We start from the raw sequence: 54,399 nt of genomic DNA, 5'->3' as shown, positions 1-54,399 counted from the left end.
GCGGGGTGGTGCGGTAGTCGCGGTAGTGAACGGCTCCGTCCTCGCGCAACGCGACGGGGACGCGCATCGGCGTGCGGTCGACCTTGACGGGCATCTGCACCTGAGCAAGGACGTCGTAGCCGGTCATCCGCAGCTCGACCACACCCGAGCGGATCTCACGCGAGGTGACGCCGTACATGGCGAACGAGTGCCGCAGCCGGTCACACGAGGCAGCCACGTCGAACGCGTCCTGACCAGGTCGAAGCCCCAGCCGCAGCACCAGGCCGGTCCGGGTCGGGCGGAGCCGCAGGATGCGCGGCGCACGCGACTCGGGAGCCGGACGGCCGGCCATTCGAGCGAGGGCGAGCCGCCAGCGCGGCGGCGGGACGGTCAGCCCGCACGCTTCCATGACCGAGCCGTAGCGGACCAGGACCCGCAGCGTGGCCAGAGTGACGCCGAAGGTCAGCCAGTACCAGGCGGGGCGCCGCCACCGCAGGAGACCCGCGACGGCGACGACAACCAGCAGCGCGACCGTGAAGCCGGTCATGATCAGGTCGCCTTCGGCTTCGCGGCGTTCTCGACCAGTGACGTGACGGCGACGGCGCGGAAGGCGATGCCGTGACGGCGCTGCCCGTTGAAATCGTTCTCCCACGGCCGGGCGACCAGACCGGTGATCGCGACCGGGGTGCCCATGACCAGGTCGCTGGAGACACCGGTCTCCGGCACGGTCACGGACAGGATCTCCACCTCACCGTTCGCCGCGAACATCACGTCCACGGTCGACAGCGCGGCACCGGTCTCGGCGTCCATCGCACGCTCACCGGTACGACGGTCCTTCACTTTGGGCTGCGGGGGCTGGGCCACCATCACGGAGGCGGCGGAGGTGTCGACGGGATCTGACGCACAGAGATCACTCCTCTAGAAGTGCTGGACTCCGCCACTCATGTACATGAGTGACATGAAGAAGAGTGCACGACTCCTATACATGAGTCAACCCGCCAGGGCGAAGAAGTCCCGTCGGGCTGAAAGGAGTTGAGCAAGCGTCAGTCGGCAGCGGGGATGCGGTACTCGAAAACGAACTGGTCAGCCGCCATCAGCGTGTCGCAGACCTCGACCACGCGGCCCTGTTCGGTGACCGCGTTCCGGAGCAGGTGAACGACGGGCGCCCCTGGGCTCAGGGCCAGTTCGGACGCCTCAGCCTTGGCGGCCGGGCGCGCTGTCAGCGTCTCGACGAACTCGGCGAAGGTGTGGCCGTCGTCCTCCAGCCGGGCGTAGATGCCACCAGGGCCGGGGTTCTCCGAGAACAGCTGGGGGATGTCCTTGACCACATCCCACGGCAGGTACGACGTGGCAGTTTCCACCGGGACGCCGTTGCGGAAGTAGAGCCGCCGCCGGGCGAGGACCTGAGTGCCGGCGGGAACGTCGAGCCGTTCGGCGATGTCCTCGGGAGCTTCCATCGGGCCGATGTAGAGGACGCTCACCTTGGCCGTGGCGCCCGACTGGGCCGACTCGGCGAGATACGCGGCCTTGCCGCCGCGGCGATGCGAGGCGCGGAAGCGATCGGAGGAGCGCAGCCGCACGGGCGGCCGGTCCTTCACGATCGAGCCCTTGCCATGACGGGTGTCCACGAGCCCACTGGCCCGAACCTCCACCATGGCCTTACGAATCGTGCCCCCGGAAACGCCATAGCGCTCCACCAGCTCGGATTCACTCGGCACCAGGTCACCAGGCTTGAGGACGCCTGCCCGGATCTGCTGAATGATCTCGTCGGCGATCTGAACGTACCGAGGTACGGCCCTCCCACCTCCTACGGCTGTTCCCATAGTCCTTCTCACTCTCCTATGCTCCTGTACATGAGTAACAGCGCCCGAGAGACCCAGTCAACGCCACTGCACTCCGTGTCCGTCGCGGGAGCAGTGGTGCGCGAGGACGGGCGACTCCTGGCGATCCGCCGAGCCGACAACGGAACATGGGAGCTCCCCGGCGGCGTGCTCGAACTCACCGAGGCCCCCGAAGACGGCGTAGCCCGCGAAGTCTGGGAAGAGACCGGCATCCGGGTCGAGGTCGACGAGCTCACCGGGGTCTACAAGAACACGACGCGCGGCATCGTCGCCCTGGTCTTCCGATGCAAGCCGTCAGGCGGCATCGAACGAACCTCCGCAGAGTCGACAGCAGTTGACTGGCTCACGCCCGAGGAGGTCGCCGAGCGGATGGCCGAGGTCTACGCGGTGCGCCTGCTCGATGCGCTGGACGGGCATGGACCCCACGTCCGGAGCCACGACGGCAAGCAGCTGATCCAAGCGCGGTAAGAGTTTCTCTACTTCATCAAGCAGCTGATCCAAGCGCGGTAAGAGTTTCTCTACTTCATCAAGGCGGCTCGCTCCGCTCGCCGCGCGCGGCCCCGGCTCCAGCGCCGGGCCCCGACGCTCCTGTCTCCGCCCCGCTCCGGGCCCCGGCTCCGCCGGCCGCGCGGCTGAGCGAGCACACCTGATGCAGTGGACGGTAGCCCGCTGTGGCTGGGCCCGGTCGGCTCCACGGCTTTAGGCAGCCACCATGGGGCGAGCCTCGAAGATCGGGGCCCACATCGGGCTATTGCGGGCAGGTCCAGAGACTGCCCGAGTCGCGGCAAGCTTACGGGCCCCGATCTCTCGCCCCATGGCAGCTCCCGCCCAAAGCCGCTACACCGACCTTCCACGTTCGGGCGGTTGCGGGCCCGGGGCCCTCGTACATTGGGCTGCATGGAATGGCTGACCCTGGTCGGTACTTTGAGCGGTGGCCTGTTAGGCGTGGGCTCAACGCTGCTGGTGGAATCGGCGCGAGCAAGGCGCGAACGCGGAACCCGACTTGAACAGGTGCAACGTGAGGCGTATCTGAGGTTTCTGACAGCTCTCACTGAGACGGAAGCTGCACTACTAACTCTCAGCCAGCCCGCCAGCGGTGCTGACCTCATATCTGCGTACCGCGCTCACCAGCTACTGCCGACGTACTACGAGCTTCTTCTCGCCGCTCCTCCTGCGGTCTGCGATGCTGCACGCGGCGCATATAGCGGACTGCGAACCATACGTGATGCCATTGCTACAACTGGGCTTGCCGCTGGGCCCTCAGCGGAGTGGCAGGCGGTCCACGTCCCCTACGACGCCGCAGTCCGCGAGCTGCGGAACGTGATGCGCCAGTCAGTACTGGGGGGTTTGTAAGGGCGCTGAGCTGCGGCGGCCGTGCCATTAGTTCGCATCGGTGCGCCCGTAGCGGCCGGAATGGCCATCACTGACCGATCCGGCTAGAGCTACGGATCAGAAGGATTCTGACATCCACGGCTGACATCAACGACGCCGGACAGGGGCGTACAGCAGCGAATCTGTCCGGCCGCCACACCAGCCGACGACAGTCGCCAGAGCGGGCTCGGATCGAACTCCTAAAGCGGGTGTCGCAGGCCGGCAGGTCGGTGACCTGTAGCAGCTCCAGTCCAAGCCCCTCCACCGAACTCAATCTGCACGCCTCGGGCTACATTCACCAGATGAGCATCGAGGAGCGAGTGAGCTGCGCGTTCTGTATGGAAACCACCGACATCAACCCTTCCGGTGATGGCGTCACGTTGGAGATCACGCGGGCCGGGGAACAGAGCACGCAGTTCGTCTGGGCCCACCTGAGCTGCCTCGACGAGCGACTTCACAAACAGATCACCCGGGGCCCATGGCTCGACGGCTAGAAGTGTGCCCCTCCCATGCCCGATCGAGCAGGGAACCTCGGGGAACACCGGGCGATCACGGTGCGCGGACACGGAAGCGGCCCCCGACCAAGTTGCCTGGTCAGGGGCCGTTCATCTGCGGTGGGTGTGGGATTTGAACCCACGGTGACTCGCGCCACGACGGTTTTCAAGCCCGTGTGCAGGACACGGCTTGCCGACGCAGCCCCCACGCCCTGAACCGGCCACTCACGAAGATGCCGACGCCGGCGGACAGCGCAATCAGCAGAATCGAAGCCCCGCCGTCCACGGTCACGTGGCGGCCCTGGGTTGCCGATGACCCCAGAAAAGCGACGATCCCAGTGAACGTCACCGCCGCCACGGCAAGGCCGATCGCTATTTCAGCCCACCACATCGCCTGCGTCGGTCGAGTCGTCATGGCGTAGTTGTACATCACGCCTTCCTGCCGTACAGCAGCGAGGTACAGCAACCATCGGGACCGCAGTCAACCGTCAGCAGTCCCGCATGACCATCTGACCAGCCGAGCCGACCTCAGTGACCGTCCCGCCCATAGTTCGCATCGAGAGGGTCAGCCCGTGCCACAGGCGTGCCAGAAGGAGCGGGGACTCACGGGGAACAGCGGCTACGAACGGGGCTCCGAGCCCGCCGGCACGGGAGCCAGCATGACCCAGGTCAGGGCCCAAGTGGCCCCACCTCGCTCCTCGAGCGGTACAGGGCCCAGAAGCGCTAGCCGCAGGTACAACCGCATCCTCGCAGAAGCACGGTCACACCGACCATTTTGAACCCAGATCACCCTGGCGGCCGCCCTGCCTGGCGGAGGGCGATTCAGCCGCTGAAGATCAGAGGAGAACAGCCGCTACCGGGCGGCTGGATGTCGGAAGAGAACAGCATGGACAAGTCCTCGTTGGGGTCCATTGAGGCCGTCGTATCCAGCCGCATGGCCGTGATTTCGGCCGATGACAGCAGTGTCGTCGCCGCCGTGCAAGAGACGCTCAGGAAGGGCAGGTCCGCGACGTTCTACGTCACCCATGCCCAAGCGGCAGCGGTGAACTCCTGGTACTGGACTCCTAAGCGGATCAGAGAAACTGAACTGGAGGCCGTTCCAAAGGAAGAAAAGGCGAGAATTGAGGCTGAGTTGGGTGTCAAGGAAACTGGAGCCCTCTACTCAAACCGGATCGCGTGCGAATGCGGACGCGTATATGGGGCCTTTGAATTTGTGGAACAGGGAATTCGTGAGCACGGGCGAGAGGCAGTCGGGGCGGTTTTGGAGTTGAAGGACACATCAGTCATTCGCGTAAACCCGGTTCAAGTCGCGATGTGCCCTGACTGCAACCAAAAGCTGCTGCGCGGTCACTACTACTGCTGGGTGAATGGCTATGGATGCTGCAAGAGTACCGAGGTGTAAAGGGCTGTCGCAGTCTGCTGCTGCCCGTCTCGGCGACGCCGGCGTGCCAGATTCGTGCCAGATCGAGCAGTCAACCACGGCCAATTGGGGTGCGAGGCGGTGTAGACGAGCGCCGACAGGCTCGGCGCTGTTGTAGGCCTGTCGACCAGCCAAGACCGGCCTGCGATCGGCACCAGGCTTACAAGGCAGCGCTCCACCTTCCCAAGCTCAAGGCTTCAGCCACCGGAACACGCGGCAGCCACCCCGAGCCTGGTTCTGTACCTTGCCCGCATGACTGACAACCGAAGGGGCAATGCCGCGTAGGCGCCCGTCAGCCCTGCGGGGCGACCTCCCCACCCGCCTCCTGGGGCGGCGACGGTACCGATTGATTGATCACCTTTCAGGGTCCTGCACGGCCGACTTGCGTCGGCTGGACCGGACCCGCTTCTGGCCCGAAGCTACGGAAGAAGCGTTCTGGCACTGGAAGGTCCTTGCCCACGGCCCTCTCAGGCAACTTGTAGACCCACGCATGGGTCCTGATTGCGGCCTCCCTGAGTGCGGGTGCTACGGCGCCGGCTTCCGCGGGCAGCTCGAAGCCGTGCTTCACGCACTGCCCAAGAAGAGCGCGCGTGAGTTGCGCGCCCTCGTACGTGCCCTCGACGAGAAAATCTTGGCAAGGGCTAGGGTCATCCCGGCTGACAGCCCGGAGGTGCCCTGGTGGCTAGGCCAGTTCTAAGCCCGGTCTGGCCGCTCAGGACGAGCGGTAGCGCACCAGATTGGCACCAGAACAACCGGTCAACAGCGGTCACCGCGAGCCACGCAGATACGACTCGGCTCACTCTAGATGGAGCCATTTCCCCAGGTCAGCACATCAATCACTCTCAAGGGATCCGTGATTCCCAAGCTCAGAGCGCGGGTTCGATTCCCGTCACCCGCTCCACGAGAAAGCCCCAGGCCAGCGGCCCGGGGCTTCTTTGTTGTCCAGATCGGATCAGGCTTCGCGTGCCCGTTCCGTGCCCGATGCCTGATCGTCGGGCACGGCGTCGGCCTTCTCACGCTCGGCGCGGACACGGGCGTCGATCCCGTCGGCCACCTCCCGCTGCCGCTCCAGGTTCGAGTGCTGATTGATCAGCGCTGCCCGCTCGGAGGACTGTCCCGCGCGGACCATCGTGTCCTTGAGCGTGGCACCCGACTGCGTCGAGAGCGTATGACCGGTGTGACGTAGGTCGTAGAAGCGGAAGTTCTCCGGCAGTCCGGCCGCCGCACGTGCCTTTCGCCATTTCCGCCCGAACGTGGAGCGGCGGAACGGCTTGCCCCGCTCCCCCACGAACAGCAGTCCGTCCGGCTGCTTCTCGGCATACCAGGCGAGATGCCGCTTGAGGTCCTTCTCCAGAAAGGCCGGCAGGACGAGGAACCGCTTGCGTTCGGACTTGGTGTCGCCCGGAGCCCGCCGACCGGTGGTGAGTTCAGGCTCGGCGGTCCGCACCCAGATGCCGACGTTCTCCAGGTCGACGTCCCGGCGGTGCATCGCGGCCTGTTCCTCCGGCCGGGCAGGTCCGTAGGCAGCGATGTAGACCATCAGCCGCCAGCGGGGCCCGAGGGCGTCGGCGAGTGCGTCGACCTGGGCGACGGTGGCGGTCGGACGCTCCTCGGCGGTTTCCTTGCCCGCGCCCCTGATACGGCAGGGTTGCGGCGGATCAGCTCGTCATCGGCGGCGGTCTCCATGATGGCTTTCAGCAGCCGGTATGCCTTGGCGACCGTGGTTTCCGCCCCGGTGGTGTCGAGGCGCTCCGAACGCCAAGAGCGGACGCGGGGCGGGGTGATCTCGTCCAGGTCCAGGTCCTCGAAGGCGGTCAGGATGTGGAGTCGGAGCAGCCGCCGGTACAGCTCGTCCGTAGTGGGCGAGAGACGACGCTCTTTGACCCACTGCAGCGCGTAGTCCTTGAAGTTGACCGCACCGGCCTCAGGGCCTGCCCAGTCACCGCGCCGGATCTCTGTCTGCTGCTCCGCCAGCCAGTCGTCAGCGTCCCGCGCGGTCGCGAAGGTGTGCGGCGCCGGACGGTCGAGCCGTCAGGGCCGAGCCTGGAATCGGCCAGAAGGCAGCTTCCGGATGCGGCCGAAGCGCCGCTTCTTCTTCGCCATCAGGCAGCCCTCCCGTACCGAGCGCGGCGACGGCGGATGGGCTGGACGGTGTTGCCGGTCGCAGACAGCGGACATCGTCGTGCCCGCTGCTCTGTGCGAGATCGTCTACGAGATCCCCATCAGCCGATAGCGGGAGCGATGCCCGAACCGACACCGGGCAATGCCCAGCTAGAGGCCGTCCTGCTCGATCAGCACGCCGTCGGATCCCATCATGTAGACCCGCGGCGGTCCCATCGCTTCCACTGCTCTGCGCATCTCCGCTTCCTTCTCGGCCGGGTCGGGGCCGTTCGGATCCCGTACGAGGAAGCCATGAAGTTCGATGTTCTCCGCGTCGACGTCCCCCGGCTCCGGCATGCCCTCCTGGATGAAGCCGCAGAGCGCACGCAGCGCGTCTTCGCCGAGCTCCAGAGGATGGAAGGGCAGTGCGTACGGCTCCTCTTCCTCGCCCGGCCACGGAATGATGTCCGCCGGACGATCCCCGGCCCAGTAGGGGAGTTCGAAGGAGAGCGGCTCCCCGATGTTCTCGATGATCCCGTGGTCCGGTGACAGGCTCAGAGACCGGATGAGACGTCCGTCCTCCCACACCGCGAACGCCAGCCAGTCGACCACGCTGTGCATGGCGTGCAGGACCAACCGTCGGCCGGCGCTCGCCGCGACGAGATGCTCGGGGAGCTGTGACGGGGAATCGATCATTACGCGCCGGTCGCAGACGATGTCCACGCCGGGCCAGCTTGCGGCATAGGTCGCTCCATCCGGCGGATACACGCCGTCGTACAGGTCCGAGCCCTCGCTCTCCTCGATCTCGCACCCCGGATTGAGATGCCGAACCATCACGGACGTCAGCTCCGGATCCGCCGCGCCCACGTGCCGCAGCAGGCCGGGCACATCGCCGTCGGCGTACAGGAGCAGACCGGTCTTGGCTCCCAAGGCCCCTCCCCAAACGCAATGCTCAAACGTGGCTGCACCGTATCCCTCCACTACGACACAGGAGCAGGTCATCCGCCCGGCCACTCCGGCTACTTCGGGCCGTCTCTGGGCCGTCCGAGGCCGATAGGAGGCGGCCAACGACGACAAATGTCGACTGGCAAGGGACGCCCAAGCAGCCCCCGGACCAGCGAAAATGCAGGTCGCCAAGATCCCCGGCAAGACCCAGGGCAAGAAGAAGCCCTGGGTTGGATCCGTTGACTAAGCCGACAAGTTGTGCCACGCGTGACCGCATCCGCCGGCGCAGTGCAGCGCCCGCCTGCGGGTGTCGGCAATGCTGAAGAGGGCGACGAGCAGGCGAAATGACTTCGTGAGTTCATACGCTGGAAGGTCTTCCATCCCGAAGCGCCACTTCGTGAGCATCACCGCAGGGGTGTGGGTGGGGCGGATTCCAGAGCGCGCGATGCTCTCCGGAACGTCGCCCTCGCAGGCACGGGCCTGCCCGCAGAACAGCACTAGGTTGTGCAACGCCTTGCGCTGGTCACCCTCCGACAGACTCTCGAACCACTCGACACCCTTAGCCGTGGACCTGAGCCCTTGTGCGAGTTCGTTCAGGATCACCTCGTGCGCGTACAACACAGCCTCCCACCCCCAAGCGATCAGGCCGACGGTACGCCCATGACCGTCTGGGATCAGCACAGTTTTGCGTGTTCCGCGTGCACTTCCGTGCCCGATCCGTGCCCGACAGGTCGGTAGGCCACGGTCAACAGCGGGTGCCAGGAAGAGGCCAAGGCTTCACCCTGGCACCCGTTACCGCTGGTCAGGGCGTCAACTACGCCCAGAAGCACCGTGATTCCCAAGCTCAGAGCGCGGGTTCGATTCCCGTCACCCGCTCGTGAGAGAAGCTCAGGTCAGCAACCTGGGGCTTCGTCGTTTTCCAGCCCTGCACAGCCCCCGCCTTCGATCGAGAGGGCACACCCCTTAGGGTGAACATCCGTACAGGGAGACACGTGTACGAACAGTGCGCCCGGGCGGGGGCTCAGGATGCGGAACGCCGACCTGGACGTGTCGGAGGACGGCCTCACCAGGCTGGCGAACGACCTCGACGAAATGCAGCGCTATGGAACAGCAGACCCGCGCCATGGACGAGGTCGTCGACAAGATCGCCGCGGGCTGGCAGGGACCCACCGCGTACCGCTCCCTGCGCACCGGCGTCGCCGAGGACGCCGTACTCATCCGCCAAGTGATGATCCTCCTCGAAGCGGCCATGCGCGCCTCGCGCGACGGCTTCACCAAGCAGGAGCTCGACACGCTGGCCCGGATCCGGCGGATGCAGGACGGGGAGAACGTGTCCGCCGCCGCCCGCGCCCTCACCGTGCCCGACCCTGCGCCCGTGCCGGACGCCGGCCAGCCGAAGAGCCGCATTCAGAACGTCTGAATCACGGGGGATCAGCACTATGCCGGACGATGACCGGATAACCGTCGACTTCGCCACCCTGCAACGCCTTTCGGGGAACCTGGAGGAGATCCTCCGCACCCTCAACGAGAAGCTGGACACGCTGTACGGGCGGACTACCAAGGTCGTACTGACCTGGGACGGTGAGGCCCGCGAGGCCTTCATCGACGAACTGGACAAGTGGAGTCGCTCCGCCGACGACCTCAAGGCCGCCCAGGCCTGGCTCCACGAGGTCGTCGTCAAGGGGCACCTCAACTACGCAGCGGCCAACAGGTCCGTACTCGAAGGCTGGGGAGGCGGCGCCTGATGGCCGGCCCCTCTGCTTCCGCACAGTCACCGGGCGGCAACGGAACCATCGACGTCAAGCCGAGCGACCTGTGGTCGGTCTCCGGCCGGGTCGCCAGGCAGCAGGACTTCCTGGTGCGGGCCGCCACCAGGCTCATGTAGGAGCTGGGCAAGTATCCCGACGCCGGGGGCGCCGGTGCCGAGGCCCAGAGGTTCGCCCAGGCGTACAAGAAGATCGGCGACCGCTGGCTGGAGGTCTGGGGCCGGTCCGTACTCAGCGTCGGCGGCGTCGCGGTCGGGTTCACCGAGACGGCCAACGCCTACACCAGGGCGGACGCGGCGGCCAACCCCAAGCCGGGCGTCACGGCCGAGCAGCGCCCGCGGCCCGCGGTCATCGACAAGGCCCCCGACTTCGGCCCCATACCCCTCATCAAGTGGGGCGACGACGACGGCAGCGACGACATCGAGCGGCGCATCATGGAGGGCATCCCCGAGATCGTCCGGGACGTCCTCCAGCCGCTCTGCAGGAACGTCTTCCGGATCGGGCGGGTCGCGGACGTCTTCCCGTACCCCCAGCAGCACTACCTCAACTCCCTGTGCCACAGCTGGATGAACGTCTCCATCGCCGCGACGAGGGGCGCGGACGAGCTCACCCAGGTCGTCGGCGCCATCACCAATCACCAGCAGGCGGAGTGGGAAGCCGCCATGCGAAGCTTCTGCAGCGCCCTGTGGGGCGCGACCTCCTGGGGTCGGTCGCGGCACGGCAAGCAGTGGGGCCAGACGGCCAACTCCGGTCCGGGCACGCCCCAAACCCCTACCGGCAGCCAGCCGGTCTTGGCCGTACTGAAGGACACGGCCGACGACATCGCCACCATCCTGCGCGAGTACGCCGAGGCGGCCGTCGACCTGAACCGCGACGTCGAGGACGAACTCCACCGCGCCATGTTGCAGGCCGCCAGGGAGGTCATCGAAGACCTGGCGAAGCCCAAGGGTCCCAAAAATCTCCTCGGCACCGTCACGTCGTTGATCGGCAAGGGCGCGGGCCTCATCCTGTCGTTCGACATCAAGACCGTCCTGAACATCAACACGGTCAAGCTGAACCGCATCGTCGACACGTACACCGGCATCCTCGACGGTCTGACCACCCGCATGGAGGCGCTGAAGGGGCCGCTGGACGAGGCGTACCTGAGCGCCCCCAAGTTCGAGGCCGGCGTCGCCCGCGCCCAGGGCTTCGGCATGCGCGCCCTGGAGGAGTTCAAGGAGTCGCAGGTCTGGCTGAAGGTGGACTCCAGCGGGAATTACGACCTGAGCCTCGCCGCCAACGAATACTTCGAGCACGGCCACACCCTTGACCGACACGTCGGCAAGACCGACGAGCAGCTGGCGCAGCGTCTGCGCGACCAGCAGACGGCCGGGCCGACAGCGGCGTGGCCGCACGGCAAGCCGTATCCCAAGGCCGCTTCGTCGTTCCCCGACTACCAACGGCCGAGGAGCTGACCGAGTACAACCTCAACCAGAACAAGGCCGCCATCGAGGCGTGGATCCAGGGCCCGCCGCCCGCGGCCGACGGCGACGTCAAGTCGTTCTACTCGACGGCGGCCAACGGAGAGACGAGCGGCCGCAGAGTGTTCAAACAGCCGGTGGACCCGAACGACCCCACGTCCGGCTACAAAGAGGGTGGGATGGGCGCCAAGGCGTACGACGTGAACGGCATCGACACGCGCATCCGGTACGACAGCGGCCGCACTCCGCCGTTCACCGTCATGACGTCGATGCCCGCGAAGTCCTAGCGCCCCGCCGAGGAAGGCCAGCACCACATGTCCGTCGACCAGACCTCCTGGGAAGCCGCTGTACGTCACCTCTTCGAGGACGCGTACCCGTACGACGCCACGGGCCCGCGCCGTCACGAGGAATGGGTCCTCGACGTCCTCCCGCTGATGGCGCGGGCCGTGCCGGACCCGCGGGGCTGGGCGGTCCTCGACGACGCGGCGCTGAGCCCGGAGCGCGAGGCGTCCCCGTACCCGTTCGCCGTCCACCCGCCGGAGTACGTCGCGCGGCGTCTCCACCCGATCGACCGGGCCAGCGCCGAGAACCTGCTGCTGGCCCTCACGGACGACGGCTGCACCCTGTCGAACCTGCGGCGGTTCGCGGAGAGCGAGGAGGAGCTGCGGGCGATGGCGCGCACGATCCTCGCGCGGTACGGAGACGAGGCCACCTACCACACCAACGTCAGCAGGCACGGTCCTGTGCCGGGCACCCTGGACTTCACGACGTCGCACTGCGGGTACAGCCCGCTGAGCGTCTACACGGAGGACTACGGCCTGATCGTCGTCTCGGAGACCGAGGTCGGCATTTTCTGGAACTTCGCCGACTACTGACCCAGCCGCCGACCAGGTGATTTTGAAAGGATGCCCTCGTGCTGACCCGTTCCGCTTCCTACTCCGACCGGGAGACCGCCCAGTGGGCGACCCAGCAGGTGGTGACCGCCAACGAGCAGGTCATCCACCGCTGGCTGGCCCAGGGCACCCGGCCCCGGCTCACCATCGAGGCGGCCTGGCCGTCGCGGAAGGAGCCCGTGGGCCGGGTCCAGCTGGAGGGAGACCTGCTGGCCGGCCTCGGGCCCGTCGCCGGCCATTGGCAACACGTCGGCCTTCTCACGCTCGGTACGGATCCGGGCGTCGATCCCGTCGGTGCTGTGCCGGCTTCACCCAGGAGGAGACCAAAGACGTCCAAGCCCTGATCGTCCTCGCTCGCCGACACGTCGACGTCCTCTGGGCCCACTCCGAGAGCGATGCGCATCCACCATCCATCTGCCTGGCCCGACAAGGGATTCAGTAAGCTGCGGTGACCCAGGAGGCGCAGCCGGTGAGCATCGGACCAGAACGATCGGCCTGGGAAGCGACGCACGACAGCAACACGCTGCAGCGGTGGCTGAAGGACCACAACTGCCATGGGAGCGACGCTGTGTTCGTGACCATGCGACTCCTGAACTGCGGACTTGCTGAGGCTGGACGCATGTACTTCGCCGCCCCGTGCCGCCAGGCCGAACGCGACTTCCACAATCAGGCTATGGACGACCTTGAGGCCACCGGCGAAGACGTCTGACAGCGTCGGGGCCACCCGCCGACCACCATGACTCGGGTCCGCCGGCCTCGTCTCCTAGTGGCCGTAGATGTGCCCTCGCACCAGTGGGTCGTTCTCCAGTATGAAGTCCGAGACCTTCCAGAACTCGTTCAAGCGCGGGTGCTGCAGGGCGGCCTCGCGATCGAGTTTGAGCCCGAAGAGCGGACCGTCGGGGTGGGCCAGGCCGGCGGTCACAAGCGTGGAGGCAGGCGTGGTCTGCCCCACCACCGGACCGATGCGGCAGGCGAAGGCGACGTGGTCACTCCACTGGTCAGGTCCCTCACCCCACGTCCCGAAGATGACGTCTATCCAGGCATCGTGATCGCGGTCGGTGTGGTGATAGCAGTTCGCGAAGTACACGGCGTGCGGAGCACCGTCGGCGTGGACGAAGTCCCACGCCCGCTCAATGGGAGCGTCGCAGCAGTCGCACGTGAACTCACGTGTCTGGCGGTCGGGACCGAAGGTCAGCAGCATGCGGCACATGATGCTCGACCCGGCGATCGGCGCACCCGGCGGGGCCACGTGGCGCCGGTCGAGAGACTGGAGTTCGTGGGTCGTCGATGTGGACCGTGATCTCGGACCCCGACGTCGAGCTGAAGGTAGCGACGTTCTGGGACAGCTGAATCCGATCAAATGGGTTGGATTCCGTGAAGAACATCGCCCAAATCAGCACATGGTCAGCGGTCAGACGCGCGATGAACCCCTCCGACCCGTAGGAACCCTCGCCGCCCCACAGCAGCCCCTTCTCGCCCAGGTCCACCGCGGCAAGCCCATCGACCGAAGACACCCACGACGGGTCCCTTTCCAGCATCTCGTTGAGGTCGAAGGGAGCGAACACCCTGAATCCCCCCGGCACGTCGAGGTCGAGGGTGACGTCGCAAGAGTGCCCGTCGGCGAAGTGGAGTGCATCCTTGATGGGGAGCTCGGAGTCTTCCCACAGGCTTTCAATCACCGTCATTGCTCTAGATTTCCCGTTGCGCACGTGCCCCGGCCTCTCCTGGGGGAGCTGCCGGGGCAAACCGGCTCGCCCAATTCGCTCTGCTCCACGCGGAGTTCATGCGCCTCTGAACCTATGGGACTCCGCCTCCCCACTCATCCCCCCTGCGGCAGCAGGCCTGCGCCTGGCGCGGCGCCAACTGTCGCCGCTTCAGAGCGTCGTGAATTGCCAAGCCGAGGTCCTCCGCCCCCCGTAGAGCTCAGGTGCTGTCGGTGGAGTCTTCTACTGTCACGCCTCATGGGAAACTACTTTCAGACCGTCGTCGACGTGGATGCCACGCCGGCAGACGCGGCAGACCTCGCTGCTCTCGGCCTTGACTGGCTCGTCAGGGAAGGGATAGTCCGCGCCGAGCGCACGGACTGTGTTCTCGGCGCCCCGCTGGGACATCCGCCCGGTCCTCTCTGGGCCAAGGCGGTGGCCCAAGCGGACTGGGAGCCCAGCGACGGACTCAAGATCGAGACGGGCCGAACCGTCTTCCACGGCGGGCAGGGCGACGCCATGTACGCCGTGTGCCCTCACTGTGCCGGCCGCGTGGACCTGTACACCGATGAGTGGGACATGATCGAGGGCGCCTGGGAGCCCTTCGGAAGGGCCATCGACACCTGGGACGACACGGGCCGAGCCGCCGTTACGTGCCCACGCTGCGGTCGAGCCGGTGACCTGACCGCGTGGGCCTGGGGCGACGACTACTACGCATTCGGCTACCTGGGCTTCGAGTTCTGGGACTGGCCCGAGTTCAGCCCCGGCTTTCTTGAACGATTCGCACGCGCGCTGGGTGGCCATCGCACGATCCTGGTGGGAGGCAAGCTCTGAGGAACGGGGTTCGCGCGACCGCTCACCGCCCCGCCTTCCGGCTGGGCCTTTCGTACCGCCCGGCCCGGTAGGCGGCGGGGCGTCCGCGCTCGGCGCGGCGGACCGCGGGGGTCATGGCCGTCGCGGCGGCCAGGAGGACCGCTCCGAGGAGCAGCCAGCCCGCCGGGCCGAAGGTGACCAGCAACGTGGTGGCGAGGGCCGGGCCCAGCGTGCGGGCCACCGGGATGCCGGAGCCGAAGAAGCCCTGGTACTGGCCGATCCGGTCGGGCGGTGCGAGGGAGAAGCTGATCTGCCACGCGCCGGCCGAGTGCTGCATCTCCGCGGCGACCTGGAGCGCCGCCCCAAGGGTCAGTACGGCGAGCGCCGACCAGGCGGAGAGGCCGGACAGGGCGGTCGTGGCGAAGACCGCGCACGACGCGAGCATCACAAGTCCCGATCTGCGAACGGCGCGGGTCGCCGTCGCGGTGTCGGTCACCTTCCGGGCCACGCGGACCTGACAGAGCGTCACCGCCAGGGTGTTGAGGACGAAGAGCGCCGACACCGTCCAGTCCGGCGCCTCCGTACGCTCGGCGATCCACAGCGGCAGGGCCAGACTGAGCAGCGGCAGCCGCAGCAGCAGGACTGCGTTCAGCAGCGTGACCAGCACGTAGGGGCGGTCGCGCAGCACCGCGAGCCCTGACTTGCCCGGCACGGTGCCCGCGCCCGGCGGTACGGGCAGTACCCGCGGCAGCCTGTGGAGGATCAGCGCACACGCCAGGAAGCAGGCCGCGTCGAGGGCGAAGACGGCGAGATAGGCGGCGCGGGTGCCGGCGTGCAGGGCGAGCCCGCCGAGAGCGGCCCCTACGGCGAGCCCCGCGTTGAGCGTCGCTTGGAGCCGCGCCAGAACGCCTGTGCGCTCCGACGGTTCGACCAGCCCTGCGAGCAGCGCCTGCCGGGCGGCCGCCAGTCCGCACTGGGCCGTGGTGTACAGGCAGGCGGCGACCAGGAACGGCACGAAGGAGCGTATGAAGAGGAACGCGACGACCGTGGCGCTCGTCGCCAGAGCCAGCAGCAACGCGGTGCCGCGCGGCCCTCGGCGGTCCGCGAGCTGCCCGAGCGGTACGCCCGCCAGGGAACCCACGCCCCAGGCCGTCGTCAGGCCGAGGCCGATCTGCCCGGCCGACAGCCCGACGACCTGTGAGAAGTACAGCGCCGAGCAGGTGTAGAAGGCTCCGTCCCCGATGGAGTTGGCCAACTGTGCGGCGGCGAGCACACGAGGCGCGGCTCGGTCCGTGGACGTCGGACGCGGTGGCGAGACAGGCATGCCCATGACGCTAGACGCGTGATCACGGGCTGCCTTGGGCCAGTTCTTGTACCGGTTCGAGGGCCATTCACGCCGTGGTGCCCTCGGCCCCGGACTCTCCGTCCAGGGCTGCCGTCCGGCCACCCCGCGCCGCCGCTCCACCGCGGACGGGACGGTGGGGCTACGTGGTGCGCCTGCGCCGGCGTCCGTCTCGTGTCAGAAACGCGATCAGGGCGGTCACGCCGGCGGTCACGGCGAGGCTGCCGGCCATGACCATCAGCACGCCGACCATGAAGAGGCCGCTGGAGTCGTCCGACCAGTCGTAATAGGCCGCGGCGGTCAGACCGACCGGGATGCCGGCCACGGCCGCTATGTAGTTCCGGGACACCGCCCCGTACACCAGCGCCAGCAGGGTCAGCACCAGGCCGATCACCTGCCACGCCTCGTACGGGCCGGTCGTCGAGCCGTCCGGCTGCACGTCACGCTGCTGGTCCCAGCCCAGCCAGGCGGCCCATGCCCCGACCGAGAGCGCCGCCAGTACGAGGCCTGCCGCCAGCTGGGGAACGAGTTTCGCAAGTCCTTGTCGCATGGCTCCAGCGTCCCGGCTCGTGCCATGACGGGCCAGGGCGCACGTACTCAGTTCCGACCAGGTATTTCGACGCGGATGAGCCGCTCCTTGGCGTCGCGCCCGGGCACAGCGGAGAGGTACGGCGACCTGTGGCCGTACCTTCCGGGGCCGGGGCCGCATGGTGATCAGTTCGGACGGAGAGGTTGTACGCCGTGTAGTGCCGGGACACGGCGGAGCGCCGAGCGGGGGGCGCCGGGTGCGCCCCCCTGGCTCGCGACGGGTGTTACGCGGGGGCCGCCTCCGTCTCCGGCACGGGCTCTTCGGCCGGTTCGACCGTTGCCGTTCCGTCCCGGCTGATCAGGCAGACGACCGCACAGGCTGCCGCCACCGCGGCGGCGGCGTACCAGTTGGCGCCCGGGACGCCGAGGGAGAGCGACAGGTCGAACAGGACGCCGGCGAGGAGCGAGCCGACCATGTTGCCCGCGCTGCGGAAGAAGTGCATGGCGCCCATGGCCTTGGCGAGTCGCTGCTCGGGGACCTTGCGGGCGACCCAGATGTCGAAGGAGGGCACGAAGAGGACCTCGCCGAGGACGACGACGAGGCAGCCGACGATCACCCAGGCGGCACTGCGGCCGGCGCCGAAGGCGAGGAAGGCGGCGGTCATGCCGGCCAGGCCGACGGCCATGGCGGCGCCCGGACGCACGTGCTTGATCAGGAACTTGAAGAGGGGGTACTGGAGCACCAGGACGCTCAGACCGGTGATCCAGAACGGTGCGGACGGCGCCCACTGCGGCGCGTACTCCTCCATGTGGAGCGGAATGCCGACGAGGAAGCCGATCGAGAGGAACCAGAACACGGCCGAGAGCAGGAAGTACCGGGTGGCTCCCCGTACGTCGATGCCCTTGAACACGGTCAGGCTGAACAGCGGCTTGGGCGCCTGGGCCGCCTCGGCCGCCCGCGCGTCGGCCGCTGCCTGTGTCTCGAACCCGTCGCGCGGGATGAACGCCGAGGACGCGAGGCAGAAGCCGATGAAGATGGCGAACACGACGCTGAAGAGGGTGCGCAGCTCCACGTCGGCGAGCAGACCGCCGAGCAGCGCACCGCCGAACAGGCCCACCTGCGCCGACATCTGGAAGGTGGAGAACGCCTTGGGCCGCTCGTCGTCCGGGTAGGAGACGAGGATGTTCTTCAGGCCGGGGAAGGCGGTTCCGGAACCGAATCCGATGAAGAACGCGAGCACGCTGTAGACGAGCACGCCGCCGCTGAAGCCCATGGCGCCCAGCGCCACCGCCTCCATGGCGGTGCCGAGGAACACCGCACCCCGGATGCCGATGCGGGCCGCGGTCCCCTCGTAGAAGAACGTGGCGAGCAGACGGCCCACGTACGTCATACACATGACCACGCCGGCCCAGAAGCCGCTGTCGGTGCCGCCGAGCGAGGCGAGGAGTACGGGGAACCAGATGAAGTTCCCGATGTGGGCGAGGAAGATGCCGGCGTTGACGCCGATGAGCGCCCGCCTGCGTTCGATGGTCATAGCGCGACCTTTCCCTTGGACTCGGTGGCGCGGAGGTCCGCGATGGCGCGCGCGACGGCGGGCCGGTCGACCGGTACACCCCGGACGACGGTGGCCAGGGGCAGTGCCGAGAGCGGCTTGCCGGGTGCGTGCAGGTTGTACGTGGCCGCCGCCCCAGGGCTCAGGGGGTGGGCTCCGGCGGTGTCGCCGCGCAGTTCGTCGAAGTAGCGGCGGCCGCCGACCGTGGCCTGCCGGCGCAGCGCTCCGGCCGACGAGAGGTCGTCGCCGCGCAGCAGGTCGAGCTCGCTGAGGAGGGAGTAGCCGTGGTAGGCGCCGGTGTTGCCGGAGTCGGTGCCGACGAGCAGGTTGCCCTGGCGCAGCGCGGTGAGGGCGTTGCGCCGCATGTCGGCCAGTGCGGCGGTGCGGGTCTCCTGACAGCCGTACTCGATCCCGAAGGGCTTCTCGATGCCCTGGACGAATGCGAGGTTGTCGCGGTCCTGGGTCTCGGCGAATCCCTCGCGGCCGTAGTCGGCGAGGAACTCCTCCCGGGTCATGACCATGGGGCTCAGTCCGGCGAGGGTGGAGACGAACCGGGCGCCCTCGAGCCGCTTCCAGTCGGCCGCGTCCAGGGTCCGGTCCCGCACGGAGTGGGCGAAGAGACGGAATCCGCAGTCGTACGCCCAGAGGGTCTCCTGGAGCGTGTTGCAGTCGATGACCGCGGTGATGCCGCGCTCGGCGGCGATCCGGGCGGTGAACTTGAGGACCCGCTCGGACAGGCGGGAGAAGCGTACGGGGGTACCCGGCTGCTCCGTGCCGTCCGTGAACATGACCTTGAGGAAGGTGCCGCCCCGCTCGGTGTTGGTGCGCAGCGCGTGGTCCAGGTCCGCCTCGACGGCGAGCATGTGGACGGGCGCCGGGAATTCGACGCCGTGCCCGCGCAGTCCGGCCGCGTTGGTCATCGCCGTCACCGCGTATCCGCAGTGGGCGATCTCGGGGTACGGCCAGGGCGAGGTGCGGCTGCCGGCTTCCCAGGCGTCGGACACCAGGGGGAAGCCGAACATGTCCACCACGTGGGTGACCCCGTGGTAGAGGTACTGGAGGGCGACGATCCGCGGGTCGTCGACGGAGTCGTCCCAGTTGGCGGGCAGCGAGACATGGGCGTGGGTCTCGGTGTAGCCGGGCCACAGCTCCGTCTCGCCTCCGCCGCGTGTGCCCGAGGGTTCGATGCGGGTGAAGACGCCGTCCTCGGTGGTGACGTCGAACAGCGCCGCGTCGTCGAGGGCGGGCACGGCCACGCCCCGGAGGGTCGCGGGCGGCGCCTGGCGGTGGGCGGTCGTGTTCATCGGGCCACGTCGACCTTCATCCGCAGGTCGATGCCGTCGAGGGCCGCCTCGCAGCGCTTGTTGACCTCGTCGCGGTCGGCGCCGGTGAAGATGATGTGGCCGATCCAGTCGAAGTTGCTGCGGGACAGCCGGGTGACCGGGGTGCCCGGCTTCTTGTAGGCAAGGGCGCTGTGGAAGCCGGGGAGCTCCTCGATGGAGTCGAAGCCGATGGCCTCCACGGTGCCGGCGACGGGGGCGCCGAACCAGTGGCCGCCGGCGGTGGTCTCGCCGGGGAAGGGGAGTTCGGGCCGCTCGCCGAGGGCCTGCCGGATGACCTCGAGGTAGGGATCGACGCCGGAGGTGATCTGCATGAGGCTCGGCACGATCCCGCCGATGAGACGGCCGTTGACCTCGCACAGCACCGGTCCGTCCGCGCCGAGCAGGTACTCGGTGTGGATGAAGCCGAAGTCGACGCCGAGTTCGTTCAGTACGCGGGTGGTGGTGGCGAACAGCTCGTCCTGGAGCGGGTGTCCGCCGAAGTAGGTGGCGCCCATCTCGATGAAGTGCGGGAACCCGCTCAGCGGCCGGTCGGTCAGGCCGAGGTTGACGACCTCGCCGTTGCCGAGGACGCAGGACTCCACGGAGATCAGCTCGCCGGTGACGAACTCCTCGATGAGGATGTCCGGGATGCGTACGACGCCGCGGCCGTAGTCGACGACGTCCGCCAGTTCGGCCAGGTAGTCGCGCAGGTCGTCCTCGTCCTTGAGGTGCAGGACGTGCAGGCTTGCCGTGCCGTCGGAGGGCTTGACCACGCAGGGGAAGCCGATCTCGCGGACGGCGGCCTCCACCCCGGCCGGGTCGGCGACGTGGGCGAAGCGCGGCTGCCGTACGCCGGTGCCGTCCAGGGTGAGGCGGGTCAGGTGCTTGTGCCGGGCGTTGCGGGCGCCCTCGACGCTCATGCCCGGCAGGCCGAGCGCCTCGGCGACCGCCGCGGTGTGCACGGTGTGGTACTCGCTGTAGGTGGTGACGCCGTGGACCGGCTTCTCGGCGTGCAGGCTGCGTGCGAGCGCCGTCAGGTCCTCGATGGAGAAGGCCTGTTCGCTCTTGACGACCTGGCACCTGGGGTGCGCGTAGGCGGCCTCCGCCAGGGGCGAGACGCCGAGGTAGAAGTCGGGGTCGACCGACACGAGGGTGACGTCGTGGCCCAGTTCCAGGGCGTTGGCGATGCCGGCGATCCCGTTCGGGTTGCATTCGATCATGAGGATATGCATGGGTGTGTACTCCTGAGGTCTCGTGGTCGCTGCCGGTTGTGTGGTGTGCGGCAGCGCGGGGACGCGGTGGGTGGGGGATGCGCGTGATGGCGTCGGGTGCGGGTGCTTCCGGGCGTCCGGGGCTCAGCGGGCGGCGGCTCCGGAGGCTGCCGCCGGAGCCCGGGACCCGGCCCTGTCCACGGCCGCGAGCACGGCGGGCAGGTCGAGGCCGAGCGCGGCCATGACCTCCTCGTGGTCGCCGCCCCGGTAGGGCCAGCTCTGGTCCGCGCTCACCGACGTGACCTCGCACCGGGGCATCAACAGCGCGAGACCCTCGGCGATACCGCCCTGGCCCCGGTGCTCCTCGATGACGACGAACCGGCTGTGGTGGCGGGCCAGTTCGGCGGCGGCCAGGGTCAGGTGCGCGTGGTCCAGGTAGACAAGGTGCGCGTGGGCGGCGCCGGGCACGGCCGGCCGGGCCGCCATGGCCAGGCGGGTGCCCTCCTCCCCCACCGACACCAGGCAGACCTCCTCGGGTCCGGAACGGAACTCCCAGTTGACCAGGGGCGGTTGCTCGCCCGTCCAGTCGATCGAGTCGTACGCGGCGTTGCGGCCCGTGCGGATGTAGTGCGGCTTGCCGGAGCGCACGGCCGCCCGGACCACCGCGCGCATCTCGGCCTCTCCGTAAGGGGCCGCGATGGTCACGCCGGGGACGCTGCGCAGGATCGCCAGGTCCTCCAGGCAGTGGTGGGTGGTGCCGAACCACGCTCCGGAGACACCCGCGTAGGGCGCCACGACGGTGACCCCGGCGGACAGATAGCCGAGGGTCAGCTTCAGGCTCTCCGCCGCCCTCAGGGCCGCGAACGGCGCGAAGGTGCTGGCGAACGGCTTGTGGCCGCCTGCGGCGAGGCCCGCCGCCATGTCGACCATGGCGCCTTCCGCGATGCCGAGGTTGAAGAACCGTTCCGGATGGGCAGCCTGGAAGGGGTGGCCCTTGCCGCCCAGGTCCGCCTCGAGGCACACGATGGAGTCGTCGTCGGCAGCGAGCCCGGTGAGCTCGTCCCGGTAGGCGTCCCGGCCGGAGAGAGTCATCGGATCGCTCGCTTCCACTTGGCGGCGCGCGCGGCGTCGATGGTCACGTAATGGGAGGCGGCCTTTCCCTCCACGGCCGGCACGCCCTTCCCCTTGACGGTGTCCGCCACGACGGCCAGCGGCCGGCGGGCCGTCGACCGGTCCGCGGCGAACAGCGCCGTGAGGGCGGCGAGATCGTGACCGTCGGTCTCCGCCACCTCGAACCCGAAGGCGGCGAACCGGTCGGCGAGGCGGGGCAGCGGCGAGATGTCGGCCACCGGCCCGTCGTTCTGGCCGCCGTTGCGGTCCACGACGAGCACGAAGTTGCCCAGCCCCTGGGCAGCGGCGACCTGGCAGGTCTCCCAGACCAGACCCTCCTGGAGCTCACCGTCACCCGCGACGGCGATGCCGAGCCCCGGCCGGCCCGCGATCCGGCGGGACAGCGCCCACCCGGCGGCGTACGGCACTCCGTGGCCGAGGCTCCCGGTGGGGAACCGGACACCGGGCACCTTGGGGCCGGGGTGTCCGGTGTAGGGCCCGTCCGCCATGCCGTACAGCGGGGCGGGGTTCTCCGGCAGGACGCCGCTGACGTGCAGGGCGGCGTAGAGGCCCGCGGCCGCGTGGCCCTTGCTCAGGACGACCTCCGTGCCGTCGCCGGCCGAGACCCGGTGCAGCGCCGCGATCAGGATGTCGAGCACGGACAGGCTGCCGCCGAGGTGGCAGCCGCGCGGGCTCGCGGCCATGTCGACGACCAGCCGCCTGGCCTCCGCCGCGCGTGCGGCGAGGGTGTCCAGGACGGGCAGGGTCTCCGGCGGGTCGAGTACGGCGGTCATCAGCGGCTCCCTTCGGGCAGGGCGAACCATCGGTTGACCGCGTCGGCGAGCAGCGAGCGGGCGGTGCGGTACTCCATGCCGCCGATGCGCTCCTCGTCGGTGTGGTCGAGCGAGGAGTCGCCGGGCCCGTACGCCACCATCGGCACGTCGTGCCAGGTGGTGGCCAGCGTGTTCATGTCTGAGGTCCCCTTCTTCACCACGAAGCGGGGCCTGATCCCGGCATCGGCGAAGGCCCGGGTGAAGGCCTTGACCAGCGGGCCGGAACGGCTGCCGGCGTAGCCCGGGGTGGCGCGCAGCACCTCGATCTCCACGCCCTCGCGGACATGGCCGAGCGCGGCGGTGCGCAGCGCTTCCAGGTCGGCCGTGGGCGGCACCCGGAAGTTGAGGATCCCGGTGGCCCGGTTCTGCTCGCGCCCGGTCGCGCAGGTGATGTCGATGACCGCGCTCAGGGCGTCGGGCGCCTGCGCGAGGACCGAGGCACGGATCTCGCCGAGGGCCCCGATCAGGTGGTCCGGGGCGGACACCGCGTCCATGCCGGCCGAGTGCCCGCTGGGCACGGACGCGGTCACCTCGAGCTTGAACAGGCCGAAGTAGCCGAGGGTCAGGGTCCGCGAGCCGCTGGGCTCACCGATGACGACGGCGTCGGCCGGATAGGTGTCGCGCACGTGGAAGGCGCCCTTGGAGGAGGAGATCTCCTCCTCGACCGCGCCGATCGCGCACAGCTGGCCGTCCTCCGGGATGTCCGCGTGCGCGAGCACCTCCAGGAAGCTCGCCAGGCTGCCCTTGGCGTCGACGCTGCCGCGTCCCCACAGTTCGTCCTCGCGCCACTCGGCGGGCCAGTGGTGCGGCACCGTGTCGAGGTGGCCGAGGAGCAGCAGCCGCCGGGGGCCGTCGCCGCGGGTCGCGACCAGGTTCCCCGCCTCGTCGACCCTGGCCCTCATGCCGCGCTCCTCGCACCACTCGGCCAGGAACGAGGCGAGTTCCGCCTCGTCGCCGGAGACCGAAGGCACGGAGACCAGCCGGGTGAGCAGGCCGAGGTCGGCGGCGGGTTCCCTGGTGCGCCAGAAGCGGGTCCAGCCCGCCGGCTCCGTCATGGTGTGCGGACCGGTGACGGCCACGTCCGCGCTGCCCTCCAGGGCGATCTCGGCGGCGCGGACCTTCTGGCGCATCCTGCCGCCCGCGTACTGCGCGCCGTCGCCCGGATAGGCGTTGCACAGGGTCGAGCGGGGGTCGTCCGGGTCGGTCAGCAGTCCGGGCGTGCCGGTGACCAGCCGCAGATGGTCGGCGTGCAGGGCGTTGGAGAGGACCGCGGCGAGGACGTCTGCGTCGACGTTCAGCGGCGGCTCGCCGGCCCGGCCCGCCACCGGCGGCGACAGGCACACCACGTCGTAGGTGTCGAGCAGGGCGTTCAGCCGTACGGTGTCGACGTCGGCGGGAACTCCGGCGCGGTGGTCGCGGACCACGACGGGACGGCCCTCGGGGGACAGTGCCTTCAAGGGGCGGTTGGCCCGGCCGGTCACCAGGCCGCCGCGCGCGGCCACGGCGGTGAACACGCTCAGCCCGAGGGTCCGCAGGCCCTGCTCCACGGCGGGCAGGGTGACCCGCTCGTAGGCGTCGACCAGGTGCGTCATCTCCTCGGGCGGGCAGTAGCGGACCGAGTCGCCGCCTGTGAGCCGCAGTTGCGGCATCGGCCGGCCGATCGCCGAGTAGTGCCGCTCGATGCCGGTGGCGCCGCCGGTGACCAGGAGTACCCGGGCGCCGCGGGCCACCACGTCCGCGATCTCCTTGTGGATGGTCTCGCGGTCGAGCGTCGCGCTGCCGACCTTGATCACGTAGAGGGGCCGGGTCATGGCGACACCGCCGTGGTGGGCAGCCCGGACGTCTCGTCGAAGCCGAAGATCAGGTTCATGGCCTGCACGGCCTGGCCGGCAGCGCCCTTGATCAGGTTGTCGAGGGCGGCCACGGCGACGCACTGGCCGTCGCGGACCGCGATCGCGACCTCGGCGACGTTCGAGCCGACGACGGCCTTGAGCATGGGGAAGTCCTGCGGCACCTTGGGCGCCGGCCGGACCCGCACGAACGGCTTGCCGACGTATGCCTTGGCGTAGGCGCGCTTGACGTCCAGCGCCGCTACGCCGGGCCGCAGTTCGGTGTACGCGGTGACCATGATGCCGCGGGCCACGTCGAGGCTGTGGGTGGAGAACCGCAGGTCCATGGCCGCGCCGGTGTGGTCGGCGATGGCCTGGCGGACCTCCGGCGCGTGCCGGTGCCCGTACAGCTTGTGCACACGGAAGTTGCCGCTGCGCTCCGCGGGCGGCTCGCTGCCGCCGCGGCCCCCGCCCGTGGAGCCGGTCTTGGCGTCGACGACCACAGGGCCGTCCACGAGGGACTCGGCGAACAGCGGGTACAGGGCGTAGACGCTGGTGACGGCCATGCAGCCGGGCAGGCTGATGAACCGGCTCTCCGGGACGCCGTCGCTGAGCTCGGGGACGTAGTAGGCGAAGTCCTCCGACGGCGGGTGGGCGGCGGTCCGCGGATAGTGCGTCAGGACCTCCGCGCTGTCCCGCAGCCGGAAGTCGCCACCCAGGTTCACGACCCGCTTGGCGTGCTCGGCGATCAGCGGCAGCTGCTCGGGGAGGGCGCCGGTGGGCAGGCAGCCGAAGGCGATGTCGACGGCGTCGATGTCCGCCAGCTGCGCCAGGGGGCGGAACTTGAGCCCGGCCGCCTTGGGGTGGTTGCGCAGCCAGGGATGGACGCTGCCGATGGTGGCGCCCGCGCTGCGCTCCGCGGAGAGGAAGGCGAGCTCGACGTGCGGGTGCTCCAGCAGGAGCCGGATCATCTCGCCGCCGGTATAACCGCTGGCGCCGATGACGGCGACGCGGATCGTCTCGTGAGAGGTCTCAGCCAAGACGGGCCGCCTTCTCGTACGGGCGGCGGTAATCGCCCTGTTCGACGAGCTTGCGGATGGCGTCCGGGCGCCGGGCGACCTTCCGGAAGGCGTCGGCGTAGCGCAGGATGCGCTCGTACTCGACCGGGGAGCGCAGCTCGCGGCAGAGGACCAGGGTGCTGTCCAGCATCCCCAGGGTGACGGGGAAGTCCTCCGGGCGGTGGTCGCGCACGGCCCCGGGGTTGAGGGTGAACGGGTAGCCGCCTCCGAAGCCGTCCCGGTGCCGGAAGGGCAGGTGGCACGGGAGCGGGGTGTTCTGCCACTCGCGGGCGGGGACGCCCTCGGCGACGAGCAGTTCGTGCACCGCCTCCTTGACGGCATGCACCGGGAGGTCGCCGAGTCCCACGGCGTCCGGGTGCAGGGTCATCCGGTACATGTTGTACGCGTGGACATGCCCGTCCGGGACGTGCGGCGGGGTGAACAGGCCGGTCTCGCGCAGGGCTTCGCCGATCAGGGCGGCGTTGCGGGCCCGGATCTCGTCGTAGTAGGGCAGGCGTGCCAGCTGGCTGGTGCCGAAGGCCGCGGCGACCCACGACATGCCGTAGTCGATGCCGTGCCGATTCAGATAGGCGACGGCCCGGTCGTACGCCTCCTCGGTCGAGAAGAAGGCGATACCGCCCTCGCCGCCGAGCGGGAAGTTCTTGTCGGCCATCAGGCTCTGTCCGGCGGCGTCGCCGAAGGAGCCGGCCAGCCGGTCTCCGATCTTCGCGGAATGGGCGTGCGAGGCGTCCTCGACGAGCGCGATGCCGTGGCTGTCGGCCAGGGCGCGCAGCGCGGGGACGTCCGCGGGCAGGCCGTGGACGTGCACCGGCATGAGCGCCCGGGTCCGGTCGGTGATCGCGGCGGCGGCGGCCCGCGGGTCCATGCAGTACGTGACCGGGTCGATGTCGACGAACACCGGGATCGCGTGGGCGGCGACGACGGCCTGGGCGGTGGCGATGAACGTGAACGCGGGGACGATGACCTCGTCACCGGGCTGCACGCCGGCGCCCACCAGCGCCATGTGGAGGCTGGAGGTGCCGCTGGCGGTGGGCAGGGCGTACCGGGCGCCGACGTAGGAGCGGTAGGCCTCGGCGAAGCCGGCGACGACCTTCTCGGGCGTCTGCCGCTGGGCGAGCATCAGGTTGAAGACGTCTTCCTTGGTGATGACCGGGAAGAGCGTGCGGCGCATGGCCTTGGGGATCATCGCCCCGCCGCCGAGGGCGGCGAGTTCCGCTTCGAGGTCCGTGGCGTCGGGGAGCGGCAGCGGTGCCGCCGGGAAGTCAGTGATCATGAGCGTGCTCCGGAAGTGGCGGCGGGACGCGCCGCTCGGGTCAGGGCCATCCGTGCGCAGGCGGCCACCAGGGGGCTCAGCCGGTAGTTGAACTGGACGCCGGGCACCAGCGAGGCGTCGGCCTCCTCCTGCGTCCACATCGTGCGCAGGTCGTAGGCGCCGAAGATCTTCAGCCGCTCGGCGCGGGCCCAGAGCCCGGCGTCGTCGGTCAGCACGGCCGCGGCCGGTCCGAAGCCGAGCCCGGTCAGGTCCACGACCAGCGCGGGGGCACTCGCGCCGGCGGCCAGTTCGGCCAGCCGGTCGGCGTTGGTCGCGTCCAGTGCCACGTGGTCGTAGGCGACCGGCCGTGCGCCCTCTTCGTCCACCGCGGGCTCCACGGTGACGCCGAGCCAGTTCAGGAACGCTTCGGTGGCCGCGTCCGGCTCGGGCAGCGACACGGTGTCGCCGTGGCCGATGCCCTGGCCGGCGAGGGCCGCGTGGACGGCCCCCGTACGGCTGTTGAGGAGGACCGCCTTCGCGCGTCCGGTCTGCTTGGTCAGCAGCCTTTCCAGACCGGGCAGTTCCCGGTCGCTCTTCTCGATGCTCATGACCACGCCCGAGGTGAGGACGCGAGTGAGCACCGTCGCTGTGTCGAACAGTTCCATGGGTCGTCTCCGTGTCACGCGGCCGCGGCCGCGAGCTGCTCCGCGACGTGGGCGGCGAGGTGGCCGGCCACGTTGACTCCGTGCTGGGCGGAGGAGCGGGCGAATTCGGGGTTGGCATTCACTTCGAGCACGAGCAGCTCACCGGTGGTCCGGTCCTCGACCAGGTCCACTCCGTAGAAACCGGGGCCGAGGATGTCGACGACATGGCCGCAGAGCTTCTCGATCTCCGTGGTGACCTCGATCCGCCGGACCTCCGCCCCGAGGTGGGTATTGGTACGCCAGTCGGTCGAGACACGCTGGATCGCCACCACGGGGGTGCGTCCGACGACGACCACGCGCAGGTCGTGGCCGGGCTTGTCGATGTACTCCTGCACGACGACGGGGAAGAGCTTCCCCGCGGCGTCGGCGGACTCGCGGCCGCCGGCCCAGGCCTCCACACACTCCGCGTTGGCCATCTTGGTGACACCGCGCCCCCAGGACCCGCTCACGGGCTTCACCACGGCGGGCAGGCCGAGTTCGGCGACGCTCGCGTGCACCTGCTCGTAGCTGAAGGCGTGCCGGGTGACCGGGTGGGGGACGCCGTGGCGCTCGAAGAGCAGCGCCTGAAGTCCCTTGTCGTTGCAGGTCTCGATGGTCGCCGACCGGTTGAGGGTGGTGGCTCCGGCGTGCTCCAGCCGGCGGGAGACGCTGATCGCCTCGCGGTGGGAAAGATTCCTGATGAGGACGAGACCGGGCGGGCCCGTGCGGCCCGCCACGACCTCGGCCAGATCCTTCACGAGCAACGGCCTTGCCGTCAGACCCTCGTCACGCAGTGCGCCGAGGAGGAGCTTCTCGTCGGGGCGCAGCATCGTGACCGAGAGCAGGACCTGGTCGGCGGAAGTCACTCGCCCCAGTCCTCTTCCACCTCGGGGGCGAGGTCCAGCCGCGCGCCGGCGGCGGACTTCTCCACGACCTCGTGCTCCTGGCCGCAGGCCGCGCACTCGGTGATCTCGCCCATTTCCCAGGCTTCCTGGACCTCGAATTCCGTGTCGCACACGAGGCATTTCGGAGCCGCAATGGCGGTGGTCATTTTTCGAAACTCCTTCTGTAAATCGGCATGCTGATACGGCCGGCGGCGCGGGAGTCCCGCGGAGCGGGGCCCGCGTGCGCGGACTCCGCTCCGCCGCACGGCGGTCCGGGTGGTGAAGGTGTGCTGAAGGTGCCCGGTGAAGGCGCGCCTGGTGGGGCAGGCGTGCCTGGTGGGTCAGACCCAGCCCGGGTCCTGCGGGCCCGACGTTCCGGTTCCGGCGACTGCGGCCCGGTCGGCGTCACCCGGAACGACGGAGAAGGCGATCAACGCGGCGGCGGCGATCACGCACGCTGCGAAATACTTGCCTGAACGCGTGACGTACTTCATTTCGTGTCCCCCCTGGACGGTCAGTGGTCAGCCGTTCGCGTGCCGCTGTCCACATGAAGAGACTGCCCTGAGAAGGACATTGCCGGAAGGAGTGACAGGGGTCATGATCATGCAGTGCAGAAAGTCGAAGGGGGCGGCAGATGTGCAGCAAAACGGATATAAGCGAAGACAGCGCACATGTAGAGATCTGCGCTGAGGGGATGGCGGTCTACCGGACCGCCCTCGTGGCGGGCAGGATCGCACGGGCAAAGGCCCCCGCGTGCCTGCCGGACCTCGGACTGCTGGTGCCCGCGGTGGACGATCCCGAGGCCATGGTGCCCGTACCGCCGGCCGTCGCCGAAGCGACGCTGGTGCGCCCCTTGGAGCGGCGCGTCAACGAACAGCAGCGGACGGTGGCCACACTCCGCGCATCCATGTCCCAGGGGGAGAGCGTCTACCGGGGCCTGCGGGAGGGAAGCCACGCCGTTCAGCGGCTCACCGGAGCGGCGATGATCGCCGCGGCGGTGGAGGCGGAGGCACAGTCCGCCACGCGCGAGACACTCACCGCGCATCCCGGTGGGGGCCGTCCGGAAGAAGTCCTCGCCAAGTCCTTGTCGTACACGCTGGAGGCGAAGAAGCGCGGCGTCAGGCAGCGGACGCTTTACCAGCACACGGTACGGACGCACGGCCCGACGCTCGACTACATCAAGGCCGCCACCGGCGCCGGGGCCGAGGTGCGCACCGTCGACGAGGTCTTCGACCGGCTGCTCATCTGGGACCGCTCGGTCGCCTTCATCCCCGACAAGGAGAAGGAGCATCACAACCACGCCCTGAGGGTCACCGACCCGGGCATCGTGCACTTCCTCGTCTCCGTCTTCGAGCACGCCTGGGACCGTGCGGAACCGGTCGTCTACGAGCCCGACCAGCAGCGCCCCAAGATCCTCACCGACGAGACACGCCGGCGGGTGCTGCGGATGATGGTCGACGGCTACACCGACGCCGCCATCGCGGCCCGGCTCGGAATGAGCGTTCGTACCGTGGCGACCCACCTGAAGAAGGTCTCGGACGCGCTGGGCAGCAAGAGCCGGGCGCAGCTCGCGTATCTGACCGCCCAGAGCGGTCTGCTGGACGGGTCCCCGGGCCCGGACTGCCACTGCGGCACCGGTCGGCACGACTCCCCGCACGACTGATCACGGCGGACACGCGCGGCACGTCGTCCCAGGGCCCGTCGGCGGCCTCCCGCGGGCGGGACTCAGGGCCGCAGGGATCCGCGGCGCGCACCGTCGGTCCGGGCGCCGGTCATGACCGCCCCGTCGGTCCTCGCTCCGATGAGTACGGCGGAGGACAGGTCCGCGTCCGTGAGGTCCGCGTCCGTGAGATCGGCCGCCAGGAACTTGACCCTGCGCAGCGACGCGCCGCGCAGGGTGGTGCGGACCAGACGGGCGCGCGACAGCACGGCGTCGTCGGCGCGGACACTACCGAGGTCCGCACCCGTGAGGTCGCAGAGGCCGGCGTTCACCCCGGTCAGGGTCGCGCCCGTGAGGTCCGCGCCGGACAGGTCCGCGCCGGTCAGTGACGCGTCGGAGAGGTCGCAGCCGCTCAGCGAGCACTCCCGCAGGTCCGCGTAGGCGAGGTAGACGCCCTTCAGGTCCTTGCCCGTGAGGTCGGTGCCCGCGAGCGGGATGCCCCCGAGGTCGTTGTCGGTGCCCCACGGCTGCGACCACTCACGCAGCAGGGCGCGCCAGTCGCCGCCGCCCAGCAGCGCTTCCCTGAGCGCGGCGAGGACGTCGGCGTTCTCGGGCCGGGTCCACCGGTCGCGCAGCTCGGTCTCGTGCCCGGTGTCGTCCGGTGGTGTGCTCATGGCCTGGCGCTCCCGGGGGCGGCTCGGTCACCGTTGGATCTGGTGGAGGAACCCCTTCACACGGTCCAGGTGGTAGACGGTCTCGTCGTGCTTCTTGAGGAGGACTTCCAGGCCCCGTTCGGTCATACCGTCAGGCAGCCGTTCCATCTCCTTCCACAGTATCCGACGGACGTTCTCCAGCCCTTGTTGTGCTTGGGTCAGGTCCTTGACGTGGTCGTAGGGCGTCCCGTCCGGTCTGCGTGCCACCACCTCGCCCGCCGCCTCCCGTCGGGCCGCCGAGTAATGGTTGTGGTTCGGCTCCGAGTTGATGCGGCCGATCGGGTCGGCCTTGATGTTCTCCAGCTTGTTGATGGCGTTCATCGCCTCGTCGCTGAGGCCCAGACCCCGATAGGGCGAAAGGCCCATCGGATCGGACCAGGTGAACGGGTTGTGGACGTAGGCGGCCGGGTTGGGTGCCGGGGACAGGCCGAGCGGGTCGGGTGTGAGGTAGCGGGCCGTCTCCGGGTCGTACTGCCGGAAGTAGTTCTGGTGGAGGCCGGTCTCCGGGTCGTAGTACTGGCCGGGGAAGCGCAGCGGGGTGTAGGCGGTGGCGGACCTGGTCCAGGCCGTGGTGCCCCAGAGCGTGGCGCGGGTGTGCCAGGCCACGTCGCCCGATTCGTCGACCAGTTCGGTGGGCGTGCCGACGATGTCCGTGACGATGGCGAAGAAGCGTTCGTCGACGGCCTGTTGGGGCGCGTCCGTGCCGAGCACGCGCTCGGTCTGGGCGAGCGGCCGGGCACCGTGGTGGTCCCAGGTCAGGACGACGGGGCGCGGCAGCTCGGGGGCGGTGGTGGTCTGTTCGCACAGCGTCGTGCCGTCCCAGGTGAACAGCACCTCCTCGACCACGCTCTCGCCGTCGTCGGCCAGGCGCTGCTTCGCGGTGCGGCGGCCCAGCGGGTCATAGCGGTAGCGCCAGCGCGTCCCGTCGGGCGTGGTGACGGCCGTGAGGCGGTCCTCAGCGTCCCAGGAGTAGTGCCAGGTGTCGGGCTTGCGGGACAGCCGCGTCTTCCTGCGCAGGGTGATGCGGCCGGCGCCGTCGTGTTCGTAACGCACCGACCCGGCACGGGTGATGGTGGTGCCGGTGTAGTCGCGTGAACCGGTCGCCTCCTGGCCCGGGTGGCCGGCGGGCCAGGTGGCGGAGGTCTGGTTCCCGGCCGCGTCGTAGGCGTACGTCTCCGACCAGCCGGCGCCCGTCACCGCCGTTACCCGGCCGGCCGGGTCGAGGTCGAAGCGGAAGGAGCCCCGGAGGGTGTCGTCGAGTGCGGTGAGGTGCCCGTCGGCGCGGTAGGTGTAGGCCCGGCGGTTGATGGTGCGGGCGCCGGTGGTGAGGTGCTGGCCGGCCAGACGGCCGGTCTCGTCCCAGATCGACGCCAGGGTGAGGGAGTCGCCGAAGACGCGTCGCAGCTCACGTCCCGCCGCGTCGTGGGTGAAGGAGACGCGGTGCGTGCCGCTGGTGAGGTGCGTGGGCCGGCCGGCGGCGTCGTAGCCGTACGTGGTGACACGGCCGGTGGGCGTGATGCGGCGGACCCGGCGGCCCACGGAATCGTAGGTGTAGGTGATGGGGCGGCCGTCGACCAGCTCGGCCTTCAGGTCGCCCCGGCGGTCGTACTGCTGGATCAGCTCGCTGTCCGGGCCGGTGGCCCGGACCATCCGCCCGGCCGGGTCGTAGGCGTAGGTGGTGACGGCGCCCGCCGCGTCCTTCCTGACGACCCGGTCGAGCTGGTCGCGCTCGTAGGAGACCGTCTGGCCGAGCGGGTTCGTACGGGCCGCGACCTGGCCGACGGCGTCGATCGCGTAGCTGACCGTCCGCCCGTCGAAGTCGGTCTCCGAGACCATCCGGCCGGCCGCGTCGTAGCTGTAGGACCAGGTCAGGCCTTGCGGGTCGGTGACCTTGGCGAGCCGCAACGAGGCGTCGTGCTCGAATTCGTGGCGCACGCCGTCGGGGCCGGTGCGGGCGGCCGGCAGGTCGAAGTGTGTGTACTCGAAGCGGGTGGTCCGCCCGGTCGCGTCGGTGTGGCCGGTGCAGTTCCCCTCCCCGTCGTACGTCCATGACTCACTGCTGCCGTCCGGGCGGGTGCGCCGGGCCAGTTCGCCGTCGGCGGTCCACTCGAGGGTGGTGACCGCGCCGAGGGGGTCGGTGATGCGGACGAGCCGGCCGAAGGCGTCGCGTTCGCACCGTGTGGTGCCGCCGAGCGGGTCGGTGACCTCCAGCGGCATGCCGGCCGCGTCGCAGCGGAAGGTGGTGACGGCGCCGAGCGCGTCGGTGGAGGACACGAGATGCCCGCGGGAGTCGTACGCGTAGCGGGTGGTGCGGCCGGAGGGGTCCGTGACGCGGACGCGGTTGCCCCGGTCGTCGAACTCCTGGTGCCAGCTCGTCCCGTCGGCCTCGGTGAACTCGACCGGCAGGCCCCGTTCGTCGCGGACGGTGCTGATCCTGGTGCCGTCGGGGCGCACGACGGCGAGGAGCCTGCCCGCCTCGTCGTACGTGTAGGACGTCGTCCGGCCGAGGGCGTCGGTGCGGGTCAGCCGGTTCCCGCGCGCGTCATGGGTGTAGCGGGTGGTGTGACCGAGCGGATCGGTGGTGGCCACGACCCGGCAGGCGCTGTCGATCAGGTGGCGGGTGGTGCGGCCGTCGGCGGTGGTCAGCTCGGTCACCCGGTGTCCGGTGGCCGGGTCGGGAAGGCCGTAGGACAGGGTGAGCTGTACGTGGCCGGCCTGACCGCCCTCGCCGATCACGCGGTCCTGGTCGTCGTAGGCATAGTCGTACCGGCTGCCGTTGGAGTCGATCCAGGCGATCACCCGCCGGCGCTCGTCGTACTCGAACGTGAGCGTGGCGCCCGAGGGTCTGGTGACGGCGGTGAGGTTGCCGTCCGTGTAGCCGTAACCGGCGACCGGCTGCTCCGTGCCGTCGGGCAGCGCCAGGGACAGACCGGTCACCCGGCCGTCCGCCGTGGCCACCGAGAGCCGGCTGCCCGCGGAGTGGACGAGCGCCAGCGGCGTGCCGGTCTCGTCGCGGTCGACGGTGACGCTGTGGCCGTTGCGGTCGCTGATCCGCTCGAGCCAGGCGTCCCCGTCGTCACCCGGTTCGGCTCCGGACGGTGCGGTGAAGTGGCGGGTCAGGCCGCTCTCCGGGTCGGTAACGGTGTAGTCGCCGCTCTCCTCGCGGGTGAGCGGACGGCACCCGGTACCGGACTCGGGAAGCGTGGGGACCCCGGGCACCGGGTGGGGGTAGGTGAGCAGGAGACCGTCGTCGGTGACGTGGACGACGCCCTTGGCGTCGATCTCCAGGCGTTCGTCGACGGTGGAGGACCAGGACGGCCCGAAGAAGCGCCCGACGGTGTAACCGGACTCGACGCGGCGGGTGAAGGCGAGCGGCAGCGTGCCGGGGACGACGGCGTCGGTCTGCGGCAGGAACATTCGGCCGGAGGCGAGGTCGACGGGGTCGGTCTCGTCGATCAGACGCTGTCCGTCGGGGCGGTTATGGGTGCCGTTCGGTACGTCGTCGATCAGCCTGCGGGCACGGTTGGCGTCACTGGCCAGGTCCGCCGCCTCCGCGGCGACCCGTACCCCCTTGACGCCGGCCCCGGCGCCACCGGTGGCCGCGGTGAGCAGCAGGTCGGGGACGAGCCGGCCGAAGCCCTCCGCCGGATCCTTCATGAAGTTGTCGAGCATCTGCTTGCCCGCGCCCCACGGGTCGTTGGCGACCAGCACCAGCCCGGAGGCCAGGTTGTTCAGGTTGGTGAGGTACTCGGCCGGGTGCGTGATGTTGTACGGGTCGGTGGGGTTGATACCGCGTACGAAGGTGACCAGGCCGGCCGTCCCCTTGACGATGCCCGCGCCGAAGTGGTTCTGCATCACCTGCAGTTCCTCCAGGCCGTCCATGGCCTGTTCGGCGTACGACGGCTTGGGGGGCGCAGCGTCCCTGGCCGCCTGCACGGCGGTGCGCGCGGTGTCCGCCGCGGCGTTCCGCTGTTTGCGGGCCTCGGCCAGGATCTCCTGGGCCTCCTCCATCTGCGCCTTGCCCGGATCGCTGAACGCACCCGGTTTCGGCGGCAGGGAGGAAGGGTCCCGCTGGTCCTCGGGCTGGGCGTTGTAGCGGTCGGCCGCGCTGTTGTACGCGTCGACCTTCTTGTTGTGCGCGTCCAGCGCGTCCGACGACGCCTTGGTGCCGGCCTTCCACTTGTCGATGGCGGTCTGCGCCTGCCGCTGCGCCCACTCGACCGTCAGGGCGAAACTCGCCAGCGCGTCGGCCGCCTTGCCGAAGGCGTCCGCGCCCTTGAACCACTTCGGCGGCTCGATGGACACCGTCTCGCGGAACGCGTCCGCCGCCTCACCCTTGATCGCGGAGGAGTCCAGGCCCTTCAGCCCCTCGCCCACCAGGTCGAACGACTTCTGGAGATCCCGCAGGTGCGAGGCGGTCGTGCGCAGTTTGTCGGGGCTGCCGTAGATGAGCTTGGTCTTGTCCTCGGTCTGCCCGAGGTCCATCTCGTCGACCTCTGCGCCCATCCGGTTGGCCAGCGAACGGGACTGCTCGCGCACCCAGTCCGCGCCCGACTCCCAGCCCACGTCCTCGAGCCGGTCGGCGGTCCAGTCACCGGCGTCCTCGACGCGGTCGCCGAGCCACTCGGTACCGTCCTCGACCGCGTCCTCGACGACGTCCGGAGTGATGTCGCTGACGAAATCCCCGATGCCCACGGCTCAGTTCCCCCCGGTACCCGGCTGTTGCTGCGCGGCCCGCTCCTCGGGCGACGGACCGAACGTGTCGTCCACCGCCCGGTCGAACGCCTCCTGGTCCACGCCGAGCATCTCGTTCAGGATCTGCGACTGGCGCCCGCCGTTGCCCTCCGTCAACACCGCCCGCCCGGTGTCCTTCCAGGTCTGCGCGGCGTCCTCGCCCGCACGCTGGAAGGATTCCTGGCTCCAGTCGGGGTTCAGGTAGTCGGGTGTGAGCACATCGCCCCAGTTCTGCTTGACGATGTCCTCCTCGGAGGCGTGCGGATTGCCGACGGCGGCGTTCACCGCGATCTTGAAGGTGCCCTGGAGGTACTGGTCCTCCTCCCAGACCATCCCGGCGGCGAGTCCGAGCGTCGCGGCGATGGTGTTGGCGTCCTGGATCAACGCCCGCACGCCCCATTCCCAGCGCTCGCAGTAGTCCTCGAAGTCCACCGACAGACCGTGGTGCCCGGCCTCCATGCCGGTCATCGCCAGGTCCGAGAAACCCTTTCCGAGGACGGCCCCGGTCCCGGTGCCGACCTCCCGCAGCTCGGCGATCGCCGACCGCAGGCCCTCGGTGATCTGCCGGACGCTCTCCGGACCGACCCGCAGGTCCTCCGCCCCGCCGCCCATCAGGCGGCCCCTTCCGCGGCCGGCGCGTCGACCGCGACGGCGTCGGGCACGATGCCCACCGCCGGCGGGAAGAGCATCGCCCCGTCCGGGTCGGCGACGTCGACGGCCACCCCGGCCGGCACGCCCATGGCCGGAACGATCTCGTCGAGCAGCCGTGCCCCGCGCATCTCGGCGAACTCCCAGGACCGGCCCGTCTCCTGGCCGTCCCCCGCGTCACGGGCACGCGCGAACCGGGCGAGCGACTCCTCACTGGTGAAGGCGCAGATCCAGCGCACCCCGCCGAGCCGCGCCGTCCACAGGCCGCCCGCGTCGACGGGGACGAGAACCAGGGCGCGCCGCAACTCGCCCACCATGGCCATCGGATCGCCGGAACCGTCCCGCCGCTCGGCGATCCGCTCCGCGAGTGCCGTGCCGTCGCCCATCCGAAACTCCTTCCAGCCGCCAGGTGTCTTCCCGTCCCGTGTACGCAGGACACCACGCAGTCCTGAGGCCGGGCGGTTCCCGGGGGCGCGAGGGCACCGGGCCCGGGCGGAGGCGCCCGGGCCCGTCCCCTGGTCAGCGCAGGAAGTGGAGCGGTACCGCCGCGGCCATCGCCTCGGCCCCGGCGTCGCCCGGGTGCAGATGGTCGCCGCTGTCGTAACGGGGGAGGAGGCGCTGCGGATCGGCCGGGTCGCGCAGCGCCCGGTCGAAGTCGACGACCCCGTCGTACTCGCCGCTGGTACGGATCCAGTGGTTGACGGCCTGGCGGGCGGCCTCGTTCTCGGGGCTGTAGAAGCCGAAGGTGTCGTTCTTGAACGGAAGGATCGTGCCTCCGTGGATCTTCAGGCCGCGTTCGTGCGCACGGGCGATGATCTGGCGGTGCCCGTCGATGATGTCCGCCGCGGAGACCTTCTCCGACGCGGGCGCGACCGTGCCGGGGTGGCCGAGGTCGTTCACGCCGAGGAGCACGATGACGTGCCTGGCCCCGGGCTGCGCGGCGACGTCGCGGTCGAAGCGCCGCAGCGCGCTCTGCCCGAAGTACGCCGCGAAGTTCTCCGCGTCGGACCCGGCGGGCGGGTTCGGGTCGTGCAGGAGACGGTTGCCGCTGATGCCCTGGTTGAGCACGCCGACGGTGTACGGGCCGGGGGCCGCCGCCAGGCGCCGGGCCAGGAAGTCGGGCCAGCGGTGGTTGGCGTTCACGTCGGTGTCGGAGCCGTCGGTGATGGAGTCGCCGAACGCGACGACGGCCGAGGAGCGACCCGGCCGGCCGCTGCTCACACTCGCACCGGTCAGGAAGTACCAGCGGTCGACAGTGGCGGTGGCGTCGATGTCGGTCCGCCCGGTGACGTTGCCGGAGGCCACGTAGTTGTGCTGGAAGGCGAACGCGTGGACGGTCGAACCCGGGGTCCGCTCCGGCAGGTGGATGCTCACCACGAGATCGGATCCCGCGGGCACACGCAGCGGGACGGGGTCGCTGACCGCCGGCGCGCCGGCGGGGATCGTCACGGACGTCCGGCCGCCGAAGGTGACCGGACGGTCGGTGCGCGGGTCGATCCGGGAGGCCGGTCCGTCGCCGGCCCGGAGGGCGACCCGTGCCTCGCCGATGACCAGCGGCCCGTCGCCGAACTCGTTGGACAACCGGATGCGGACCCGGTCGCCGCCGATGCTCGTGCGGACGGTCTGCCGGATCGTCCGGTCCTCGAACACGGTGGTGTCCGAGGCCGGCACCGCTGTGGGTGTCGTCGACCAGGTGCCCGTCCAGGCCCCACCTGCGGCATGCCCGTCCGGCGCCGCCGGCGCGCCGGCCGGGGCGGAAGGGGCCGGGGTGGAGGTCGCTGAGGCGCCCGCCACGGCGGAGGTGGCAGGGGCCATGGCCAGGAGCAGGGCGCCGGCGAGCAGGCCCGCCAGGTGACGGCCGGCTCTTCGTGCGCGGCCCCGGGCGGGGGACCACTTCGGTTGCGCTGTCATTCGGTGCCTCCAGGAGCGTCGTCGGAGCGGGTCAGCCGCGGCGGGCGGGCTTGTCGAAACGCCAGCCGTCGGCCCTGAGCGCGGGGATGATCCGGTCGACGGCCGCCACGCTCTGGCTGCGGTCACCGCCTCCGTCGTGCAGCAGCACGACCGCCCCCGGCGTGACGCCCTCCTGTATCCGGCGGACCAGCTCGTCGGTGCCCGGCGGTTCCCAGTCGCCGACCGCCAGCCGCCATCCCAGCGGCTGCATGCCGAGCGCGGCCGCCACCTCCGGGCTCTTGCCCCAACTTCCGTAGGGCGCGCGGAAGTAGGGGATGCGTACGCCGGGGGCCGCACGGCGGATCTCGGCGTTGGTGCGCTCGAGGTCCGCGCGGATCTCCTCCGGCGACCGGCCGGCCAGGTCGTCGTGGTGCATGGAGTGGTTGCACAGGGTGTGGCCGTCGGCGACGATCGCGCGCACGAGGTCCGGATGCTCCCGGACGTGGTCGCCCCAGAGGCAGAACACCGCCTTGACGTGGTGCCGGCGCAGCACCTGGAGAAGGCGGGGCGTGTCGTCGGGATCGGGGCCGTCGTCGAAGGTGAGCGCCACGCTCCTTCCGCCGTGCCGGGTGGAGTCCACGACCCCGGCGTCGGCCCGTGCCGCGTGGGCGGGCGCCGTCGCGGTCAGGGCGCCCAGGCACACTCCGCCCGCGAGCAGCAGGGGCACCAGCCGGGGACGGTGCGGGAGGCGCGTCCGTGGTGGGACGGAGCCCGGGGCGGGGTTCGCTGGAACGGTCAAGGTGGTCCCTCTCTTGGTGCCGGATGTCCATGCGCGTGGCGCTGCCCGGTTTCCGTACGTCGGGCGGCGCCTCATGTCCGTACGCCGGGCGGGGCCGGGGGCCGCGCGTCGCGGTGTGTGGAAGCTCTGCGGCCCGGCGGCCCGGCGGGGAGAACGTAGGGAGCCCGCCGAGAGGGCGTCAAGAGCGGCCAGTTGGCCTGCGCTGAGCACATACGCGCAGGTGGGAAGGGGTATGTGGGGCCGTCGAAGGCCGCCGGCGACCCGCAGGCCGCCCGAGAAACGGACGGCTGTCGGTCCGGAGCGTCCGTTGTCCCGACACACGTCTGATGACCTGGGAGAACGTGCGTGACACGGTCTCAGCACGAACCCACGGAGTCGCCAAGCCGTCGAGTCGCAGTGTCGCGGAGCAGCAGAGTCGCGGAGCCGTCGACCGCGCATGCGCCGCGGCGTTGCCGAGGACGACCGGAGGAGGGACATGCTCTCGCGCCACCGTTTCGATCCCGAGCTGGCCGCGGCGCTGCCGATGATGCCCGAGGTCGACATCACCGACATCGGCCGCGCCCGTGCCGCCCAGGCCGAGCAGTTGGCGGTGGCGGTCGCGGCGACGGACACGAAGGGGGTGGAGGTCGGCGAGGTGCTCGCCCCCGCAGCGGACGGCGCGCCCGCGGTGAGGCTGCGGACCTACCGGCCGCAGGAGCCGGAAGCCGGGCCGCTGCCCGCCGTCTACAGCATCCACGGCGGTGGCTTCGTCCTCGGATCCCCGGACGTCGACCACGACTGGAACCTGCTGCTGTGCCGTGAGCTCGAGGCCCTGGTGGTCTCCGTCGACTACCGCCTCGCCCCCGAGCACCCGTTCCCCGCGCCGCTGGACGACTGCTACGCCGGCCTGCGCTGGCTGGCCGGGAACGCCGGCCGGCTCGGCGTCCGTCCCGACCGGATCGCCCTGTGGGGCGACAGCGCCGGAGCGGGTCTGGCCGCCGCGCTGACGCTGCTCGTCCGCGACCGCGGCGGGCCCGCACCGTGCTTCCAGCACCTGTGCAGCCCCGCGCTGGACGACCGGCTGGAGACCGCCAGCGCCCGGACGTTCACCGACACGCCCGTGTGGAACCGGCGCAGCGCCGCCCTCAGCTGGGAGGCGTACCTCGGGCCCGGCCTGCGCGGGAGCGCCGGGGTCTCCCCGTACGCGGCCCCCGCCCGAGCCACTCCCTCGGCTCTCTCCGGGCTGCCGCCCGCGTACGTCTCCGTGATGGAGTTCGACCCCCTGCGCGACGAGGGCGTCGCCTACGCCCGCGCCCTGGCGGCCGCGGGGGTGCCCACGGAGCTGCGCCTGATTCCGGGTACGTTCCACGGCGCGTGGGCCGTGGAGCACGCAGGTGTCATTCAGGGCGCGACCGCCGAGGCGGTCGCCGTGCTGCGGCGGGCCCTGGGCCGGTGAGCCGGTGACCGCTCATCAGCCGTCGAAGCCCTGGCCGCCGTCCGCCAGCCGCAGGGCGTACAGCGCAAGTTGTGCGCGGAACCGGTCCTGCGGGTCGCGCAGCCGCCACCCGAGTTCCTTCTCGACGTGGGCGAGGCGCGCGGCCACCGAGCTGTGGTGCAGGTGGAGTTCGCCGGCCGCCTGCCGCAGCGAGCCCGTGCGGCAGAACGCGGCCAGGGCCGCGAGAAGTTCGCCGCCGTGTCCGGCCCGCTCACCACGTTCGCCGCGTTCCCCTCGCGCCAGCCTCCCCAGCCGCCGTACGTCCTCCTGGGCGCGCAGCCGCTCCACCGGGATGTCCGCCAGCAGTGCGACGGGGCCGAGTTCGTCGTGGTCCACCACCGCCTCGCGCGGGCTGCCCGGCACGGCGAAGCGCAGCGCGGAACGCGCTTGTGCCCAGGAGGTACGCGCGTCCAGCGGATCGGCGCCGCCGCCGACACCGACCCGGATCCCCTGCGCGGTTCCATGGGCCGTGCCGCGCTCACGGACGCGTTCGTGCAGGGCCGACCGCAGCTCGCAGGCCGTCGAGGCCGGCCCGCCCGGGGAATTGACGCCGATGGCGCCGCCGTCCTGGGAGCCGCCCGCGGCGTCGCCCGTACGGCCGGCGCCTTCCGGGCGCTGCACCAGCACCGCCCCCAGCGGCCCCGCCCGCGCCACCCTGACCGTGCCCCGCAGGCCGCCGCGCCCGAGCAGCGCCACGGCCTCCATCCCCACGTCCGTCCCCGCCCGCCCGGCCACGGCGATCACCCGCAGCGGCGCCTCGGGCGCGAGGCCCAGCAGACGCAGCGCCCGGACTCGGTCCGGTGCGTCCTCCCGGCCGGAGAGCACCAGCTCGACCAGCGCCGGATCGGCCGCCTGGGGCACCCGGGACTGCCAGGGCCGGCCCGCCAGCACCCGGGCGGTGATGGCCATCCATTCGAGGACCAGTTCGTCGAACGGGCCCGGCGCACCGGGCCGTTCCAGCCAGACCCCGCCGGCCGGCTCCAGCCCCACCCGTCCGGAGACGTGCTCGGGCACGCCCCGGAGGGCGACGCCGTCAGGTCCGGACCGTGCCGAGCGGCCGTCGGGCAGTTCGAGTCCGGCCGGGCATCCGGCGAGCCCGGCGGTGGACCGGGCCAGGGACGCCGGGTCGAGTCCACCGCCGAGCAGCGCCTCGAAGTGCGCGATCACGCGTACGGCGGTGGCGGCGTCCGCGTCGAGCGCGGACAGCCGCAGCAGCAGTCCCTTCACGGCAGGCAGTCTAGGAAGGACAGGTACATGACCGACAGATCCCTGCACGTGCCGACCACGGCCGGGCGGCCGTTGAGAGCACTGCTCACAGTGCTTGTGGCCGCTGTCTTACCGCTGTTGTCGGCGCTCCTCGTAGCCGTCGCCGCGCCCCCGGCGTCCGCCGCCTCGCTGACGGAGGTGACGGCCTTCGGCAGCAACCCGAGCAATCTGAGGATGCATCTGTATGTGCCCGACAGCGTCCGGGAGCGGCCGGCGGTGCTGGTGGCCGTGCACTACTGCACCGGGTCCGGGCCGGCCTTCCACTCGGGCACGGAGTTCGCGTCGCTGGCCGACCGGTACGGCTTCATCGTCGTCTACCCGTCGGCGACCAGGAGCGGCAACTGCTTCGACGTCTCCTCGCCGCAGGCGCTGCGGCGCGACGGCGGCAGCGACCCGGTGGGCATCAGGTCCATGGTCGCCCACGTCCAGCAGCGGTACGGCGCCGATCCCGGCCGGATCTTCGTGACCGGCGCTTCGTCCGGCGCCATGATGACCAACGTCCTGCTGGGCAACTACCCCGACGTGTTCAGGGCGGGCGCGGCCTTCATGGGCGTACCGCACTCGTGCTTCGCCACCACCGACGGCTCCGGCTGGAACAGCGCCTGCGCGAACGGAGCCGTCGACCGGACGCCGCAGGAGTGGGGCGCCCTGGTCCGTGCGGCGTACCCCGGTCACACCGGGCCGCGGCCGAGGATGCAGATCTGGCACGGCACCGAGGACAGCACCCTGCGCTATCCGAACTTCGCCGAGCAGATCGACCAGTGGACCGACGTCCACGGTGTGAGCCGGACACCCGCGTACACCGACCGTCCGCAGCCGGACCGGACCCGCACCCGCTACGGCGCCACCGGCAGCCAGGCGCCCGTAGAAGCCATCAGCGTCCAGGGCGAGGGCCACACGCTGCCGACCGGCGGCATGGCGGCGGGCGCCGTCACGTTCTTCGGGCTGGACGGCACCACCCCGCCGCCGGACCCCGGTCCCGGCCCCGACCCCGCGCCGGGAACGTGCCGGGTCGGCTGGACCACCAGTGCGTGGAACACGGGGCTGACGGCGACCGTGACCCTCACCAACACGGGCACCGCACCTGTCAGCGGCTGGGCGCTGTCCTTCACCCTGCCCGCGGGCCAGACCATCACCTCCGGCTGGGGCGCGAGTTACAGCCCGAGCAGCGGCGCCGTGACCGCCAGGAACGTGGCGTACAACGGGACGCTCGCCGCCGGCGCGAGTACGCAGATCGGCCTCCAGGCGAGCCACACCGGGAACACCGCGAAGCCGGCTTCCTTCACGCTGAACGGAGCCGCCTGCTCCACCGGTTGACGCTCCCGGTCCCGGCTCCGCCCTGCGGAGCCCGGGCCGCGGGGGCCGGGACGCCACCGGACGCGTCGACCGGTGGTCCCGTGCGGGTCAGCGGCCGGCGGTCCAGCGCTGGTCGCTGTCCCCGTCGGCCGGATCGAAGTCGAGGGTGCCGCCGCCTGAGTCCCCGAGCGGTTCGAGCGCGAAGTCCGGCGCGATCCGGGGGCGGACGACTCCGGCGGAGTCGACGATGAACAGCAGGTTGAGACCGTTCCTGCCGTTGACGGAGGAGCAGGACCAGATGCCCACACCACGGTCCGTGGCACCACGCGAGTCCAGGCAGTAGTCCGGGTCGGCGCTGCTGCGCAGAAGGCCGATGGACTCCAGCTTCCACTGCTGGCTCGGGGTGCCGTCGCACGGGGCGGTGAGGACGTCGGTGCGGTCCTGCATGACACCGCCGTCGATGTCCAGGCAGAGCCCGGAGGCAGCGTTGACGACCTGGGTGTATCCGCTGCCGGCGGCGATGGGCACCGGCCGGGGCGGCGTGCTCTTCGACGGGGCGGGCGGCGGGGGCTGGGGCGCCGGTGCCGCCGTCGTGGGTGCCGCGGTGGTGCGGCTCGGTGACGCCGAGGGCTTCTTCGACGGGGACGGTGACGGCGCGGCGGTCGCCGAGGGGGCGGCAGTGGGGAGGACGGCGGGCGGCCGTGCCTCCCAGCGCGAGGGTTCCTCCGCGCCGGCACGGTCGTGGTCCCCTCCGGGAGCCGGGTCCCCGGACCCGGTCGCCAGCAGGGTTCCGATGACGACGGCCGCCACCGCAACGGCGACGAGCACGGCGGGCCGGGACGGCCGCCGCACACCATGGCCGGCCGTCCCGCCGCCCCGTCTCCGACGGCCCGCGGCGGCGTGCGGAACGGGCAGCCCGGCCCTTCCGGTCTCCCACCGTTCGATCGTGGCGGGCCCGGCGGCGTGCCGGGCCCGTACGGGGCCACCGGCCGCATAGGCCGCGCCGCCCCACCGGAGCAGGCCCTCGGCGAGCACGGCCCGCGGGCCGGCCGCCAGCCGGCTCAGCTCCCCGGTCAGCCGGGCGCAGCCGGGGCACTCGGCGAGATGAAGGGCCAGGTCGTTGCTGCGCCGCCCGTCCCCCGGCTGCGACGCCGCCTCGATGATGCGGCGGAAGCCCTGGCACTTCCTGCTGCCGCTGTCCTCCAGATACGCCTGGATGTAGGCGCGCCGCAGCGCGTCCAGTGCCTTGGCCCGCAGCTCGGGGACCATGGCCGGGCTCACTCCGACGAACGTGGCGACCGTGGCGTCCGGCTCGTCGTCGACCACCGCGTACCAGAGGATGCCCCTGGTCTGCTCGGGCAGCCGCTGGAAGCCGGTCAGCATGGGGGACGTCGCCCGGAGCCGGGGTCGTGGGGAGTCCGGCGGATACGGCGGCGCGACGTCGGTGTTGTCGTCGAGCCACGCGGCGAAGCCGGGCTCGAGCCGGGCGCGACGGCTGCCCGCCGCCCAGGTGAGCCCGATCCGCTGAAGCACCGTCAGCAGATGCCTGCCCCAGCATCCTTCTGGGCCGATCCCCCGGCATGCCTCCTGGGTGGCGAGGTCGAATGCCTGCACCGCCAGCTGGTTGCCGGCGAGGGTGTTGCGACCGCAGAGCATGGCGTAGCCGCGGAGGGCCGGCATGTGGCGGCGCCTGAGCTCCTGGACGGCGGGATACGCGGACGGGGCGCCGGCGCGGATGCGTTCGGTGAGTTCCCCGTCGGGCAGAGCGGTGCAGCCGGTGTTGTCGGCCGCCGTCTCCGGAACGGCCTTCTGGAGCTTCGGCTTCGACACCCTCTTGACTCCTCGTTCAGTTACGACGCGGCACATCCGCCCGTCCGTGACCGGAGGGGCTCCCGTGTTACTGGCCGGAAACAGGACCCCATAGTGGAGCAGGGCCAACCGCCTGGAAAGTGTTCCCACAGGTAACAACAGAGTCTGAACGAGCCTTTCCTCGTGCCTTTCTCCCGGGCCTCTCCGGCCCCTGTCACACGAGCGGAAAGAGCGGCCGACAGTCCGACGGACCTGCCTTCGCCACGAACGCGGCCCCCGTCCGCGCCCCCGCGGCACCCCCGTGGCGGCGATAGGCCGGCCCGCGGCACGGGCAGGCATCAGCCCATGCCCATGTTGGTCGGAACCTCCGGATGGCAGTACAAGGACTGGCGCGGCATCCTTTATCCGCCCGGCCTCCCGCAGCGGCTGTGGCTCGAGGAGTACGCCGCGCGATTCGCCACCGTGGAGAACAACAATGCCTTCTACCGGCTCCCCACCACCGAGATCTTCACGTCGTGGCGCGAGCGGACACCGGACGGGTTCGTCATGGCGGTCAAGGCGAGCCGCTTCCTGACCCACCTGAAGCGGCTACGGGAGCCCGCGGAGCCGGTGCACCGGCTGCTGGACCGGACAGCAGGCCTCGGCGACCGGATGGGTCCGGTGCTGCTGCAACTGCCACCGAACTTCCAGGCGGACACCGACGCGCTGGACGCCTGCCTGAAGTGCTTCCCCCGCACCGTCCGCGTGGCCGTAGAACTCCGGCACGCCTCGTGGTGGGCGGCGGAGCCCCGGCTGCGTACGGTGCTGGAACGGCACGGCGCCGCCCTGTGCTGGGCGGACCGCGGATCCCGCCCCGTGACACCGCTGTGGCGGACGGCGTCATGGGGCTACGTACGCCTCCACGCCGGCCTCGCCCAGCCGCCGCCGCGCTACGGTCGCGCAGCGCTGAAGTCCTGGGCCGTCCGCATCACCGACGCCTGGTCCGACGAGGACGACGTGTACGTGTACTTCAACAACGATCCCGGCGGGGCCGCGGTCCTGGACGCGGCACAGTTCGCGCGGGCCGCCGGCACGCTGGGCCGGACCGTGAGCCGTACTCCGGGGGACCCCTGACCCCGGCCGCACGGACGGGGCGGGCCACCCCTTTGGGCTTCGGGCCGCGTGCGCCGTTCGGCCGTGCCCGGATGGCGGCGGGCCGAAGGACCGGCCGATCGTGGGCGACGACGGCAAGCGAGCGAGCATCGTGGGCGACGACGGCAGGCGGGCGAGCGGGGAGGCACACGGATGGCGGACGACCGCACGGCACGCCGCCCGGGGCGGGGACGGCTCAGGCTGGCCGCCCTCTGCGGCGGCGTCCTCATGACCGTGGCGTACTTCCTCCTCCCCCTGGAGGAGCTCGGCCCCGAGCGCCCCGCCGTCGGCTGGACCCTCTTCACCCTGGCACTGGTGTCGATCGCCCTGCTGCTTCTCTTCCAGGTCAGGGACGTGCTCACCGAGCGGCTCGGCACCCGCCCGGGCGTCGCCATCCCGCTGCTGATGTGCCTGTCCGTGCTCGTCTTCTCCGGCGCGTACCACACCCTCGCCAAGGAGCCGGGCGAGTTCACCGGCCTGAACACCCGCATGGACGCCCTGTACTTCACCGTCGTCACCCTCGCGACGGTCGGCTACGGCGACATCCACCCGCGCGGTCAGAGCGCCCGCCTGGTGACGGTCCTCCAGATCCTCTACACCTTCGTCTTCCTCACCGCCGCGGCCACCGCCCTCTCCCGCTGGCTCCACGCCCGGCTCACAGACCGCGCGCAGGAGGCCGGCGGGACCACCCGCTCGGGCACCGACCCGGACTGACCTGGCGCGTGCAACGAGAACCGGCCCACGAGTACGGCGGGACCCCACGCAGGCGGCGGGACGTCAGGTCAGCGTGATGAACAGGCCCAGCGTCAGTACGGCGATCCCGCAGCCGTACAGCGCCGTCGTCACGTGGCGTGCCTCCGCGGACGGGTCGGCGCCGTCGGCGCGGGCGAGGCCGACGGCGGATCTGAGCAACAGGGCGAGAGCAGCCACGCAGAACGCGGCCATCAAGGTGTCCGTCACGCGGCGACGATCTCACGGACCGTCAGGTGCCGCATGCCGGGAGGGTCCGTCCTCGGGACCCCTGAGTTCGGCGAGGGTGTCCGTCAGCCACTTCGTCCAGAACGTCTCGAGTTCGATGCCGCCCCGCAGCACCACATGGCGCAGCCGGTCCTGCCTGGTCACCCGGCGCTCGGGCGGGAAGTCGCGCTGCTCGAACGCCAGGTAGTCGTCCAACTGGGCCCGGTGGAGCTCCAGGTGGCGTACGAGCTCCGCCTCCATGTCCGCGCCGCCCACCACCGCGGCCGCGCGCAGCCGCAGCAGCAGTGGGTCACGGATCTGCCGGGGGTCCTCGGGGCGGGTCACCCAGGCCGTCAGTTCCTCCAGGCCGGCGGGCAGGACCTCGTACTCCTTCTTCTGCCCGCGGGCCGGCTGCTCGGTGGGCAGCTCCCGGATGTGTCCGGCCTGCTCGAGCTTGCCCAGCTCCCGGTAGATCTGCTGGTGGGTCGCCGACCAGAAGTAGCCGATCGACCGGTCGAACCGGCGGGTCAGCTCCAGGCCGGACGAGGGCTTCTCCAGCAGGGCGGTGAGGATGGCGTGCGGCAGGGACATGGCCGCATCGTAGGACTCGCCCCACCGCCGCCCGTCACACGCCCGGCCTGCGCGGGACCGGCGTCCGGCGGACGCGGGCCCCGCTGCGGCGGGCGTCAGCCCGCCCAGACCTCCGCGTCGTCGGCCGGGACGGTGGTGGCCAGGCCGAGCTCCTTGCGCGCGGCGACCGTCCCGTTCGGGTCGAGGCCGGTGAAGGCCGGGTCGTAGGAGACGTAGAACGCGTCGGCGTCGGCGGCGTTCGCGGCCTTCTTCCAGTGCCCGGCGGTCTTCTCCAGCTGCGCGCGCAGCTTGCCGGTCTCCACGCCCTTGATGTCCTTCATGCCCGCGATGTGCGTGTCGAGGGCGGCGGCGACAGCCTTGGCCTGGGCCTTGTAGCCGGCGAGGTCGTCCTCGACGGTCTCCGCTTCGGGCTGGGTCGTCCACAGCGCCTCGTAGACGGCGTTGGCGCCCTTGAGGTACGCGGTCTGCTCCGGCTTCGACGCCTCGGGGCCGGCCTTCAGCGAGCCGGTGAGCTTGCCCGTCTCCTGTGTGTAGCTGCAGCTCACGGAGCGGTCGCCGGTGGCCCAGCTCTCGCTGGTCGGCGTGTAGTAGAAGATCTCCACACCCTTGGGCAGCGCCCAGGTGTCCGGCGAGAACTTCTGGGCCTCCGCCGGGCAGCGCTCGTCGGCGATCGCCCAGATCGCGTCGTTGCCGGGGAAGGTCTTGCCTTCGTCGAGCGTGAACTCGCCGACGACCTCCGCCTGGTGCGGCTCGGCGCAGGGCACGACCTCGATGGCGACCGCTTCACCCTCGGTGGCCTTGCCGTTCGGGTTGTAGCAGTCCCCCGGGTTGAGCGAGAACACGGACCGCTGCCGGGCCACCTTCTTCGCGCCGTCCTTGGCGCCGTCGACGACTTCCGAGCACCCCACCGCGCCTACGGCGAGCAGAGCGACGGCGGCGGACATACCGCGCAGGGACCGGGACAGGGAGCGGACTGCCATGACGCGTACATCCTCTTACGAAAGTCTTATGAATGTCGTGCGCATGGTATGCCACGCCTGTGACCGGCTCGTGAGCGCGGGCCGGGCGGCCGGAAGGGACCCGAGCGGGTCGCCTCCCGGCCGGGGTCGCGCGGTCAGAGGGTGGCGGCCAGCCGGGTGCCCTGGTCGATGGCGCGCTTCGCGTCCAACTCGGCTGCCACGTCCGCCCCTCCGATGAGGTGCACGGTCCGGCCGGCCGCGGCGAGCTCGTCGTACAGTCCGCGCTGCGGCTCCTGGCCGGTGCAGAGCACGACCGTGTCGACGGGCAGCACGGACGAGGTGCCGTCGACGGTCAGGTGCAGGCCCTCGTCGTCGATCCGCTCGTAGGTGGCGCCCGCCGTCATCGTCACGCCGCGGTGCTTGAGCTCCGTGCGGTGGATCCAGCCCGTCGTCTTCCCGAGACCGGCACCGACCTTGCTGGTCTTGCGCTGGAGGAGGTGCACGGCCCGCGGCGGGGCCGGGCGCACGGGCTTCGTCAGCCCGCCACGGGCCGCGTAACCGGTGTCGACGCCCCACTGGCGGAAGTACGTCTCCGGGTCCTGGCTCGCGCCCTCGCCGCCGTCGGTGAGGAACTCCGCGACGTCGAAGCCGATCCCGCCGGCGCCGATGACGGCGACGCGCTCACCGACCGGGGCACCGTCACGCAGCACGTCGAGGTAGCTGACGACGCTCGGGTGGTCGACGCCGTCGATCTCGGGGGTGCGCGGTGTGACGCCGGTGGCGACGACGACCTCGTCGAAGTCGGCGGCCGGGAGGTCGCCGGCGCCGACGCGGGTGCCGAGACGCAGGCGGACGCCGCGCTCCGCGAGCCGGGTGCGGAAATAGCGGAGGGTCTCGTTGAACTCCTCCTTGCCCGGGACCCGCTTGGCGATGTTCAGCTGGCCGCCGATCTCGTCCGCGGCGTCGAAGAGGGTCACCTCGTGGCCGCGCTCGGCGGCGGAGACGGCGCAGGCCAGACCGGCGGGACCGGCGCCGACGACGGCGATGCGCTTCTTCAGCCGGGTGGGCGCGAGGACCAGTTCGGTCTCGTGGCAGGCGCGCGGGTTCACCAGACAGGAGGTGATCTTGAGATTGAAGGTGTGGTCCAGACAGGCCTGGTTGCAGCCGATGCAGGTGTTGATCGCGTCGGCGCGCCCGGCCCGCGCCTTGGCGACGAACTCGGGGTCCGCGAGGAAGGGGCGGGCCAGGGACACCATGTCGGCGCGCCCGTCGGCGAGCAACTCCTCGGCGACCTCGGGGGTGTTGATCCGGTTGCTCGTCACCAGCGGCACCGAGACTGCGCCCATCAGCTTCTTGGTCACCCAGCTGTACGCGCCGCGCGGCACGGACGTCGCGATGGTGGGGATGCGGGCCTCGTGCCAGCCGATGCCGGTGTTGATGATCGTGGCGCCCGCCGCCTCGATCTCCTTGGCGAGCGTCACGACCTCTTCGAGCGAGGAGCCGCCGGGCACCAGGTCGAGCATGGAGAGCCGGTAGATCAGGATGAAGTCGGTGCCGACCGCTTCACGCGTCCGGCGGACGATCTCCAGGGGCAGCCGGATGCGGTTCTCGTAGCTGCCGCCCCAGCGGTCGGTGCGGTGGTTGGTGGCGCTCGCGATGAACTCGTTGATGAAGTAGCCCTCGGAGCCCATGATCTCGACGCCGTCGTAGCCCGCCGACTTGGCGAGGGTGGCCGCCCTGACGAAGTCCTCGATGGTCTCCTCGACCTCGGCGTCGGTCAGGGCGTGCGGGACGAACGGGCTGATGGGCGCCTGGATGGCGCTGGGCGCGACCAGGTCCTGGTGGTAGGCGTACCGGCCGAAGTGGAGGATCTGCATGGCGATCCGGCCGCCCTCTGCGTGCACGGCGTCGGTGACGATGCGGTGCTGCGCGGCCTCTTCGTCGGTGGTCATCCTGGCCCCGCCCTCGTACGGGCGGCCGCGGTCGTTGGGCGATATACCACCGGTGACGATGAGGCCGACACCGCCGCGGGCACGCTCCGCGTAGAAGGCGGCCATGCGCTCGAAGCCGCGCTCCGCCTCTTCGAGGCCGACGTGCATGGATCCCATCAGGACCCGGTTGGGCAGGGTGGTGAACCCGAGGTCGAGCGGGCTCAGCAGATGCGGGTACGGCGTCGGCCCGGCCGTGGTGGTGCTGGTGCTCGTGCTCATCGGTCCTCCTCGCGCGGGGTGTCGACTGAATGTTTAGCCGCCCCAGGGTCCTTTTGCAACAAAGTGCAAAATGACTCGCGCCACAGGGCGCCCGCGCGGTCGAATGAACTCACTAATCATCCAAAGGGGTGATTTTGCTCATACGACCCCTTCCGGGACCTCTACCGTGGCGTCGTGGCGGGATGGCAGCACGTGAGCGCACTGGGGGTCGCGGCGATTCTCGGAACACACGGGGTGGGAATCGTTGCCGCCACGTCCGGGAACGCCGACGGATCCGGGCATGCCGACGTATCGGCGACCGCATCCGATCACGAGCCGGCGCCGGAGCACAGCACACAGGATCCGACCCTCTCGGTGTCGGTGGCGTTACCGGGGCTGATCGGCGTCGGGGTGTCGGTGACCATCGGCGGGGACTGCCCGCCCGGGCCCACGCCGACGCCGCCCGCGCCGACGCCCCCGCCCTCTCCGCCGGCGCCACCGTCGCCCGAGCCCCCGCAAACGCCCGCCCCTTCACCGCCGCCCGCACCTGCGCCGACGCCCTCGCCTCCCCCGGCACCGACACCGTCGCCGTCCGCCGAACCGCCGGCCCCGCCCGTGGTGCGGACCGAGGCGCCCGCAGCGCCGGCCCCACCGGCGCCTCCCGAACCGCCGGCCCCCGCCCCGCCCGCCGCGGCTCCCGCGCCGCCGGCCCGCGCGGAGGCCGTGGCCATCCGCACGTACCGGCCCGCGTCCGGGGGAGTGGAGCCCGCCGACGGGACGCCCCTCACGATCCTGATGCTGGTCACCACCACTCCGGCCGTGCTCGCCGCGGCCCTGCTGCGCCCCCGCTCGCAGTCCGCCGCCAACCGGCGCGGCCGGGCCTGATCCTCGCCCCGCACCTGCCAGACCTCACCTCACCACCGGAGACCCCCATGTCCGAATGGCTGGTCCTGGCCATCGTGATGGCCGCCGCCTGCGCCGTCGTCCTCGTCGTCACCCTCCTCAGCCAGCGCACGCGCGACGCCGCGGCGGAGACCGGCATCGAGGAGCGGGAGGCACCGGAGACACCTGATGTGCTCGAGTACATGGTGATGATGGTCGGCGTCGTGTACGCGATCGTGCTCGGTCTCGCCATCGCCGGCGTCTGGGAGGCTCGCGGCGCGGCGCAGGACGCCGTCCGCACGGAGGCACAGGCGCTGCACGAGGTCACCCAGCGCGCCCAGGTGTATCCGGCCGACTTCCGCGACCGGCTCCGGGATGACATCGACGTCTACGTCGCGGAGGTGGTCGAGACCGAGTGGCCCCGGATGATCGACCACAAGGAGCTGTCGCCGCGCGGGACGGAGTTGCTGGCGGCCGTGCGCTCCGACGTGGCGGAACGCGAGCCGAAGAACGAGCTGGAGGCCCAGGCCTACCAGCCGATGCTCGACCAGGTCGCGGCCGCGGAGGACGCGCGCAACGCCCGTGCGTCGGGTGCCGAGGAGACGCTGCCGGGCATCGTATGGTTCGGCCTGATCAGCGGGGCCGCCGTCACGATCGGACTGATCTTCACGATGCAGATCGGCCGTACGTTCCGGGAGCTGCTGCTCGCGGGTCTCTTCAGCGCGCTGATCGCGTTCCTCCTCTTCCTCGTCTGGGACTTCGACGCACCGTTCGGCCGGTCGGGCTCCGAGTCGGCGGACGCCTTCCGCCAGCTGTTCCCGGGGGCCGTCGGCCCGAGCTGAGGCCCGCGGGCCGGCGGGGACGGCGGTGGTCCGGCGCGGCCGGAATAGCCGCCGGGGTGTCACGGTTGAGCGGTACAGTTAGTTCAACGTTCAACCAAGCCCGAGAGGTGAACACGTCATGCAGTTCGGCATCTTCACGGTCGGCGACGTCACGCCGGACCCGACCACCGGCCGTACGCCGAGCGAGCACGAGCGGATCAAGGCGACGGTCGCCATCGCCCGCAAGGCGGAAGAGGTCGGTCTCGACGTCTTCGCGACCGGCGAGCACCACAACCCGCCGTTCGTCCCCTCCTCACCGACCACCCTGCTCGGGCACGTCGCCGCCCTGACCGAGCGGATCACGCTCTCCACGTCGACCACGCTGATCACCACCAACGACCCGGTGAAGATCGCCGAGGACTACGCGTACCTCCAGCACATCGCGGACGGCCGCGTCGACCTGATGATGGGCCGCGGCAACACCGGCCCGGTCTATCCGTGGTTCGGCAAGGACATCCGCCAGGGCATCCCCCTGGCCATGGAGAACTACGCGCTCCTCCACAGGCTGTGGAGGGAGGACGTCGTCGACTGGGAGGGCAAGTTCCGTACGCCCCTCCAGGGCTTCACCGCGACCCCGCGCCCGCTCGACGGCGTCCCGCCGTTCGTCTGGCACGGCTCGATCCGCTCCCCCGAGATCGCCGAACAGGCCGCGTACTACGGCGACGGCTTCTTCCACAACAACATCTTCTGGCCCATGTCCCACACCAAGAAGATGGTCGGGCTGTACCGGCAGCGGTTCGCGCACCACGGCCACGGCACCCCCGAGCAGGCCATCGTCGGGCTGGGCGGCCAGGTGTTCATGCGCAGGAACTCGCAGGACGCGGTGCGCGAGTTCCGCCCGTACTTCGACAACGCGCCCGTCTACGGCCACGGGCCGTCCCTGGAGGACTTCACCGAGCAGACACCGCTGACCGTCGGCTCCCCGCAGCAGGTCATCGAGCGCACGCTCGGCTTCCGCGACGCGGTCGGCGACTACCAGCGCCAGCTGTTCCTGATGGACCACGCGGGGCTGCCGCTGAAGACCGTCCTAGAGCAGCTCGACATCCTCGGCGAGGAGGTCGTGCCGGTGCTGCGCGAGGAGTTCGCCAAGCTGCGGCCGGCCGGAGTCCCGGAGACCGCCCCGCAGCACCCCGCCGTCCTCGGCCGGAACACGAAGGAGACGTCATGACGCAGACCTCAGGGCCCGTGAACCTCGTCGTCGTATCGGCCGGGCTGGGGGTCCCGTCCTCCAGCCGGCTGCTGGCCGACCGGATCACCGAGTCCGTGCGCCGGGAGCTCGCGGGCGGGCGCGAGGTGCGGGTGACGGTCGTCGAGCTGCGCGACCTCGCCGTGCCCATCGCGAACAACCTGGTGGCGGGCTTCCCGGCGGAGCCGCTCGCCGACGCGATCGACGCGGTGACCGGCGCCGACGGGCTGATAGCCGTGACGCCCGTGTTCACCGCCTCGTACAGCGGACTGTTCAAGTCGTTCTTCGACCTGATCGAGCCCGACGCGCTCACCGGGAAGCCGGTGCTGATCGCGGCGACCGGCGGGACCGCACGGCACTCGCTGGTGCTGGAGCACGCGCTGCGGCCGCTGTTCGCCTACCTGCGGGCGCTCGTCGTGCCGACCGCCGTGTACGCGGCGTCCGAGGACTGGGGCGGTTCGGGCGATCCGATGACCGACACCCTGCCCGACCGGATCGCCCGCGCGGGCCGCGAGCTCGCCACTCTGATGGCCTCGCGAACCACCGGCGCACCGGACCACGCCACGGCAACAGCCGACCTGTTTGCGTAGATTTACATAGGCTTGCACCGGCTACGGCCGGACAGGCCAAGGGCCAGGCGGCTATGGAGGTGGCGGACATGACGGACACGACCGGCGCGGCGGGCAGGATCGTCGTGGGCGTCGACGGCTCGGAGCCGTCGATCAGGGCCCTGCGATGGGCCGTACGGCAGGCCGGGATGACAGGGGACTCCCTGGAGGCCGTCATCAGCTGGGAGTACCCCGCCGCCGGCTGGGCCTCGATGGTCGCCGCCATCCCGGCCGAGTTCGACCCGCAGGCGCTGGCGGCCAAGGTGCTCGACGACACCCTCGAGCAGACACTCGGCGCCGAGGCCGCCGCGTCCG

At 70.8% G+C, this 54,399-nt stretch carries 54 protein-coding genes and 2 pseudogenes (2 of these 56 running past the window's edge); 22 read left to right on the top strand and 34 right to left on the bottom strand.

Annotation, left to right across the window (positions count from 1 at the left end; genetic code table 11):
- The 3 genes and pseudogenes from ACTMTU_RS12105 to ACTMTU_RS12095 form a co-directional block, all read right to left on the bottom strand.
- Positions 1-526: the beginning of an FtsK/SpoIIIE domain-containing protein gene (locus ACTMTU_RS12105; RefSeq protein WP_441263477.1), read on the bottom strand. Its footprint begins 833 nt before the window's first position; 526 of the gene's 1,359 nt are visible here — the first part of the coding sequence; its start codon is at positions 524-526; the stop codon falls past the left edge of the window.
- A 2-nt stretch (positions 527-528) separates the two neighbouring features.
- A pseudogene (locus tag ACTMTU_RS12100) lies at positions 529-873 on the bottom strand (SCO3933 family regulatory protein); the annotation flags it as partial.
- A 149-nt stretch (positions 874-1,022) separates the two neighbouring features.
- Positions 1,023-1,802, bottom strand: a complete 780-nt coding sequence (locus ACTMTU_RS12095) for a GntR family transcriptional regulator (protein WP_441263476.1) — start codon at positions 1,800-1,802, stop codon at positions 1,023-1,025.
- A gap of 18 nt (positions 1,803-1,820) precedes the next feature.
- Between ACTMTU_RS12095 and ACTMTU_RS12090 the strand changes: the two genes are divergently transcribed.
- Positions 1,821-2,288, top strand: coding sequence for an NUDIX hydrolase (locus ACTMTU_RS12090; protein ID WP_441263475.1), 468 nt, complete (start codon positions 1,821-1,823; stop codon positions 2,286-2,288).
- A gap of 1,205 nt (positions 2,289-3,493) precedes the next feature.
- Positions 3,494-3,685 (top strand): hypothetical protein, encoded by a 192-nt coding sequence (locus ACTMTU_RS12085; RefSeq protein WP_441263474.1) that lies wholly within the window; start codon positions 3,494-3,496, stop codon positions 3,683-3,685.
- Positions 3,686-3,851: 166 nt separating this feature from the next.
- On the opposite strand, the gene ACTMTU_RS12080 is transcribed toward ACTMTU_RS12085, so the two are convergent.
- Positions 3,852-4,115 carry a hypothetical protein gene (locus ACTMTU_RS12080; protein ID WP_441263473.1) on the bottom strand — a complete coding sequence of 88 codons (264 nt, stop codon included), beginning with the start codon at positions 4,113-4,115 and terminating at the stop codon, positions 3,852-3,854.
- Positions 4,116-4,571: 456 nt separating this feature from the next.
- Between ACTMTU_RS12080 and ACTMTU_RS12075 the strand changes: the two genes are divergently transcribed.
- A complete protein-coding gene (locus ACTMTU_RS12075; RefSeq protein WP_441263472.1) occupies positions 4,572-5,087 on the top strand; it encodes a hypothetical protein in 516 nt (171 codons plus the stop codon).
- 970 nt (positions 5,088-6,057) lie between these two features.
- Here ACTMTU_RS12075 and ACTMTU_RS12070 read toward each other — a convergent pair.
- The 3 genes and pseudogenes from ACTMTU_RS12070 to ACTMTU_RS12060 form a co-directional block, all read right to left on the bottom strand.
- Positions 6,058-7,208 (bottom strand): annotated as a pseudogene (locus tag ACTMTU_RS12070) (site-specific integrase).
- A 168-nt stretch (positions 7,209-7,376) separates the two neighbouring features.
- Positions 7,377-8,135 (bottom strand): DUF6928 family protein, encoded by a 759-nt coding sequence (locus ACTMTU_RS12065; protein WP_441263471.1) that lies wholly within the window; start codon positions 8,133-8,135, stop codon positions 7,377-7,379.
- Positions 8,136-8,393: 258 nt separating this feature from the next.
- Positions 8,394-8,831, bottom strand: a complete 438-nt coding sequence (locus ACTMTU_RS12060; RefSeq protein WP_441263470.1) for a DUF5958 family protein — start codon at positions 8,829-8,831, stop codon at positions 8,394-8,396.
- Between the two features lie 421 nt (positions 8,832-9,252).
- Between ACTMTU_RS12060 and ACTMTU_RS12055 the strand changes: the two genes are divergently transcribed.
- The 8 genes from ACTMTU_RS12055 to ACTMTU_RS12020 all read left to right on the top strand — a co-directional run bounded on the left by ACTMTU_RS12055 (position 9,253) and on the right by ACTMTU_RS12020 (position 12,978).
- A complete protein-coding gene (locus tag ACTMTU_RS12055) occupies positions 9,253-9,570 on the top strand; it encodes a WXG100 family type VII secretion target (RefSeq protein ID WP_441263469.1) in 318 nt (105 codons plus the stop codon).
- A gap of 19 nt (positions 9,571-9,589) precedes the next feature.
- Positions 9,590-9,895, top strand: a complete 306-nt coding sequence (locus ACTMTU_RS12050) for a WXG100 family type VII secretion target (RefSeq protein ID WP_441263468.1) — start codon at positions 9,590-9,592, stop codon at positions 9,893-9,895.
- Complete coding sequence (locus tag ACTMTU_RS12045; protein WP_441263467.1) at positions 9,895-10,035, top strand: hypothetical protein; 141 nt, start codon at positions 9,895-9,897, stop codon at positions 10,033-10,035. Before ACTMTU_RS12050 ends, ACTMTU_RS12045 begins: the two co-directional genes overlap by 1 nt.
- Before the next feature lie 315 nt (positions 10,036-10,350).
- A complete protein-coding gene (locus tag ACTMTU_RS12040; RefSeq protein WP_441263466.1) occupies positions 10,351-11,370 on the top strand; it encodes an RNase A-like domain-containing protein in 1,020 nt (339 codons plus the stop codon).
- Complete coding sequence (locus tag ACTMTU_RS12035; RefSeq protein ID WP_441263465.1) at positions 11,301-11,663, top strand: hypothetical protein; 363 nt, start codon at positions 11,301-11,303, stop codon at positions 11,661-11,663. The genes ACTMTU_RS12040 and ACTMTU_RS12035 overlap by 70 nt, the downstream gene beginning before the upstream one ends.
- A 27-nt stretch (positions 11,664-11,690) precedes the next feature.
- Positions 11,691-12,251: a hypothetical protein gene (locus ACTMTU_RS12030; RefSeq protein WP_441263464.1), complete on the top strand. Its 561-nt coding sequence runs from the start codon at positions 11,691-11,693 to the stop codon at positions 12,249-12,251.
- Positions 12,252-12,289: 38 nt separating this feature from the next.
- A complete protein-coding gene (locus tag ACTMTU_RS12025; RefSeq protein ID WP_441263463.1) occupies positions 12,290-12,613 on the top strand; it encodes an RNase A-like domain-containing protein in 324 nt (107 codons plus the stop codon).
- Between the two features lie 125 nt (positions 12,614-12,738).
- On the top strand, positions 12,739-12,978 hold the full coding sequence (locus ACTMTU_RS12020) for a hypothetical protein (RefSeq protein WP_441263462.1): 240 nt from the start codon (positions 12,739-12,741) through the stop codon (positions 12,976-12,978).
- 54 nt (positions 12,979-13,032) lie between these two features.
- Here ACTMTU_RS12020 and ACTMTU_RS12015 read toward each other — a convergent pair whose 3' ends face one another.
- Both ACTMTU_RS12015 and ACTMTU_RS12010 read right to left on the bottom strand, forming a co-directional pair.
- On the bottom strand, positions 13,033-13,470 hold the full coding sequence (locus tag ACTMTU_RS12015; protein WP_441263461.1) for a hypothetical protein: 438 nt from the start codon (positions 13,468-13,470) through the stop codon (positions 13,033-13,035).
- A complete protein-coding gene (locus ACTMTU_RS12010) occupies positions 13,433-13,954 on the bottom strand; it encodes a hypothetical protein (protein ID WP_441263460.1) in 522 nt (173 codons plus the stop codon). The genes ACTMTU_RS12015 and ACTMTU_RS12010 overlap by 38 nt, the downstream gene beginning before the upstream one ends.
- A gap of 276 nt (positions 13,955-14,230) precedes the next feature.
- On the opposite strand from ACTMTU_RS12010, the gene ACTMTU_RS12005 reads away from it, so the two are divergent.
- A complete protein-coding gene (locus ACTMTU_RS12005) occupies positions 14,231-14,806 on the top strand; it encodes a hypothetical protein (protein ID WP_441263459.1) in 576 nt (191 codons plus the stop codon).
- A gap of 22 nt (positions 14,807-14,828) precedes the next feature.
- Here the strand turns inward: ACTMTU_RS12005 and ACTMTU_RS12000 are convergent, their stop codons facing one another.
- The 13 genes from ACTMTU_RS12000 to ACTMTU_RS11940 form a co-directional block, all read right to left on the bottom strand.
- On the bottom strand, positions 14,829-16,109 hold the full coding sequence (locus ACTMTU_RS12000) for an MFS transporter (protein ID WP_441263458.1): 1,281 nt from the start codon (positions 16,107-16,109) through the stop codon (positions 14,829-14,831).
- 160 nt (positions 16,110-16,269) lie between these two features.
- Positions 16,270-16,677, bottom strand: coding sequence for a hypothetical protein (locus ACTMTU_RS11995; protein WP_441263457.1), 408 nt, complete (start codon positions 16,675-16,677; stop codon positions 16,270-16,272).
- A 262-nt stretch (positions 16,678-16,939) separates the two neighbouring features.
- Complete coding sequence (locus ACTMTU_RS11990) at positions 16,940-18,190, bottom strand: MFS transporter (protein WP_441263456.1); 1,251 nt, start codon at positions 18,188-18,190, stop codon at positions 16,940-16,942.
- Positions 18,187-19,512, bottom strand: coding sequence for a hydrolase (locus ACTMTU_RS11985; protein WP_441263455.1), 1,326 nt, complete (start codon positions 19,510-19,512; stop codon positions 18,187-18,189). The genes ACTMTU_RS11990 and ACTMTU_RS11985 overlap by 4 nt, the downstream gene beginning before the upstream one ends.
- Positions 19,509-20,762 (bottom strand): ATP-grasp domain-containing protein, encoded by a 1,254-nt coding sequence (locus tag ACTMTU_RS11980; protein WP_441263454.1) that lies wholly within the window; start codon positions 20,760-20,762, stop codon positions 19,509-19,511. The genes ACTMTU_RS11985 and ACTMTU_RS11980 overlap by 4 nt, the downstream gene beginning before the upstream one ends.
- A 123-nt stretch (positions 20,763-20,885) precedes the next feature.
- Complete coding sequence (locus ACTMTU_RS11975) at positions 20,886-21,833, bottom strand: transketolase (RefSeq protein ID WP_441263453.1); 948 nt, start codon at positions 21,831-21,833, stop codon at positions 20,886-20,888.
- Positions 21,830-22,645 carry a thiamine pyrophosphate-dependent enzyme gene (locus ACTMTU_RS11970; RefSeq protein WP_441263452.1) on the bottom strand — a complete coding sequence of 272 codons (816 nt, stop codon included), beginning with the start codon at positions 22,643-22,645 and terminating at the stop codon, positions 21,830-21,832. The genes ACTMTU_RS11975 and ACTMTU_RS11970 overlap by 4 nt, the downstream gene beginning before the upstream one ends.
- Positions 22,645-24,495: a M20/M25/M40 family metallo-hydrolase gene (locus ACTMTU_RS11965; protein WP_441263451.1), complete on the bottom strand. Its 1,851-nt coding sequence runs from the start codon at positions 24,493-24,495 to the stop codon at positions 22,645-22,647. The genes ACTMTU_RS11970 and ACTMTU_RS11965 overlap by 1 nt, the downstream gene beginning before the upstream one ends.
- Positions 24,492-25,553, bottom strand: coding sequence for an N-acetyl-gamma-glutamyl-phosphate reductase (argC, locus tag ACTMTU_RS11960; RefSeq protein ID WP_441263450.1), 1,062 nt, complete (start codon positions 25,551-25,553; stop codon positions 24,492-24,494). The genes ACTMTU_RS11965 and argC overlap by 4 nt, the downstream gene beginning before the upstream one ends.
- On the bottom strand, positions 25,546-26,865 hold the full coding sequence (locus ACTMTU_RS11955; RefSeq protein WP_441263449.1) for a DegT/DnrJ/EryC1/StrS aminotransferase family protein: 1,320 nt from the start codon (positions 26,863-26,865) through the stop codon (positions 25,546-25,548). The genes argC and ACTMTU_RS11955 overlap by 8 nt, the downstream gene beginning before the upstream one ends.
- Complete coding sequence (locus ACTMTU_RS11950; RefSeq protein WP_441263448.1) at positions 26,862-27,509, bottom strand: degT/DnrJ/EryC1/StrS aminotransferase; 648 nt, start codon at positions 27,507-27,509, stop codon at positions 26,862-26,864. The genes ACTMTU_RS11955 and ACTMTU_RS11950 overlap by 4 nt, the downstream gene beginning before the upstream one ends.
- 14 nt (positions 27,510-27,523) lie before the next feature.
- The gene (locus ACTMTU_RS11945) at positions 27,524-28,393 is read right to left on the bottom strand and encodes a RimK family alpha-L-glutamate ligase (RefSeq protein ID WP_441263447.1); all 870 of its coding nucleotides are present in this window, start codon (positions 28,391-28,393) and stop codon (positions 27,524-27,526) included.
- Positions 28,390-28,578 (bottom strand): lysine biosynthesis protein LysW, encoded by a 189-nt coding sequence (locus ACTMTU_RS11940; protein ID WP_441263446.1) that lies wholly within the window; start codon positions 28,576-28,578, stop codon positions 28,390-28,392. Before ACTMTU_RS11940 ends, ACTMTU_RS11945 begins: the two co-directional genes overlap by 4 nt.
- A gap of 527 nt (positions 28,579-29,105) precedes the next feature.
- Between ACTMTU_RS11940 and ACTMTU_RS11935 the strand changes: the two genes are divergently transcribed.
- On the top strand, positions 29,106-30,074 hold the full coding sequence (locus tag ACTMTU_RS11935; protein ID WP_441263445.1) for a LuxR C-terminal-related transcriptional regulator: 969 nt from the start codon (positions 29,106-29,108) through the stop codon (positions 30,072-30,074).
- A 62-nt stretch (positions 30,075-30,136) separates the two neighbouring features.
- Here ACTMTU_RS11935 and ACTMTU_RS11930 read toward each other — a convergent pair whose 3' ends face one another.
- From ACTMTU_RS11930 to ACTMTU_RS11905, 6 genes are all read right to left on the bottom strand, one after another.
- Positions 30,137-30,745 (bottom strand): pentapeptide repeat-containing protein, encoded by a 609-nt coding sequence (locus tag ACTMTU_RS11930; RefSeq protein WP_441263444.1) that lies wholly within the window; start codon positions 30,743-30,745, stop codon positions 30,137-30,139.
- Between the two features lie 27 nt (positions 30,746-30,772).
- A complete protein-coding gene (locus ACTMTU_RS11925; protein ID WP_441263443.1) occupies positions 30,773-35,479 on the bottom strand; it encodes a putative T7SS-secreted protein in 4,707 nt (1,568 codons plus the stop codon).
- A 3-nt stretch (positions 35,480-35,482) separates the two neighbouring features.
- A complete protein-coding gene (locus ACTMTU_RS11920) occupies positions 35,483-36,133 on the bottom strand; it encodes a hypothetical protein (RefSeq protein WP_441263710.1) in 651 nt (216 codons plus the stop codon).
- Positions 36,130-36,552, bottom strand: a complete 423-nt coding sequence (locus tag ACTMTU_RS11915) for an SseB family protein (RefSeq protein WP_441263442.1) — start codon at positions 36,550-36,552, stop codon at positions 36,130-36,132. The genes ACTMTU_RS11920 and ACTMTU_RS11915 overlap by 4 nt, the downstream gene beginning before the upstream one ends.
- Positions 36,553-36,685: 133 nt before the next feature.
- Positions 36,686-38,077 (bottom strand): SGNH/GDSL hydrolase family protein, encoded by a 1,392-nt coding sequence (locus ACTMTU_RS11910; RefSeq protein ID WP_441263441.1) that lies wholly within the window; start codon positions 38,075-38,077, stop codon positions 36,686-36,688.
- A 31-nt stretch (positions 38,078-38,108) separates the two neighbouring features.
- Entirely contained in the window at positions 38,109-38,783 is a 675-nt protein-coding gene (locus tag ACTMTU_RS11905; protein WP_441263440.1) for a polysaccharide deacetylase family protein, read from the bottom strand.
- A 547-nt stretch (positions 38,784-39,330) separates the two neighbouring features.
- Here ACTMTU_RS11905 and ACTMTU_RS11900 point away from each other — a divergent pair.
- A complete protein-coding gene (locus ACTMTU_RS11900; protein WP_441263439.1) occupies positions 39,331-40,290 on the top strand; it encodes an alpha/beta hydrolase in 960 nt (319 codons plus the stop codon).
- Between the two features lie 15 nt (positions 40,291-40,305).
- Here ACTMTU_RS11900 and ACTMTU_RS11895 read toward each other — a convergent pair whose 3' ends face one another.
- Positions 40,306-41,556 carry a PucR family transcriptional regulator gene (locus tag ACTMTU_RS11895; RefSeq protein WP_441263438.1) on the bottom strand — a complete coding sequence of 417 codons (1,251 nt, stop codon included), beginning with the start codon at positions 41,554-41,556 and terminating at the stop codon, positions 40,306-40,308.
- Positions 41,557-41,583: 27 nt separating this feature from the next.
- Between ACTMTU_RS11895 and ACTMTU_RS11890 the strand changes: the two genes are divergently transcribed.
- Complete coding sequence (locus ACTMTU_RS11890) at positions 41,584-42,912, top strand: extracellular catalytic domain type 1 short-chain-length polyhydroxyalkanoate depolymerase (protein WP_441263437.1); 1,329 nt, start codon at positions 41,584-41,586, stop codon at positions 42,910-42,912.
- Positions 42,913-42,999: 87 nt separating this feature from the next.
- Here ACTMTU_RS11890 and ACTMTU_RS11885 read toward each other — a convergent pair whose 3' ends face one another.
- On the bottom strand, positions 43,000-44,721 hold the full coding sequence (locus ACTMTU_RS11885; protein WP_441263436.1) for a ricin-type beta-trefoil lectin domain protein: 1,722 nt from the start codon (positions 44,719-44,721) through the stop codon (positions 43,000-43,002).
- Between the two features lie 324 nt (positions 44,722-45,045).
- Between ACTMTU_RS11885 and ACTMTU_RS11880 the strand changes: the two genes are divergently transcribed.
- Together ACTMTU_RS11880 and ACTMTU_RS11875 are read left to right on the top strand one after the other, a co-directional pair.
- Positions 45,046-45,813, top strand: coding sequence for a DUF72 domain-containing protein (locus tag ACTMTU_RS11880; protein ID WP_441263435.1), 768 nt, complete (start codon positions 45,046-45,048; stop codon positions 45,811-45,813).
- Between the two features lie 171 nt (positions 45,814-45,984).
- Positions 45,985-46,545: a potassium channel family protein gene (locus tag ACTMTU_RS11875; RefSeq protein WP_441263434.1), complete on the top strand. Its 561-nt coding sequence runs from the start codon at positions 45,985-45,987 to the stop codon at positions 46,543-46,545.
- A gap of 63 nt (positions 46,546-46,608) precedes the next feature.
- Here ACTMTU_RS11875 and ACTMTU_RS11870 read toward each other — a convergent pair whose 3' ends face one another.
- The 4 genes from ACTMTU_RS11870 to ACTMTU_RS11855 all read right to left on the bottom strand — a co-directional run bounded on the left by ACTMTU_RS11870 (position 46,609) and on the right by ACTMTU_RS11855 (position 50,548).
- Positions 46,609-46,791, bottom strand: coding sequence for a hypothetical protein (locus ACTMTU_RS11870; RefSeq protein ID WP_441263433.1), 183 nt, complete (start codon positions 46,789-46,791; stop codon positions 46,609-46,611).
- Positions 46,792-46,803: 12 nt separating this feature from the next.
- Positions 46,804-47,379: a PadR family transcriptional regulator gene (locus ACTMTU_RS11865; RefSeq protein WP_441263432.1), complete on the bottom strand. Its 576-nt coding sequence runs from the start codon at positions 47,377-47,379 to the stop codon at positions 46,804-46,806.
- Positions 47,380-47,474: 95 nt separating this feature from the next.
- Complete coding sequence (locus ACTMTU_RS11860; protein ID WP_441263431.1) at positions 47,475-48,359, bottom strand: septum formation family protein; 885 nt, start codon at positions 48,357-48,359, stop codon at positions 47,475-47,477.
- Between the two features lie 134 nt (positions 48,360-48,493).
- Positions 48,494-50,548: an FAD-dependent oxidoreductase gene (locus tag ACTMTU_RS11855; RefSeq protein WP_441263430.1), complete on the bottom strand. Its 2,055-nt coding sequence runs from the start codon at positions 50,546-50,548 to the stop codon at positions 48,494-48,496.
- 702 nt (positions 50,549-51,250) lie between these two features.
- On the opposite strand from ACTMTU_RS11855, the gene ACTMTU_RS11850 reads away from it, so the two are divergent.
- The 5 genes from ACTMTU_RS11850 to ACTMTU_RS11830 all read left to right on the top strand — a co-directional run.
- On the top strand, positions 51,251-51,412 hold the full coding sequence (locus ACTMTU_RS11850; RefSeq protein ID WP_441263429.1) for a hypothetical protein: 162 nt from the start codon (positions 51,251-51,253) through the stop codon (positions 51,410-51,412).
- A 47-nt stretch (positions 51,413-51,459) separates the two neighbouring features.
- The gene (locus ACTMTU_RS11845; RefSeq protein WP_441263428.1) at positions 51,460-52,251 is read left to right on the top strand and encodes a bestrophin-like domain; all 792 of its coding nucleotides are present in this window, start codon (positions 51,460-51,462) and stop codon (positions 52,249-52,251) included.
- Positions 52,252-52,369: 118 nt separating this feature from the next.
- Entirely contained in the window at positions 52,370-53,458 is a 1,089-nt protein-coding gene (locus tag ACTMTU_RS11840) for an LLM class flavin-dependent oxidoreductase (RefSeq protein ID WP_441263427.1), read from the top strand.
- A complete protein-coding gene (locus ACTMTU_RS11835) occupies positions 53,455-54,066 on the top strand; it encodes an FMN reductase (protein ID WP_441263426.1) in 612 nt (203 codons plus the stop codon). The genes ACTMTU_RS11840 and ACTMTU_RS11835 overlap by 4 nt, the downstream gene beginning before the upstream one ends.
- 68 nt (positions 54,067-54,134) lie before the next feature.
- On the top strand, positions 54,135-54,399 hold the 5' portion of the coding sequence (locus ACTMTU_RS11830) for a universal stress protein (RefSeq protein ID WP_441263425.1). The gene runs 188 nt beyond the window's last position; only the first 265 of its 453 coding nucleotides appear in the window; its start codon is at positions 54,135-54,137; its stop codon lies beyond the right edge, outside the window.

This window comes from Streptomyces sp. OZ13 (genome assembly GCF_052068155.1).
Lineage (GTDB): Bacteria > Actinomycetota > Actinomycetes > Streptomycetales > Streptomycetaceae > Streptomyces.
Note: the sequence above shows the minus strand (reverse complement) of the source record. Positions and strands in the feature narration are given on the sequence as shown.

What these genes read in the sequence shown, in the direction of transcription:
- ACTMTU_RS12095 (WP_441263476.1), bottom strand. Translation starts at nt 1,802, where the DNA reads ATGGGAACAGCCGTAGGAGGTGGGAGGGCCGTACCTCGGTACGTTCAG.
- ACTMTU_RS12090 (WP_441263475.1), top strand. Translation starts at nt 1,821, where the DNA reads ATGCTCCTGTACATGAGTAACAGCGCCCGAGAGACCCAGTCAACGCCA.
- ACTMTU_RS12085 (WP_441263474.1), top strand. Translation starts at nt 3,494, where the DNA reads ATGAGCATCGAGGAGCGAGTGAGCTGCGCGTTCTGTATGGAAACCACC.
- ACTMTU_RS12080 (WP_441263473.1), bottom strand. Translation starts at nt 4,115, where the DNA reads ATGTACAACTACGCCATGACGACTCGACCGACGCAGGCGATGTGGTGG.
- ACTMTU_RS12075 (WP_441263472.1), top strand. Translation starts at nt 4,572, where the DNA reads ATGGACAAGTCCTCGTTGGGGTCCATTGAGGCCGTCGTATCCAGCCGC.
- ACTMTU_RS12055 (WP_441263469.1), top strand. Translation starts at nt 9,253, where the DNA reads ATGGAACAGCAGACCCGCGCCATGGACGAGGTCGTCGACAAGATCGCC.
- ACTMTU_RS12050 (WP_441263468.1), top strand. Translation starts at nt 9,590, where the DNA reads ATGCCGGACGATGACCGGATAACCGTCGACTTCGCCACCCTGCAACGC.
- ACTMTU_RS12045 (WP_441263467.1), top strand. Translation starts at nt 9,895, where the DNA reads ATGGCCGGCCCCTCTGCTTCCGCACAGTCACCGGGCGGCAACGGAACC.
- ACTMTU_RS12040 (WP_441263466.1), top strand. Translation starts at nt 10,351, where the DNA reads ATGGAGGGCATCCCCGAGATCGTCCGGGACGTCCTCCAGCCGCTCTGC.
- ACTMTU_RS12030 (WP_441263464.1), top strand. Translation starts at nt 11,691, where the DNA reads ATGTCCGTCGACCAGACCTCCTGGGAAGCCGCTGTACGTCACCTCTTC.
- ACTMTU_RS12015 (WP_441263461.1), bottom strand. Translation starts at nt 13,470, where the DNA reads ATGCTGCTGACCTTCGGTCCCGACCGCCAGACACGTGAGTTCACGTGC.
- ACTMTU_RS12010 (WP_441263460.1), bottom strand. Translation starts at nt 13,954, where the DNA reads ATGACGGTGATTGAAAGCCTGTGGGAAGACTCCGAGCTCCCCATCAAG.
- ACTMTU_RS12005 (WP_441263459.1), top strand. Translation starts at nt 14,231, where the DNA reads ATGGGAAACTACTTTCAGACCGTCGTCGACGTGGATGCCACGCCGGCA.
- ACTMTU_RS12000 (WP_441263458.1), bottom strand. Translation starts at nt 16,109, where the DNA reads ATGCCTGTCTCGCCACCGCGTCCGACGTCCACGGACCGAGCCGCGCCT.
- ACTMTU_RS11995 (WP_441263457.1), bottom strand. Translation starts at nt 16,677, where the DNA reads ATGCGACAAGGACTTGCGAAACTCGTTCCCCAGCTGGCGGCAGGCCTC.
- ACTMTU_RS11990 (WP_441263456.1), bottom strand. Translation starts at nt 18,190, where the DNA reads ATGACCATCGAACGCAGGCGGGCGCTCATCGGCGTCAACGCCGGCATC.
- ACTMTU_RS11985 (WP_441263455.1), bottom strand. Translation starts at nt 19,512, where the DNA reads ATGAACACGACCGCCCACCGCCAGGCGCCGCCCGCGACCCTCCGGGGC.
- ACTMTU_RS11980 (WP_441263454.1), bottom strand. Translation starts at nt 20,762, where the DNA reads ATGCATATCCTCATGATCGAATGCAACCCGAACGGGATCGCCGGCATC.
- ACTMTU_RS11975 (WP_441263453.1), bottom strand. Translation starts at nt 21,833, where the DNA reads ATGACTCTCTCCGGCCGGGACGCCTACCGGGACGAGCTCACCGGGCTC.
- ACTMTU_RS11970 (WP_441263452.1), bottom strand. Translation starts at nt 22,645, where the DNA reads ATGACCGCCGTACTCGACCCGCCGGAGACCCTGCCCGTCCTGGACACC.
- ACTMTU_RS11965 (WP_441263451.1), bottom strand. Translation starts at nt 24,495, where the DNA reads ATGACCCGGCCCCTCTACGTGATCAAGGTCGGCAGCGCGACGCTCGAC.
- ACTMTU_RS11955 (WP_441263449.1), bottom strand. Translation starts at nt 26,865, where the DNA reads ATGATCACTGACTTCCCGGCGGCACCGCTGCCGCTCCCCGACGCCACG.
- ACTMTU_RS11950 (WP_441263448.1), bottom strand. Translation starts at nt 27,509, where the DNA reads ATGGAACTGTTCGACACAGCGACGGTGCTCACTCGCGTCCTCACCTCG.
- ACTMTU_RS11940 (WP_441263446.1), bottom strand. Translation starts at nt 28,578, where the DNA reads ATGACCACCGCCATTGCGGCTCCGAAATGCCTCGTGTGCGACACGGAA.
- ACTMTU_RS11935 (WP_441263445.1), top strand. Translation starts at nt 29,106, where the DNA reads ATGGCGGTCTACCGGACCGCCCTCGTGGCGGGCAGGATCGCACGGGCA.
- ACTMTU_RS11930 (WP_441263444.1), bottom strand. Translation starts at nt 30,745, where the DNA reads ATGAGCACACCACCGGACGACACCGGGCACGAGACCGAGCTGCGCGAC.
- ACTMTU_RS11915 (WP_441263442.1), bottom strand. Translation starts at nt 36,552, where the DNA reads ATGGGCGACGGCACGGCACTCGCGGAGCGGATCGCCGAGCGGCGGGAC.
- ACTMTU_RS11910 (WP_441263441.1), bottom strand. Translation starts at nt 38,077, where the DNA reads ATGACAGCGCAACCGAAGTGGTCCCCCGCCCGGGGCCGCGCACGAAGA.
- ACTMTU_RS11900 (WP_441263439.1), top strand. Translation starts at nt 39,331, where the DNA reads ATGCTCTCGCGCCACCGTTTCGATCCCGAGCTGGCCGCGGCGCTGCCG.
- ACTMTU_RS11890 (WP_441263437.1), top strand. Translation starts at nt 41,584, where the DNA reads ATGACCGACAGATCCCTGCACGTGCCGACCACGGCCGGGCGGCCGTTG.
- ACTMTU_RS11880 (WP_441263435.1), top strand. Translation starts at nt 45,046, where the DNA reads ATGCCCATGTTGGTCGGAACCTCCGGATGGCAGTACAAGGACTGGCGC.
- ACTMTU_RS11875 (WP_441263434.1), top strand. Translation starts at nt 45,985, where the DNA reads ATGGCGGACGACCGCACGGCACGCCGCCCGGGGCGGGGACGGCTCAGG.
- ACTMTU_RS11865 (WP_441263432.1), bottom strand. Translation starts at nt 47,379, where the DNA reads ATGTCCCTGCCGCACGCCATCCTCACCGCCCTGCTGGAGAAGCCCTCG.
- ACTMTU_RS11860 (WP_441263431.1), bottom strand. Translation starts at nt 48,359, where the DNA reads ATGGCAGTCCGCTCCCTGTCCCGGTCCCTGCGCGGTATGTCCGCCGCC.
- ACTMTU_RS11855 (WP_441263430.1), bottom strand. Translation starts at nt 50,548, where the DNA reads ATGAGCACGAGCACCAGCACCACCACGGCCGGGCCGACGCCGTACCCG.
- ACTMTU_RS11845 (WP_441263428.1), top strand. Translation starts at nt 51,460, where the DNA reads ATGTCCGAATGGCTGGTCCTGGCCATCGTGATGGCCGCCGCCTGCGCC.
- ACTMTU_RS11840 (WP_441263427.1), top strand. Translation starts at nt 52,370, where the DNA reads ATGCAGTTCGGCATCTTCACGGTCGGCGACGTCACGCCGGACCCGACC.
- ACTMTU_RS11835 (WP_441263426.1), top strand. Translation starts at nt 53,455, where the DNA reads ATGACGCAGACCTCAGGGCCCGTGAACCTCGTCGTCGTATCGGCCGGG.